This is a genomic window from Acinetobacter sp. NIPH 284 (assembly GCF_000369425.1).
Lineage (GTDB): Bacteria > Pseudomonadota > Gammaproteobacteria > Pseudomonadales > Moraxellaceae > Acinetobacter.
The window spans coordinates 1,348,986-1,406,656 of sequence record NZ_KB850011.1; the positions used below are offsets into that span (position 1 = coordinate 1,348,986).

General features: G+C 39.1%; 52 protein-coding genes and 1 pseudogene (1 of these 53 only partly in view). 19 read left to right on the top strand and 34 right to left on the bottom strand.

The window, feature by feature from the left end; all coding sequences use genetic code 11:
* Nucleotides 1-267: 267 nt before the first annotated feature.
* From F908_RS12340 to F908_RS12350, 3 genes are read right to left on the bottom strand one after another with little or no spacing between them, the layout of a single operon-like run.
* A complete protein-coding gene (locus F908_RS12340; protein ID WP_005162375.1) occupies nt 268-1,329 on the bottom strand; it encodes a DUF6670 family protein in 1,062 nt (353 codons plus the stop codon).
* 16 nt (nt 1,330-1,345) lie between these two features.
* Nucleotides 1,346-2,179: a CDP-diacylglycerol--serine O-phosphatidyltransferase gene (pssA, locus tag F908_RS12345; protein WP_005162376.1), complete on the bottom strand. Its 834-nt coding sequence runs from the start codon at nt 2,177-2,179 to the stop codon at nt 1,346-1,348.
* 49 nt (nt 2,180-2,228) lie between these two features.
* Nucleotides 2,229-3,086, bottom strand: coding sequence for a 23S rRNA (adenine(2030)-N(6))-methyltransferase RlmJ (locus tag F908_RS12350; protein ID WP_004658904.1), 858 nt, complete (start codon nt 3,084-3,086; stop codon nt 2,229-2,231).
* Nucleotides 3,087-3,205: 119 nt separating this feature from the next.
* Here F908_RS12350 and F908_RS12355 point away from each other — a divergent pair, with 119 nt between their 5' ends.
* Nucleotides 3,206-3,817 carry a 2OG-Fe(II) oxygenase gene (locus tag F908_RS12355; RefSeq protein WP_005162377.1) on the top strand — a complete coding sequence of 204 codons (612 nt, stop codon included), beginning with the start codon at nt 3,206-3,208 and terminating at the stop codon, nt 3,815-3,817.
* Between the two features lie 64 nt (nt 3,818-3,881).
* Nucleotides 3,882-4,409, top strand: a complete 528-nt coding sequence (locus F908_RS12360) for a hypothetical protein (protein WP_005162378.1) — start codon at nt 3,882-3,884, stop codon at nt 4,407-4,409.
* Between the two features lie 25 nt (nt 4,410-4,434).
* Here the strand turns inward: F908_RS12360 and F908_RS12365 are convergent, their stop codons facing one another.
* The 4 genes from F908_RS12365 to F908_RS12380 form a co-directional block, all read right to left on the bottom strand.
* On the bottom strand, nt 4,435-4,677 hold the full coding sequence (locus F908_RS12365) for a DUF2789 family protein (RefSeq protein WP_005162388.1): 243 nt from the start codon (nt 4,675-4,677) through the stop codon (nt 4,435-4,437).
* 158 nt (nt 4,678-4,835) lie between these two features.
* Nucleotides 4,836-5,822, bottom strand: a complete 987-nt coding sequence (locus tag F908_RS12370) for a malate dehydrogenase (protein ID WP_005162390.1) — start codon at nt 5,820-5,822, stop codon at nt 4,836-4,838.
* A 167-nt stretch (nt 5,823-5,989) separates the two neighbouring features.
* Nucleotides 5,990-6,676 (bottom strand): ribonuclease T2 family protein, encoded by a 687-nt coding sequence (locus F908_RS12375; RefSeq protein ID WP_372616680.1) that lies wholly within the window; start codon nt 6,674-6,676, stop codon nt 5,990-5,992.
* 27 nt (nt 6,677-6,703) lie between these two features.
* Entirely contained in the window at nt 6,704-8,611 is a 1,908-nt protein-coding gene (locus F908_RS12380) for a lytic transglycosylase domain-containing protein (RefSeq protein WP_416201905.1), read from the bottom strand.
* A 299-nt stretch (nt 8,612-8,910) separates the two neighbouring features.
* Between F908_RS12380 and miaB the strand changes: the two genes are divergently transcribed.
* From miaB to F908_RS12400, 4 genes are all read left to right on the top strand, one after another.
* Nucleotides 8,911-10,362 carry a tRNA (N6-isopentenyl adenosine(37)-C2)-methylthiotransferase MiaB gene (miaB, locus tag F908_RS12385; protein ID WP_005162399.1) on the top strand — a complete coding sequence of 484 codons (1,452 nt, stop codon included), beginning with the start codon at nt 8,911-8,913 and terminating at the stop codon, nt 10,360-10,362.
* A 39-nt stretch (nt 10,363-10,401) separates the two neighbouring features.
* Nucleotides 10,402-11,478, top strand: a complete 1,077-nt coding sequence (locus F908_RS12390) for a PhoH family protein (protein WP_005162400.1) — start codon at nt 10,402-10,404, stop codon at nt 11,476-11,478.
* Between the two features lie 69 nt (nt 11,479-11,547).
* Nucleotides 11,548-12,033 (top strand): rRNA maturation RNase YbeY, encoded by a 486-nt coding sequence (ybeY, locus tag F908_RS12395; RefSeq protein ID WP_005162402.1) that lies wholly within the window; start codon nt 11,548-11,550, stop codon nt 12,031-12,033.
* Between the two features lie 68 nt (nt 12,034-12,101).
* A complete protein-coding gene (locus F908_RS12400; protein WP_005162409.1) occupies nt 12,102-12,350 on the top strand; it encodes an antibiotic biosynthesis monooxygenase family protein in 249 nt (82 codons plus the stop codon).
* An 84-nt stretch (nt 12,351-12,434) separates the two neighbouring features.
* Here F908_RS12400 and F908_RS12405 read toward each other — a convergent pair whose 3' ends face one another.
* On the bottom strand, nt 12,435-13,319 hold the full coding sequence (locus tag F908_RS12405; protein WP_005162412.1) for an energy transducer TonB: 885 nt from the start codon (nt 13,317-13,319) through the stop codon (nt 12,435-12,437).
* Nucleotides 13,320-13,606: 287 nt separating this feature from the next.
* On the opposite strand from F908_RS12405, the gene F908_RS12410 reads away from it, so the two are divergent.
* The 3 genes from F908_RS12410 (at nt 13,607) to F908_RS12420 (ending at nt 15,851) form a co-directional block, all read left to right on the top strand.
* A complete protein-coding gene (locus tag F908_RS12410; protein ID WP_004658922.1) occupies nt 13,607-14,287 on the top strand; it encodes a hypothetical protein in 681 nt (226 codons plus the stop codon).
* Nucleotides 14,288-14,482: 195 nt separating this feature from the next.
* Nucleotides 14,483-15,187: a DUF3108 domain-containing protein gene (locus F908_RS12415; protein WP_005162415.1), complete on the top strand. Its 705-nt coding sequence runs from the start codon at nt 14,483-14,485 to the stop codon at nt 15,185-15,187.
* Nucleotides 15,188-15,275: 88 nt separating this feature from the next.
* The gene (locus F908_RS12420) at nt 15,276-15,851 is read left to right on the top strand and encodes a xanthine phosphoribosyltransferase (protein WP_005162417.1); all 576 of its coding nucleotides are present in this window, start codon (nt 15,276-15,278) and stop codon (nt 15,849-15,851) included.
* Between the two features lie 46 nt (nt 15,852-15,897).
* Here F908_RS12420 and F908_RS12425 read toward each other — a convergent pair whose 3' ends face one another.
* Nucleotides 15,898-16,671, bottom strand: coding sequence for a YwqG family protein (locus tag F908_RS12425; RefSeq protein WP_005162419.1), 774 nt, complete (start codon nt 16,669-16,671; stop codon nt 15,898-15,900).
* Between the two features lie 171 nt (nt 16,672-16,842).
* Between F908_RS12425 and thyA the strand changes: the two genes are divergently transcribed.
* The 4 genes from thyA (at nt 16,843) to msrA (ending at nt 20,101) form a co-directional block, all read left to right on the top strand.
* On the top strand, nt 16,843-17,685 hold the full coding sequence (gene thyA / locus F908_RS12430) for a thymidylate synthase (protein WP_005162422.1): 843 nt from the start codon (nt 16,843-16,845) through the stop codon (nt 17,683-17,685).
* Between the two features lie 21 nt (nt 17,686-17,706).
* Nucleotides 17,707-18,216 carry a dihydrofolate reductase gene (locus tag F908_RS12435; RefSeq protein ID WP_005162425.1) on the top strand — a complete coding sequence of 170 codons (510 nt, stop codon included), beginning with the start codon at nt 17,707-17,709 and terminating at the stop codon, nt 18,214-18,216.
* 20 nt (nt 18,217-18,236) lie between these two features.
* A complete protein-coding gene (locus F908_RS12440) occupies nt 18,237-19,292 on the top strand; it encodes an Lnb N-terminal periplasmic domain-containing protein (protein ID WP_005162429.1) in 1,056 nt (351 codons plus the stop codon).
* Nucleotides 19,293-19,576: 284 nt separating this feature from the next.
* A complete protein-coding gene (gene msrA, locus F908_RS12445) occupies nt 19,577-20,101 on the top strand; it encodes a peptide-methionine (S)-S-oxide reductase MsrA (protein WP_005162431.1) in 525 nt (174 codons plus the stop codon).
* A 46-nt stretch (nt 20,102-20,147) separates the two neighbouring features.
* On the opposite strand, the gene F908_RS12450 is transcribed toward msrA, so the two are convergent.
* From F908_RS12450 to F908_RS12470, 5 genes are all read right to left on the bottom strand, one after another.
* Entirely contained in the window at nt 20,148-20,552 is a 405-nt protein-coding gene (locus tag F908_RS12450) for an ExbD/TolR family protein (RefSeq protein ID WP_005162434.1), read from the bottom strand.
* 1 nt (nt 20,553) lies between these two features.
* The gene (locus F908_RS12455) at nt 20,554-21,174 is read right to left on the bottom strand and encodes a MotA/TolQ/ExbB proton channel family protein (protein WP_005162437.1); all 621 of its coding nucleotides are present in this window, start codon (nt 21,172-21,174) and stop codon (nt 20,554-20,556) included.
* A gap of 42 nt (nt 21,175-21,216) precedes the next feature.
* Nucleotides 21,217-21,981: an energy transducer TonB gene (locus tag F908_RS12460; protein WP_005162440.1), complete on the bottom strand. Its 765-nt coding sequence runs from the start codon at nt 21,979-21,981 to the stop codon at nt 21,217-21,219.
* Between the two features lie 245 nt (nt 21,982-22,226).
* Nucleotides 22,227-23,090 carry a formyltetrahydrofolate deformylase gene (gene purU, locus F908_RS12465; protein WP_005162442.1) on the bottom strand — a complete coding sequence of 288 codons (864 nt, stop codon included), beginning with the start codon at nt 23,088-23,090 and terminating at the stop codon, nt 22,227-22,229.
* An 83-nt stretch (nt 23,091-23,173) separates the two neighbouring features.
* On the bottom strand, nt 23,174-23,875 hold the full coding sequence (locus tag F908_RS12470) for a TetR/AcrR family transcriptional regulator (protein WP_005162445.1): 702 nt from the start codon (nt 23,873-23,875) through the stop codon (nt 23,174-23,176).
* A 121-nt stretch (nt 23,876-23,996) separates the two neighbouring features.
* On the opposite strand from F908_RS12470, the gene F908_RS12475 reads away from it, so the two are divergent.
* From F908_RS12475 to F908_RS12490, 4 genes are all read left to right on the top strand, one after another.
* Nucleotides 23,997-25,451: a coniferyl aldehyde dehydrogenase gene (locus F908_RS12475; RefSeq protein ID WP_005162448.1), complete on the top strand. Its 1,455-nt coding sequence runs from the start codon at nt 23,997-23,999 to the stop codon at nt 25,449-25,451.
* A 168-nt stretch (nt 25,452-25,619) separates the two neighbouring features.
* On the top strand, nt 25,620-25,856 hold the full coding sequence (gene rpmB / locus F908_RS12480) for a 50S ribosomal protein L28 (RefSeq protein ID WP_004649871.1): 237 nt from the start codon (nt 25,620-25,622) through the stop codon (nt 25,854-25,856).
* Nucleotides 25,857-25,868: 12 nt separating this feature from the next.
* Nucleotides 25,869-26,024, top strand: coding sequence for a 50S ribosomal protein L33 (gene rpmG / locus F908_RS12485; RefSeq protein WP_003654787.1), 156 nt, complete (start codon nt 25,869-25,871; stop codon nt 26,022-26,024).
* A gap of 222 nt (nt 26,025-26,246) precedes the next feature.
* Nucleotides 26,247-27,962: a cation:proton antiporter gene (locus F908_RS12490; protein WP_005162456.1), complete on the top strand. Its 1,716-nt coding sequence runs from the start codon at nt 26,247-26,249 to the stop codon at nt 27,960-27,962.
* A gap of 114 nt (nt 27,963-28,076) precedes the next feature.
* Here the strand turns inward: F908_RS12490 and F908_RS12495 are convergent, their stop codons facing one another.
* From F908_RS12495 to F908_RS12515, 5 genes are all read right to left on the bottom strand, one after another.
* Entirely contained in the window at nt 28,077-28,256 is a 180-nt protein-coding gene (locus F908_RS12495; protein ID WP_005162460.1) for a zf-HC2 domain-containing protein, read from the bottom strand.
* Nucleotides 28,250-28,870 (bottom strand): RNA polymerase factor sigma-70, encoded by a 621-nt coding sequence (locus F908_RS12500; protein ID WP_005162462.1) that lies wholly within the window; start codon nt 28,868-28,870, stop codon nt 28,250-28,252. Before F908_RS12500 ends, F908_RS12495 begins: the two co-directional genes overlap by 7 nt.
* A 2-nt stretch (nt 28,871-28,872) precedes the next feature.
* Nucleotides 28,873-29,625, bottom strand: coding sequence for an HvfC family RiPP maturation protein (locus F908_RS12505; protein WP_005162465.1), 753 nt, complete (start codon nt 29,623-29,625; stop codon nt 28,873-28,875).
* On the bottom strand, nt 29,576-30,439 hold the full coding sequence (locus F908_RS12510; RefSeq protein ID WP_005162467.1) for an HvfB family MNIO-type RiPP peptide maturase: 864 nt from the start codon (nt 30,437-30,439) through the stop codon (nt 29,576-29,578). The genes F908_RS12505 and F908_RS12510 overlap by 50 nt, the downstream gene beginning before the upstream one ends.
* A gap of 66 nt (nt 30,440-30,505) precedes the next feature.
* Nucleotides 30,506-30,814 (bottom strand): HvfA family oxazolone/thioamide-modified RiPP metallophore, encoded by a 309-nt coding sequence (locus tag F908_RS12515; protein ID WP_005162471.1) that lies wholly within the window; start codon nt 30,812-30,814, stop codon nt 30,506-30,508.
* Between the two features lie 160 nt (nt 30,815-30,974).
* Between F908_RS12515 and F908_RS12520 the strand changes: the two genes are divergently transcribed.
* The gene (locus F908_RS12520) at nt 30,975-31,586 is read left to right on the top strand and encodes an HvfX family Cu-binding RiPP maturation protein (RefSeq protein ID WP_005162474.1); all 612 of its coding nucleotides are present in this window, start codon (nt 30,975-30,977) and stop codon (nt 31,584-31,586) included.
* Between the two features lie 64 nt (nt 31,587-31,650).
* Here the strand turns inward: F908_RS12520 and posA are convergent, their stop codons facing one another.
* From posA to F908_RS12570, 10 genes are all read right to left on the bottom strand, one after another.
* Entirely contained in the window at nt 31,651-35,649 is a 3,999-nt protein-coding gene (posA, locus tag F908_RS12525; protein ID WP_005162477.1) for a delta-poly-L-ornithine synthetase PosA, read from the bottom strand.
* 373 nt (nt 35,650-36,022) lie between these two features.
* Nucleotides 36,023-36,586: a phosphatase PAP2 family protein gene (locus F908_RS12530; protein ID WP_005162479.1), complete on the bottom strand. Its 564-nt coding sequence runs from the start codon at nt 36,584-36,586 to the stop codon at nt 36,023-36,025.
* Nucleotides 36,587-36,724: 138 nt separating this feature from the next.
* Nucleotides 36,725-37,753 (bottom strand): IS701 family transposase, encoded by a 1,029-nt coding sequence (locus F908_RS12535; RefSeq protein WP_081399852.1) that lies wholly within the window; start codon nt 37,751-37,753, stop codon nt 36,725-36,727.
* Nucleotides 37,754-38,651: 898 nt separating this feature from the next.
* Nucleotides 38,652-39,398 carry an IS5 family transposase gene (locus F908_RS12540; protein ID WP_005162482.1) on the bottom strand — a complete coding sequence of 249 codons (747 nt, stop codon included), beginning with the start codon at nt 39,396-39,398 and terminating at the stop codon, nt 38,652-38,654.
* A gap of 205 nt (nt 39,399-39,603) precedes the next feature.
* On the bottom strand, nt 39,604-41,688 hold the full coding sequence (gene brxL / locus F908_RS12545; RefSeq protein WP_005162485.1) for a BREX system Lon protease-like protein BrxL: 2,085 nt from the start codon (nt 41,686-41,688) through the stop codon (nt 39,604-39,606).
* A 5-nt stretch (nt 41,689-41,693) separates the two neighbouring features.
* On the bottom strand, nt 41,694-44,219 hold the full coding sequence (locus F908_RS12550; RefSeq protein WP_005162488.1) for a PglZ domain-containing protein: 2,526 nt from the start codon (nt 44,217-44,219) through the stop codon (nt 41,694-41,696).
* The gene (locus F908_RS12555) at nt 44,216-46,078 is read right to left on the bottom strand and encodes a GmrSD restriction endonuclease domain-containing protein (protein WP_005162490.1); all 1,863 of its coding nucleotides are present in this window, start codon (nt 46,076-46,078) and stop codon (nt 44,216-44,218) included. The genes F908_RS12550 and F908_RS12555 overlap by 4 nt, the downstream gene beginning before the upstream one ends.
* Nucleotides 46,075-47,976: a BREX-1 system adenine-specific DNA-methyltransferase PglX gene (locus F908_RS12560; protein WP_005162492.1), complete on the bottom strand. Its 1,902-nt coding sequence runs from the start codon at nt 47,974-47,976 to the stop codon at nt 46,075-46,077. Before F908_RS12560 ends, F908_RS12555 begins: the two co-directional genes overlap by 4 nt.
* Nucleotides 47,976-49,874 carry an Eco57I restriction-modification methylase domain-containing protein gene (locus F908_RS12565; RefSeq protein WP_005162494.1) on the bottom strand — a complete coding sequence of 633 codons (1,899 nt, stop codon included), beginning with the start codon at nt 49,872-49,874 and terminating at the stop codon, nt 47,976-47,978. The genes F908_RS12560 and F908_RS12565 overlap by 1 nt, the downstream gene beginning before the upstream one ends.
* Nucleotides 49,875-50,372 carry a hypothetical protein gene (locus tag F908_RS12570; RefSeq protein ID WP_005162496.1) on the bottom strand — a complete coding sequence of 166 codons (498 nt, stop codon included), beginning with the start codon at nt 50,370-50,372 and terminating at the stop codon, nt 49,875-49,877.
* Between the two features lie 42 nt (nt 50,373-50,414).
* Here F908_RS12570 and F908_RS12575 point away from each other — a divergent pair, with 42 nt between their 5' ends.
* A complete protein-coding gene (locus tag F908_RS12575) occupies nt 50,415-51,443 on the top strand; it encodes an IS701 family transposase (RefSeq protein ID WP_081399852.1) in 1,029 nt (342 codons plus the stop codon).
* Here the strand turns inward: F908_RS12575 and brxC are convergent.
* The 5 genes and pseudogenes from brxC to F908_RS12600 form a co-directional block, all read right to left on the bottom strand.
* Nucleotides 51,434-54,625, bottom strand: a complete 3,192-nt coding sequence (brxC, locus tag F908_RS12580; RefSeq protein WP_005162499.1) for a BREX system P-loop protein BrxC — start codon at nt 54,623-54,625, stop codon at nt 51,434-51,436. The two genes, F908_RS12575 and brxC, sit on opposite strands and share 10 nt — an antisense overlap.
* 15 nt (nt 54,626-54,640) lie before the next feature.
* The gene (locus F908_RS12585) at nt 54,641-55,213 is read right to left on the bottom strand and encodes a BREX protein BrxB domain-containing protein (RefSeq protein ID WP_005162501.1); all 573 of its coding nucleotides are present in this window, start codon (nt 55,211-55,213) and stop codon (nt 54,641-54,643) included.
* Nucleotides 55,200-55,979 carry a BrxA family protein gene (locus tag F908_RS12590; protein WP_005162505.1) on the bottom strand — a complete coding sequence of 260 codons (780 nt, stop codon included), beginning with the start codon at nt 55,977-55,979 and terminating at the stop codon, nt 55,200-55,202. Before F908_RS12590 ends, F908_RS12585 begins: the two co-directional genes overlap by 14 nt.
* Complete coding sequence (locus tag F908_RS12595; RefSeq protein WP_005162508.1) at nt 55,976-56,479, bottom strand: BrxE family protein; 504 nt, start codon at nt 56,477-56,479, stop codon at nt 55,976-55,978. Before F908_RS12595 ends, F908_RS12590 begins: the two co-directional genes overlap by 4 nt.
* Before the next feature lie 611 nt (nt 56,480-57,090).
* Nucleotides 57,091-57,671: pseudogene (locus F908_RS12600) on the bottom strand (tetratricopeptide repeat protein); its annotated part runs 22 nt beyond the window's last position; the annotation flags it as partial.

Here is a 57,671-nt window from a genome sequence, read left to right on the forward strand (position 1 = left end):
GTTCTTCTATTCTCTTAATGATCTTCTCGATGATTCGTCATCATCAAGCTAGGTCGGCTATGTTACTCTAATCTAAACTAAAGTCAACAGGTAATTTCGATATTTTTAAAACTCACTAATCAACCCAAGAACCTAACTAATCTAGCCAAATCCTTGTTTCTCAACAAGTTTTTATCTGCATCACCGCCGATGGATGTGCATTCTACACCATTTCAGGGCAGGTGCAAGGGATTTATTCAAATTTATTTCACTTATCGCACCAACCGATTATTTTTTACACAAATAAGGCTGAAAATGTGCGATTTGGTCGATTATTTGCTCAGTTTTATTTTTTTCTTGCCAGTGTAAAGGTCTGCAATCGATATATTCACAGTATCCCGTGCCCTCATAACTCCCATTGTCCCATAAGAGTTGATAGTGAAAGCTGCCCACATAACCTGCTGCCAAACCAAATTTATAATCACCTCGACTTTGTGCTGTTAGTTGAAAGACAACAACATCCTTTTCTGAATATTGCCAACTAAATTCTCGTGGTAAATACATATCTCGTCCATTTGGTGTTTGTACTTTTGGATAAACACGGCTGACATCAAAAATGACTTGATCATCATAAAGTCGAGATTGCTGTTCATTCGACTGAATTTCAATCCGAGAAAAAATAATACTATTCCACTGGTTTCTGAGTTCGGACAAAATAATTTGCAAATCTGCATTAATCTGAATGATTTGATAGGTAAAAAAATGAAAGGCTATAAAAGGCAAATACATGGCTCTAGCATGTTTTAAAATACCCTGCGCTTCAATTTGATACTTTTGTTTTTTATAGGTGATTTCCCCTTCACATTGGCAACGCACATACCAATAATCGCCAACTCCCCATTGTAAAGCTGAATAATTTTCTATTTCAGAGTCAATATTCACTTGGAGTTGACAACCGAGCTCATCATCATCACGCTTAAAATAATAATTTGGGAAATCAACTTGGATTTGATCTACATCTAAAAACTGATAACGGTCTTGCTCCAATTGACACTGCTCTTTGGCACTATAACTTTTGAGATGTCCAACAGTTGAGGCACTACTACTGACCAAAACGGTCGCAGTATCAATTGCCGTCGTAGTAATAGCACTGGCGTTATAAAAAATCGGAATGCGAGGTTGACCGATTAGACTAATAAAATTTAAGTAATAAAAGGGCTCAGGTAAATTCGGCAGAATTAAAGCTTGATAAACAATTTTAAATAAGCCTTTTGGCGGATAGAATGTTAAAGCTTCTGACTTATTGAGGTTCAGCCGCTTTAATTGATTGTTATTGATCAATATTGGCATACTGAACCTCTCTTTTCTAAGTTATTATTTTTGCTTCATTCTTTTTTGCAAATAAAGTCGTTACAAAGCCTGAAAGTACATAAAGAATGCATACAATCAAGATCCCTACTGGAATGTTGTACGTGATTGCCGCAAAAATCAAGACCACAGGCAACATCACAACAAAAGGTACACGTTTACGATCCATTTGTTTAAATGAATAGTATTTGATATTTGAAATCATAAGTAAACCAACACCAACCATCACAACAGAGTTGATTACTTGAATCACAATATCTTTTAAATCAAAAACAAATGGGAAATCACGACCGACCCACACCACTGAAATCACAGTAACAGCAGCTAATGGGCTCGCAATTCCAATAAAGTAACGCTTATCCACCACACCAATTTGCACATTAAAACGTGCTAAACGAAATGCAGCACACGCGGTATAAATAAAACAACAAGCTAAACCGATACGTCCAAGGTCATGTAAACTCCAGCTATACATCAGAATCGCTGGTGCAACACCAAAAGCCAATAAGTCAGAAAGTGAATCATACTGCTCACCAAATGCACTTTGCGCACCGATTGCGCGTGCAACTCGACCATCTAATCCATCAAGCAATGCAGCTAAAAAGATTGCGTAAATCGCCTGATTAAAGTTGCCATTCATACTCGCAATAATGGAGTAAAAACCAGAAAGCAACGCTGCCGTGGTAATAAGATTAGGCCATAAATAAATACCACGGCGTTTTACTTTTTGCCCTTCATGCGTTTGTTCTTCTTCTTCTACTTCAAAGGTGATGCCATCAAAAGAATGGTCTTCTTCATTTAAATCAGCATCAGGTTTAAGAGAATTTGTCATTATTTTCAATTCCTCGAGAATATTTTGACTTCTTTAGTGGCGAGATGGGTTATTCACCCACCAACCAACGCACAGCGGCATGACCACCATTTTCACTCATACGTAAATGCGGGAATAGCCATTGTAAGGCTTGGTCTGCATCTTCAGAGAATTTCCAAGGGGGGTTAATCACGAGTAAACCGCATCCATTCAAGCCAACTGGCGTGTCATCAGGCCAAACACAAATTTCACAAATTAATTGGCGACGAATTCCTGTTTTGAACATTTTCTTTTCAAAACGTTCAATCATGGCGCGATCTTTGATTGGATACCAAACTGCAAACACACCTGTTGGCCATTTTTTATGTGCGGCTTGGAGAATTTCAACCAATTGTGGGAAGTCTTTACGCTCAATTTCGTAAGGTGGGTCAATCATGACCAATCCGCGTTTTTCTTTAGGTGGAATGACACCCATCAGACCTTCATAAAAATCACGCTCATGTAAGCCCGCACGTTTATCGCGGATATTAAAATACAATTGTTGAAACACATCACGCTGCATTTCAAATATAGTTGCTTTATCAATATCACGCATGCCTTCAAGCGCAAACCAAGGTGAACCTGGATAAGCGCCTTTACCTGAACCTGCACGCATATCTTCAACAATTTTAAGATATTGTTTTATGCCTTCAGGTGCATTACGTTTAATCGAATCATCAAGCTTGACCAATCGATGGATACCCGTTAAAAACTCACCTGATTTTTGTGCTTCAGACGTAGATAAATCATATTTACCTGCACCACCATGGGTATCGATATATCGATAAGGTTTATCTTTAGCATTTAAACGAGCGAGCAGTTGAAGCAAAAGTACATGCTTCATAACATCGGCAAAGTTACCCGCATGGAAATGGTGACGGTAATTCATGTTGACAATTATTCCTCAATTCAAAGGATAGTTTAACATGAAAGAAAAAAGTATTCTTTAGCGTTGATGTGATCATCTAAAATTGCACTGTAATCAACTTACTAATGAACTGGAGTTCTATGCAACAAACCTCTTTCACAAGTTCATGGAACTTAAATCAAATTTTAGATGATTTAAATGAATTTGGTTTTGCTCTAATTGATGATGTCTACTCGGCTGAATATGTGGAATCACTAGTACAAGAATGCAGCACCCATCTTGCTGAATTCAGAGCAGCAGGAGTACAAAACGGCGTTGTCAGTCATATCCGTAGTGACCATATTCTATGGATTGATGGTCAGTTACCGATTGCCCAACAGCATATCCAAGCTTTAGAAGAGTTCTCACAAGCGTTAAATCAGGCGTTTTATCTTGGGATTAAAGAAGTAGAAGCACATTTTGCCTGCTATAACGCAGGTGAATTTTATGCTTTACATCGTGATAATCCTCAACAGAAAAATGACCGCATGATTTCAACCGTTTTTTATCTACATAAAGATTGGCAGGAAGATTGGGGCGGTCAATTACGTTTGCAGGATAAAAATGGTCAATGGCATATCATCCAGCCCCTACCCAATCGTCTTGCAATTTTCCAGAGTGATTTATTACACGAAGTTCTATTATCGAAACAACAACGTTTATCCATTACTGCATGGTTACGCAGTGGAGGCTCAATCTGGAATCAGGGCTAAGCCCTTTAAATTCATGAAAACAGCCTTATATAGCTAAGCATAACTGATGATTATGGATCAATACATGTCGAATGAGACGAAACAAGTCATTGCACGAATTGGTGAAACTGACCAGCTCTTTTTAGAGAACAATAGTCCTGAACTTGCTTTAGAGCGTGCTGATCTGCGTTTACAGCTAGTCGTACTCAGCCATGTACGTCAGGAACAATTACACTTCTTACAGGAAGCAATCATACTACTTGAACAAGCACGTATTGAATATGATGAAATGCCATTAAGTTTGTATTTGAATTTGTCTTTATGTTTAGCCAAAGCGTATATGATTTACTTTGAGATAACCAAAGAGCAGCGTTTTGCTTTAATTACACAGCAAATTCTTAAACCTTTGGCATATACAGAACACTTAGAGATTTATTTCTTCTTGGCTTACGCTTCAGCTGCGAAGCAAGAACCAGCATTAACACGGCATTGGCTAACGAAATACGTATCTTGCTTAGAACATGATTTAGAGTTATTGCAGCTTCATCCTGCTTTTGGTGAAGTCCGCAAAGAAGAATGGTTTAGCACCCTATTACGCAATAAAGCTCACTGATGTGAGCTTTATTTTTACTGAATCATTATTTGGTACTGTCTACATGCAACTGTTGATTCAGTTCATCAATCACAATGGCCCATTCATCATCTTTGTGCCAATGACTTTTTAGAAAATCTCGCTGACCTACGCTCCAAAACTCAGCTTCATGTAATTTCTGGTCAGCACTGAGCTGATGGGTTTTTATAAAACTTTCAATTGAGGCATCATCTGCCTCCAGTCCAAGCTGCTCAAATAAAAGCTCAAGTGTTGGTTGTTGTTCAAACATTGTTATTCTCCCAAACAAGTTACTTCATAGAAATAATTTAACAGTAATACTGCTAACATACAGAAAGATGCCTATATTTTATTGTTGTTTTTTGTGTGTAGTTAGCATGAAAAAAGCACCTTATGAAAGGTGCTTTTTCAATCTATCAAACTGATAAATTAGTTCAACATGTCTGCAATTGCAGCACGTTCTTCTTCAAGTTCATTTAACGTGAAGTTGATACGCTCACGGCTGAACTCGTCGATTTCTAAACCTTGAACGATTTTGTATTCACCGTTTTCAGTTGTTACAGGGAAACCAAACATAACGCCTTCTGGAATACCATAAGAACCGTCAGAAGGAATACCCATAGTTACCCATTGACCATTTGTACCTAATGCCCAATCACGCATATGATCGATTGCAGCATTCGCAGCTGAAGCAGCTGAAGACAAACCACGCGCTTCGATAATCGCAGCACCACGTTTACCAACTGTAGGAAGGAATACATCTTTGTTCCAAGCAGCATCGTTGATTTTGTCTTTTAAGCTTTCGCCATTTGCTTTAGCAAAACGGTAGTCAGCATACATTGTTGGAGAGTGGTTACCCCAAACTGTCATATTTTCGATGTCAGAAACTGCAACACCCGCTTTTTGAGCAAGTTGAGTTAACGCACGGTTGTGGTCAAGACGTAACATTGCTGTAAAGTTTTTCGCTGGAAGATCTGGAGCAGATTTCATAGCGATGTATGCATTGGTATTTGCAGGGTTACCTACAACCAATACTTTAACGTCACGGCTAGCAACTTCGTTAAGTGCTTGACCTTGACCAATAAAGATTTCGCCATTTACTTTTAATAAGTCAGCACGTTCCATACCTGGACCACGTGGACGTGAACCAACTAATAAAGCATAGTCAGCATCTTTAAATGCAACTTTAGGATCATCAGTCCCGATCATGCCTGCCAATAAAGGGAAAGCACAGTCATCAAGTTCCATCATTACGCCTTTAAGCGCTTGTTGAGCTTTCTCAAAAGGAACTTCAAGCAATTGTAAAATTACAGGTTGATCTTTACCTAACATTTCACCGCTTGCGATACGGAATAATAAGCTATAACCAATTTGACCTGCAGCGCCTGTAACGGCAACACGAACGGGTTGCTTCATGTGATATTCTCCAATGAGATGCGTTTGCACAATTGAACGCTAAAGTGGTTCAATCGAATTATCATAAACGGCAAATATTGTACTCTAAAGCAAACACAGATGCATGTAAAAGGGAATGGATTTCAACAAAAGTCTGATAGAAAATACAAATTAAATGAAGAAAAAGCTTAATAACTGCCTTTAATTGTAAATTCATTTGGACATCCCGTCACAATATGACTTGCACATTGTTTATATTGCCCATTTTTTTGATAACACACCCGAATCTCAGTCAAAATGGAATCAAATTTTGAAGACTGACAGGTAAAGCGAATTCCTGTAGGAGGTAATGACGGGTTTAATTTCATAAATTGTTGTCGAAGGTTTTCTTTTTGCACTTCAATGGTATTCGGACTCGTTAAATCAGCAGGTACTTTTAAGCGCTCAGCAAAATTAATAATCGTTCTAAAATATTGACTGGCATTCATCGACATACACCCTCCAACATTTTGCCAGAGTTGCACACGTGCATTTTCATCGGGCATTACACGCGCCACAACTTTAGCTTGCAAGGGAGATAATTTCGCAGAAGTTTTAGTGGAACAATCCCGATTTAAAGGAACTTCTGGCAATAAGCTTGCGATAGTAAGAGAATAACCTTCTAAACATTTACGCTGTTTTTGTCTTGATGAATCAAAGGAACAAGCTGCAGGAGTCATTTGAACATGCATCACATAACCCGAAATATCAGGGTTCTCTGCAGCATGTAACGGCGCAGCAAGTGACATGACCAAGTAACAGATCAAGATCTGCAATGATCGAACTAACCGTCCCTTGAATAAATTCATAAATTTCATCAAATATAAAAACTTCATTGTTTCAAATTAAATGTCTTTGTTTCTTTAAGGTTCACTGCGCACAGGTATTGTCCCCATCCTTTTTTCTAAGGATTGCGCGCCTAGCCCTAACACAACACCATAATGCGTCGCATTGGTCATCACATGTTTGACGTAATCACGTGTTTCCAACAATGGAATCGTTTCTGTGTATTGATCAGCCGCCATGGTTTGAAAATCTGGCTGCCATCGTTTTGCACGATTTGGGCCAGCATTGTAACCTGCTGTTGCTAATACAGCATTGCCACTCAGTTGGCTTTGAATCATTGACAGATAGTATGTCCCATAACGAATATTGATATTCATTTCACTTAGAGCCGCTGGGTTATAAGTTTCACCCATTTGGCGTGCAACTAACTTTGCAGTATTCGGCATAATTTGCATTAAACCACCTGCACCCACATGTGAACGTGCGGATGTAACAAACCGACTTTCTTGGCGCATTAAACCATATGCCCAAGCTGGATCAATACCAGCATTGTAACTGTGACTCGTGACATTACTACGGTGTGGTGTTGTATAACGATAAGTATCATTATGGCGCGAGGTTGTACGGTCTGCGGCATAGATTGCTCGGTCATACCAACCAATATCATACGCTTGCTTAGCGGCAGCTAAAAGTAAACCATCATCATGCTGCAAATACGCTTGGCGGACTGCCCAATTCCATTCGCGATTAATGTAATTTGCTGGTGCATCAATATTTTTTAACGCAAATGCACGTTTAAAGTGGATATTTTGGTTTAAACGTTGAATATCTTGTGAACTTGGTTGCTCGTTATAAGGCTGATGATTATAACGTTCGCCTAAACGATCTTTGGCTAGCAAATTATGGTAGTCATCCCCAGCTTGTGCCAGCTTACGATAAATCTGTTGAGCAGCTTGCTTTGAAGCAGCATCTGAGCGCTGTTCAGAAGCACGAGCAAGCCAGTACTGCCAACGATCTTCTTGTTTCTGCGTGATTGACATGGCATCAATTGCACGAATTAAACTTTCCCAAGCACCAAAACGAATTGCTTGACGTGCATAAATTTCGGCTTCTTCTGGACTAAACGGGTAACCATAACTTTGATCATAGGCATTTAACACTTCTCGGTTAAAGCCATTCTTCATGACCGTCGTCCCCCCCACATAGCCTATCGTACGATATAAATATTTTTGTACAGATTGAGGAGTATCTTGTGCAACACGCTGAATATTTCCTAAAGCATTGGTGAAATCACTGTCTGCGACACGTCCCAATGCAAAAATTAAATATGCATAATCAGCATCGCTGGCTTTAGGAGCATTCCATAAATATGCCAATGGATTGGCTTGGATCTGATTCAACTGAGCCAAGGACAAATCCAGACCTATAGTTTGGGCGGTCGCAATCGCTAAACCAGATTGACCTGCTCGCAGTTGTCCCCAAAGTCGTTGTTGACGATCCTGAGCAGTCATCAGAGGACTAGATAACATCAGTCGCCCTAAACCATTACACGATTCAGGCTGTGTACTTGTTGTTAACCAAATATCTTTATATTCAGCAAAAACCAGACTATCACCCGTTTTGGCACGGACTTGTGCAACCGCACAACTCTCTTCTTGGTCAGGATTAGTGACATAGCTGAGCACGGGTTTTGCTTCATTAAAACTGGCTTGTTTTACTTTTTCTTCGACATAATCTGCTGCTAATTTTTCAGCCATCGCTGATTGAGGATAACGTTGCGCAAAAGCGATAATTGAAGAAGCAGGTTGTAGCCCTAAGTTGGTATTCAATTTCCAATACTCAGGGTAATAGCCTAATATATCATTTTGCATTTCATATTGATATTGATCGAGCAATGCAACGTTGCCAGAACTTGCGGCACGTAGAGCATCATTAAATTGTTCGTCTAGAGCATATACAGATGAGCAGATCACCACGCCTCCCATCGCAACAAGTCGACGGAAGCTTTTCTTATTATTCACTTTATTGCTAACCATTGTTATAAATTGGGGATGTTTATTCATCTTCATCAATACGTTTGCTCAATTTTGCCCGCCATTATAGTGTAATAAGTCTAAGTTCCAACTATTGTTGTGTTATGTAACTTACTGATTCATATTCATTAAAATTCATCCAATTTTATTCATAAACTGTCCATTTTTGTCAGTTTTTTATTCTCTGCGTTCTTGTAAAAATACTGCTATAATCCGCGGTTTGTTTAAATCCACCTTGTTTAGGAGCCTGCATGACGGTTCAAACATTCATTCCAAGTGCTGTAAAAGCTGCTTCAGAAAACACTGTTACCCAGCCAACGCACACCACTGATGTTTCAATTAAAAAGCTATATATTGAAACGCAAGGGTGTCAAATGAATGAGTATGACAGTCATCGTATGGCAGACTTATTGGGTGATTCACATGGTTATGTGCTCACTGACAATCCAAATGATGCAGACATTCTGCTCATGAACACCTGCTCAATTCGCGAAAAAGCACAAGAAAAAGTGTTCAGTGGCTTAGGTCGTTGGCGTAAACTCAAAGAACAGAATCCTGATCTGGTGATTGGTGTCGGTGGCTGTGTTGCCTCTCAGGAAGGTGACAACATTCAAAAACGTGCACCATACGTCGATATGGTATTTGGTCCACAAACCTTGCATCGTTTGCCACAAATGTTGGATCAACATCAAGCTCAAGTTGAAAAGCCAAAGAAAGAAAAAATCAAGCTGGTTGATATTTCTTTCCCAGACATTGAAAAGTTCGACTTTCTGCCTGAGCCACGTGTGGAAGGCTTTAAAGCATTCGTTTCCATCATGGAAGGTTGCTCAAAGTATTGCTCATTCTGTGTGGTACCTTATACTCGTGGTGAAGAAGTTTCTCGTCCACTCGATGATGTATTGGCTGAAATCGCGGGCTTAGCTGAAAAAGGCGTGCGTGAGATCAGCTTGCTTGGTCAAAACGTAAATGGCTATCGTGGTGAAACGTTTGAAGGTGAAATTTGCACTTTCCCTGAACTGCTGCGTTTAGTTGCAGAAATTCCGGGTATTGGACGTTTACGCTATACGACTTCTCATCCGCTTGAGTTTTCTGATGATTTAATTCAATGCTATCGTGATTTACCACAAATGGTTTCACATTTACATCTGCCAGTACAAAGTGGTTCCAACGATGTATTGCAAGCCATGAAGCGTAACCACACCATTGATGTCTACATTGATAAAATTGCCAAATTACGTAAAGTCCGTCCAGATATGCATTTATCTAGTGACTTCATTATTGGTTTCCCGGGTGAAACAGATGAACACTTTGCGGAAACATTACAGTTTATTAAAGATTTAGATTTTGATCATTCATATAGTTTTGTCTATTCAAAACGCCCTGGTACGCCTGCATCTGACCTGCCAGATGATACCCCAGAACAGGTGAAAAAAGACCGTTTGGCTCAAGTTCAGCAAGTGATCAAACAATCAAGTATTGATAAAACTGATGCTATGCTGGGTAAAATTGAACGTGTCTTGATTGAAAAAGTATCTGATAAAGATCCAAATGTATTGGTTGGCACAGCAGACAATACTCGTTTGGTTACATTTATCGGTGATGCGACATGGGTTGGACGTTTCGCAGAGATTGAGATCACTGAAATTAAAACTTTAAATTTAGTTTATGGTGAACTCTTGAATCTTGAACCTGACGTGGCGTAATGTAAGGGTATTCCTACACGTGAGCTAAAAGGGTTTCTCTTGACTTCAGCGATTAAACGTACTGTAACGTTCCCTGAAATTTCCATGGAACATTTAAAACGAATGCTCGGTGCATACAACGGGCATTTAAAGCAAATCGAACAACGTTTAGATGTCAAAATTACTCACCGAGGTGATGCCTTTTATCTAGACGGTGATATAGAAACAGTTGAAAGAGCCGAAGCACTACTGCAACGGCTTTATCAAGAATCAGAAATTTCCTCACAAATCAGTGCCGATGTTTTACATTTGATGATCCAAGGTTCACAGACAGATCGTGATTTCATGGATGATTCCGAACAAGAACATACAGGCTTAGATAGCGTTTGGTTACAGACCCGCAAAGGGCGAATCAATCCACGTGGTGCCAATCAAAAACGCTATGTACAACGTATTTTACAAAGTGACATTTCATTCGGGATTGGCCCTGCGGGTACAGGTAAAACTTATCTCGCGGTTGCTGCTGCAGTGGATATGTTAGAGCGTAATGAAATCCAACGAATCTTACTGGTTCGTCCTGCGGTTGAAGCTGGCGAGAAACTCGGTTTTCTACCGGGTGACTTGACCCAAAAAATCGATCCCTATTTACGTCCACTTTACGATGCTCTATATGAAATGCTGGGCTTTGAAAAAGTCGCCAAATTGATCGAACGTCAGGTGATTGAGGTTGCCCCCCTTGCCTACATGCGTGGACGAACCCTCAATCATTCCTTTGTCATTTTAGACGAGGCACAGAACACCACCCCTGAACAGATGAAGATGTTTTTGACTCGTTTAGGTTTTGGTTCGCGTGCTGTGATTACAGGTGACGTGACACAGGTTGACTTACCTCGTGGGCAACAATCGGGCTTAGCACAAGCATTACGTGTACTGGAAAATGTCCATGAAATTCATATCACCCGTTTCCATTCTCGTGATGTGGTACGACACCAATTGGTACAAAAAATTGTTGAGGCTTACGAAGGTTGGGACAGTGAACAGCAACGCCTGTCTGCTGAAGCCCGTGCCGAACGCAAAGCCAAACAAGAAGCATTGATTGCAGAAAATGATTCTGCGGCAGATGCGCAACACATTTAAAAATCCCCCTCCCCCCTTTTATTGCAATACTTTAATCGCATATCAGGGGGACGATTTTAAGGATCTATTTTGAAAATCAATTTAAGTCTTCAACAAGACTTTCAAGCGAATGAATTACCACTAAAACGTGGTCAAATTAAAAAGCAGATTGAAACCACACTCCGTCATGTTGGTTTCGACGTAGACTGCGAAATCGGAATTGCCTGCGTTGACCTCGCAGAAAGCCACGAGTTGAATCTACAATACCGCGAGAAAGACAAACCCACCAATGTACTGTCCTTTCCAAGTGATATTCCAGAGGAAATGCTGAGTTTACTGGATGCTGAACCTTTGGGTGACTTGGTGATTTGTATCCCTGTGGTTTTACAAGAAGCCGCAGAACAGCAAAAAACACCAACTGATCATTTCACGCATTTATTGGTTCATGGCGTTTTACATTTACTTGGCTACGATCACGAAACCAGTGAAGCTGAAGCAGAAGAAATGGAAGCTTTAGAAATTGAGATTTTAAAAAAACTAGGGATTGCCAATCCTTATCAAGCCGATGAAAGCTAATTTAAGACACTATGTATATCGTTATTTTTAAAGCTACGATCAAACAACTTGATGCAACTTAATCTGAAATGGCACAGAAGCTGAGAAATAAAGCCTTGAGTCAATTTAACTGCATCAGGTTTGAAGCGTGTAATGAAAATGGTTTTGAAATTGCGTTGTCTTACTGGCGTGGCCTTGAAGATATCAAGCAGTGGCAACGCGATGCAGAACATTTAGTTGCTCAGCGTTTGGGTAAAGAAAAATGGTATCAGGATTTTAGTGTGGAAATCTGTACAGTTGAACGTGCTTATTTCAGTCAAAAAAGAGATTGTGTATAAATACCAACTTATCCACAAATGTAATAACAAAACGGCTGAAGATAAGGCATTAGGTTTTATTCAATATGCTGTTCGCCCATATAATCAATGCACTTCAAATTCAGCATCGACAGGATCAAAACGCCAGGTACGCACAATTCTAAGCTCAGAAATATCTTTCATATTGGCATCAAAAGCTCCAAATGGTGCTCCACGGCGCACTGAAGCTTTTGCCGCATCATCCAGAATCGCATGTCCTGAGCCTTCAATGAGACGAATGGCACGGATACCCCCCTGTGCATTCAGGATCACCATTAAACGTACTTCACCCGATAAATGTTGTTGTTTCGCTTCATCTGGATAATAACGATTACCGTATAGTTCAACTTTCTGACGAAATTTATCAAGATAAGCTGCTGACGCATCTTGTTTTGCCTGAATCCCATCTACTGTTTTAATACGTTGTTTACGACTAAAATTTTGCTGACGTTGTAAATATTGTGCTTCCAAACTCGCAACCATCGCGGCTTTGGCTTGAAATTGACTCTGTAACTCATCTAAGGTTTTTTTACGTTCAGTTTGCTCTACTTGCTTCTGCCAGCTTAAAACCGTCATGAGCACTTTTTCTTCAAATTTTAATTCTCGTTTTTGCTGGACTTTCTCTAAACTTTCGAGCTCTGACTCTCCTGTTGTCGCATCTGCTTCCATCGGAGCTGGCATATCACTCGACATACGATGTGCTTCACGAAAGTCACCTGAACCTTTTTGATCAGCTTGCGCCAAGAAGTCGGCATCTTTGACTTTTTCTTGACTTGTACGAACCGTAACTGCGATTTCTTTGGTTGATGTATCTGTAGGTGATGGCATTGCGAACTGAATTGCAAGCACAACACCATGTAGAAGCATCGCTAACGCAACTGCCCCGATAAAAATTGGATCTTGCCACCAGTAAGGGGACAGTACTGAACGAAAATTTCTTTTATTCCACATGGCATTCAAGCGACAAAATATGTCTCATCCCCAACAGCAATCACCGTATAAAACCAAACTAATATTCAAAATATTAAAAAAATGTGATCCACTTATAGTCACAGTGTTTCCGTACCATCATTTTATGAAAATGTAGCAATTAATTTTGCTACACTGCAAGTCAGAAATTTATTTTTATTTTTTAGCTAATACAAAGATCGTGGTATTGCAGTCAGATTTGTTGATGATTGAGTTCAGTTAGAAACATCAAAAAATCTATAATCAATTCACTTTCTGGAACAACTTTTATGCAAACGCTAATTTCATCCGTTGTTAAACGTCTACGTAAAGTTTACCAAAAAGCAGAAGAATTCATTGAAGAAGAAAGAGAATTTGCACTTTCACAGGTATTTGTGAATGCGACAATGGAACGTTATGTCACAGAAAAAGTTGGAATTATTCAAGACCTACACGCTGATCTATATGATGGATGGCTACGTTTATATTCCACGATTGATGTCAAAGGGCTACATACCACTTTATCCGTTGATTTAAAACTTATTCAAATGGAAATGAATAAAGATGTTCAACTGATGGTGTTCGAACAAATTAGTAATACACAAGTGATTGAAGCATCATTTAAGAATATTTTCCAAAAATGGGGATTTTATATTGCGATTTGGTATTACCAAAAATTTCGTGATGAAGATCCTCTAGGAAAAATCTTAGAGCATTTTGAAGTTGTTTCAGTCAAAGATGAATTGCTTTATTTAGATTTAAATCGCTGGTTTAAAAAGAAACCGAGTATTATTGAAACGCTAAGCAAAGTTCATGTAAACCGCGCCAGAGTCCGTCCAGCCGAACTAATTGTTTGGGGGAACGTCAATTTGGCTGCCATTTTGTATCCGCCAAATGAAGATGACTTTGATGAAGAGGGATTAGATGACACAGAAGTCACGCCAATTCAGCAAAAAGACACTAGAAAATAATCGTATTGAATATGGTGGTATAAATTTCAGATTTATGCCACTTACTCAAATACCATCATGATTTATACGAAAAATTAACAAGCATTGAGTAAAAAACCTGATTTTTTCTTCATAATCTACAGGCATAATAATCGCAAATCTTAATGATAAATGAATGATTGCTCATTGATGATCATTCAAAGGATATATAGCGTGATGACAAAGAAATTATTGAAAGTAGTGAGTATTACGTCGGCTGCCCTGTTCAGTGTCAGCATGTCTAGCCATGCTCTAGCAATGGCACCTTTCCAAGCAAGCTATCAATTTAGCTACAACAACAAAAACCTCGGTTCAGCGACACGTACACTTTCGCAACAAGGAAATAATTGGACCTATCAGTTTAGTGCAAAAGCAGGCGGAATTGCCTCAGCCTCGGAAACGAGTCAATTTAGCTTTGTGGATAATAAAATTACTTCACAAAAGTTCAGCCGCAGCAGCAAAATCTTAATTCATAGTAATACGATGAGTATTAACTTTAATCCAAACACTAAAGTTGTGAATACGAAAAAAGATGACACCGCCCGCTCATTCCCATGGCAAGCAGGTGCGTTAGATGAACTGAATGCTGAATTGCAAATCCGTGAGGATTTAAAAAGTAATTCACTTAGAACCAAATATTTAATTGCTGATGCAAAAGCTTTAGATGAACGCCGTTTTGTTAAGCAAGGCACGGAAACCATCAAAACCAATTATGGGACGTTCAGCACCATTAAAGTCGTTATGCAACACGATAAACCAGAACGTAATACGGTATTTTGGTTAGCACCAAAACTTGATTATTTACCTGTCAAAATGGCACATAATGATGGGAAATCTTCTTATGGCTTACTATTAACAGGCTATTCAGGTAAAACCAACTAACCATCTGGTCAATTTTAGCTTGCAATTTTTTAGATGCTTTTTAAAATATGCCTTTGCTTGAAAAAGCATCCGTTTAGAGGATTCTCCCGTGTACGCTTTAGAACAGAAAATCTTAAATGAAGGTATCGTTCTATCTGATCAGGTTTTGAAAGTTGATGCTTTCTTAAATCATCAAATTGACCCCGTGTTAATGCAACAGATTGGTAAAGAGTTTGCTGCTCGTTTTAAAGATGCAGGCATTACTAAAATTATTACGATCGAAGCTTCTGGAATTGCACCTGCAATCATGACTGGCTTGGAGCTGGGTGTTCCAGTAATTTTCGCGCGTAAATACCAATCTTTAACACTCAAAGATGATCTTTACCGTTCTAAAGTCTTCTCTTTCACCAAACAAACTGAAAGCACTATCGCTATCTCTAACAAGCATCTTAACGCAACAGATAAAGCGCTTGTGATTGACGACTTCTTGGCAAATGGTCAAGCGGCATTAGGTTTAATCGATTTGATTCACCAAGCAAATGCTGATGTTGTGGGTGTAGGTATCGTAATTGAAAAGTCATTCCAACCAGGTCGTGATGTGTTACTTGAAAAAGGCTATCGTGTTGAATCTTTAGCGCGTGTTGAGTCTTTGACTGATGGCAAAGTTACTTTCATCAGTGAATAAATTTTTAAAATAAAAAAGCGGATGAAAACTCATCCGCTTTTTTATTTTAGCAACAATCCCAGTTATAAAAGACTTTAGAAAAATCTCGCTTCTTTAATTCTTCAGGATGAATAAAGAAATTCCCCACACCTGAATCTCCCCACATAATCTCATTCTCTGCATCATCTGTATCAAGTTGGAAAAGCAAAATATAATCTTGAATATTTTTCTTATCCCCCCGTGGATCAGATTGAGTAAAGTAAGGATAACCGCTTAAACGATGCCCCATTGCAAGGAATGTTTCACCATATGCATTATAAAACTCATCTGTACCATCCCCAATATTAAATTCATGATCACTGAGAGAGATTGGCTGCTGTTCCAATTTAAATTGAACTGAATATTGTCCAGTAAAAGGTAAATAATCCTCTTCACTCAACTCAAACTCAGAAAAATCCTGTCTTAATTGTGAAGTATCCTCAATCACATGATCAAAGTATAAAACCCTAAAACCAGATTGCTGCTGTTGGTCATCGAAATTCATCCCGTACAAATCATCTGCAGCAATATAGAACTGCAAAATCCCCTTGTCTGGGAAATTAGGTAAACTTGGAATTTCCGCAAAATTAAACTGGGCCAATAAAGCAAGAGGATTGCCATTAGAATCTAAAGGATAAGCAGTATCCAAAGGTAAGTACGGTTCTCCCCCAATCTTACTCTGCCATACAGTCAAGGCATCGTTTGATCTGAGCTGTAAAGTTACTGTCGGCAAAATAGTGGCTGAAATTTTGTCTAGATATGGATGTAAAATATTCGGTAAATTTTCTGGTTGAAGATTCATTTTATTGCTTGTCCATGTACTTATTTATAGAACTTAATATAAAACAATCAGCTATATTAGAATAGAGCATAAGAATTAGACTGCGACAATCAGTGTCGCCAAATTGAAAAGATATTTATCACATAAATTCTGATAAAATCAGTGCGATTAAAAGCAAAGATAGGCGTGAAGATGCAAACATACCTGAACCTCTTACAACATATCCTCGACAATGGCGGCGATAAAGGCGATCGTACAGGTACGGGTACACGTTCAGTATTTGGTCATCAGATGCGTTTTGATCTTTCTAAGGGCTTTCCACTATTAACGACCAAGAAAGTGCACTTCCGCTCTATCGTGATTGAACTACTATGGTTTCTAAAAGGCGATACCAACGTTCAATATCTCAAAGATAATAAAGTCAGCATTTGGGATGAATGGGCGACCGCAGAACAAACTGCACGTTTTGGTCGCCCTGAGGGTGAACTTGGTCCTGTTTACGGGCATCAATGGCGTAACTTTGGCGCAACCCAGAATGAAGATGGTAGCTATCAGCAAAATGGTTTTGATCAGATTCAATGGCTTGTGAATGAAATTAAAACTAATCCCAATTCACGCCGTTTGATCGTTTCAGGCTGGAATCCCAATGAGGCTGGGAAAGTGGCCTTGCCGCCCTGCCATACCCTGTTCCAGTTTTTTGTTCAGGACAATAAGCTGTCATGCCAGCTTTACCAGCGCAGTGCGGACGTTTTCTTAGGTGTGCCATTTAATATTGCCAGCTATGCCCTTCTTACACATATGATTGCACAGGTATGCGGTTTAGACGTTGGTGACTTTGTTTGGACAGGTGGTGATACTCATTTATATGCCAATCATTTTGAGCAAGCACAATTACAGCTTACACGTGAGCCGCTACCGTTGTGTCAATTAAAACTCAATCCTGAGATCACTGATATTTTTGACTTCAAATTTGAGGATATTGAAATTATTGGCTATGAGTCACACCCTGCTATTAAAGCACCCGTCGCAGTTTAAATCGATCAGAGAGAATATAAAATGGCATGGCAAGGTATAGAAGTTGTCCACGTAGTCGCAATGGATAAAAACAACTGTATTGGCAAGGGCAATGCTTTACCCTGGCATATCTCAGCTGATCTTAAACACTTTAAAGCGATTACCCAAGGCGGTGTTGTCCTGATGGGGCGTAAAACCTTAGAGTCAATGGGACGCGCACTTCCAAATCGTGTGAATTGGGTCATCACGCGTGATGTTGAATGGCAATTTGAGGGCGTTAAAGTAGCACATAGCATTGAAGATGCTTTGACACATGCACTTACAGACATACAACACGCTGAAAAAGCATCTTTATTTATTATTGGGGGTGGAGAGATTTTTACTCAAACCCTCGCAATTGCTGATCGTCTTGAATTAACCCATGTTGATTTAGATGTACAAGGTGATGCACATTACCCAAAAATCTCTGAGGATTTTCGCAAAATAAACTCAGAACAACACATTGATGAAAAATCAAATATTGCTTTCGAGTTTGCGACCTACCAAAAATAAAAAATGGATCGCGCGTCATCATGCATCATATTGGATCACGTGAGTTTTTACTGGCGCTAGGCATTGGGCTATTACACAGTTTTTTTGCCTTATTTGTGATCCTCTCAAGTATTTGGTTATGTCTGGCATTCTGGATTCAACATCCTTTTGGAACAATCTTCAGCCGAATCATTATCATTCTTTGGGCATTGTTTGCACTTAGTCTACTTGGTGTTTATGTCAGTGGGCATATTTTTAGTCGCCGCACTGATCTTTTAATTTACTGTGTTGCCTTCGCCTGTTCACTGGTCTGGTATTTTTCATTAGAGGCTCGACAAGATCGTGACTGGAATCCTGAAGTCGCTGAGCAGCTTACTTACCAAAAGCAAGGCAATCTAGTACAGCTGCATAATGTGCGTAATTTTAATTGGCATAAAGACGGCACTTACGACATTCGCTGGGAAAAGCGTACAATTGACCTAGATAAAATTACAGGCGTCAATATCATCACATCCTACTGGATGGGACCTCAAATCGCGCATACGCTAGTGAGTTTCGATTTCTCAGATCAAAAACCTTTGGTTTTTTCTATCGAGATTCGCAAAGAAAAAGGAGAAGAATTTTCCGCAATTGGTGGCTTCTTCCGTAAATATGAACTCAGTTTAGTGGCTTCTGATGAAAAAGATCTGATTTATACGCGAAGTAATATTCGTCATGAACAAGTTTATTTATTTCCAATAAGAATGCCTCAGACTGAACGTAAAGCGCTATTTATCGAATATCTACATAAAGCAGATGAGTTACGTACTGAAGCAAAATGGTACAACACGCTCACAAGCAACTGTACAACGCTCGTTTTTGACATGATCCAAGCGATCAACCCACAAACTTTACCTAAAGATTATCGTTTACTGGCTTCAGGCTATTTACCCAATTATCTTTTTGATCTACAAGCACTTAATCAAAATTATAGTATGAAAGAATGGTATCAATTGGCATGGATCAATACACGTGCTGAAAAATATGAACAACAACCAGATCAATCCAGTGAATATTTTTCGAAAATCATTCGACATGGATTACCAAAAGCAAATTAGTCCATTTCGCTTTTTAACAAAACAATACTGAATCTCCTTCTATAGTCCATCTTGATTGATTTAAATCAATCAAGATATATGCATTCACTTGATGATCGTGAATCCACAATCATCCTCGCAAATTCAGGCTTAGGTGAATTTTTATGAAATTTATAAGGGATACTGAATCAGTTATTTGATTTTGTGACATAAAAAGCTAAATCTCTGATTGATGATGGGCTTTTACTTTTCATTGACTTCGTATACTTTATTAGTATTCTTAGAATTAAAAATTGGGAAAATTTATGCAACAAGCATTATTCGGTGGAGGTTGCTTTTGGTGTGTAGAAGCTGTTTTTCTACAACTAAAAGGCGTCGAAAAAGTTGTGAGTGGGTATGCAGGTGGTATCGTTCACAATCCAAGTTATGATCAAGTTTGCCAAGGTAATACTCAACATGCAGAAGTTGTATTGATTGACTTTGATGAACAGCAAATCAATTATACTCAACTCCTAAATGTTTTCTTTACCACCCATGATCCAACTACTTTAAATCGTCAAGGTAATGATGTTGGCACCCAATACCGTTCTGTTGTCTATTATTTTAATGATGAACAAATGCAGCAAGCGGAGAAAATTATTCAAGATTTAGAAAATGATGGTCTCAATATCGTAACTGAACTTAGCCCAGCACCAACATTTTACCCTGCTGAAGAATACCATCAAAATTTTTATGCCCGTAACCCATCACAAGGTTACTGCAATTTTAGCATCCCACCAAAACTGTCAAAATTGCGTTCAAAATATCTCGAACTACTCAAAACAGAGTAAGCATAAAAAAAGCAACTCACTGAGTTGCTTTTTTATGAAATAAATTTTAGTTTTCACTCACAAATGCAATATCACTCAACCCTGCTTCACTCGCCCGTGACATGACTTGCGCTACTGTATCGTATTTTGATTCTTTATCAGCACGTAACTGTACTGTCGGTTTTGTTTCTGCTTTTGCTGCTTCTTGGAAACGCGTCTGTAACTCATCCAAACTAATAATTTGAGCATCCCATGCCACTTCACCTTTTTCATTAATACTGATGGTGATTGCTTTCGGTGGTGGGTCTACAATGTCAGCGGTCGTTTTTGGTAAAGCTAATGGAATTGATGGGTTAGCAACCGTTGCTGTGACTAAAAAGATAATCATCAATACCAACATAATGTCGATCAGAGGAATGAGATTCATCTCATTCATGCCACTGTCGTGGTCTTCACCCAATTGAAAGCCCATCTTAAGCTTGACCTCCAACTAAACTTTGTTGAGTCGCTTTAGTTTCTGTCTTTGCAGGTGTTTCTTGCTGCAACATCGTATCGATTAACAAGCTATGTGCTTGATCTTGTAAATCATGTGCTAAACCACGATTGAAACGTACACAAATGTTGTAAGCCAATACCGCAGGAATCGCCACAGATAAACCCAAGCCAGTCATGATCAATGCTTCACCAACAGGAGTTGCAACTTGAGCTAAACCCGCCTGACCGCTCGTACCTACAGCGACAAGTGCATGGAAAATACCCCAAACAGTCCCAAACAAACCCACAAATGGCGCAAGCGAAGCAATTGTTCCAAGAACAGATACACCTTTTTCTGCTTGAGATTTTTCAGCCGAGATTTGACGAAGTAAAGCTTGCTCAGCAACCGCTTTGCGTTGTTCAAAGGTCAAAGGTTGTAACTTAGATTTAAGCTGAGCCAAAGCTTGAACAAGTTGACTGTAAGCCTGTTGTTTTAATTGGCGTGTTCCTAATAGACGTAGAATAAAGATCGTCCACGTTGCAATCGACATTGCTAAAAGGATGAAATACAGGGTTTTACTCACTGCATCTGCATGTTGCCAATAAACTGAAAAGTTCATATACGAACTCCTGATTTAATCTGTCACTAGGACGCAAATTTATTAAGGATTAAATTCAAACGGTTGCTCTGTTTTGATTGGATAAGCAATACCATTTTCCATATACGGTTTAAACTTTGAACTTCTAACAGCACGTAAAGCCTTTTCATCAAGACTCGGTAAACCACTACTACGAGTAATTCGAGCATTGGTTACTTTACCTTTTTCATCTGCCTCGATATAGATCGTAATTAAGCGTGTCTGATTTTCTAAATCTTTCGGAGTAAATGATACTCTTGGAGATCTACTCCATTGAATACCTGTCCCCCCGATAGAAACTCGTTTTGGTGAAGAATCAGCAGCTGGCTGTGCTTTAGGCGCCTCTGGTTGTACAACAGGTTGTGGTTTTTCGACTGGCTTTTCTGTCACAGTTGTACTAACAACCTTCGTTTCAACTTTGGATTCGACTTTAGGTTCAGTCTTTTGCACTATTTTTTTTGGTGTTTCTGCTTTGACCTGTTGTACTTTTTCAACTTTTTTCGGTGGTGGAGGTAAAGGCTTATCAATCACTTTTACTTCTTTCACTTCCTTTTTAGGTTCAGGTTTTGGCTTTTCTTTCGGCTTAGGTGGTTCTGGTTTAGGTGGTTCCGTAATTTTAACAAACTTAACCTTGAGTGGCTTTTTCTCAATTGGTTTTAACTCAATTGGCTTCATGTGGCTAACTGCCCACAGAACTCCTGCATGTCCAATCACAACCGCTACAAGTGCAGTGATGATCTTCTTTTTCATCGAGTGTGGCATATTCAATATCGCAGGAGATTGACTCATAAGAATCTAAGTACCTAATAGATGATGAAATCTTTAAAAAGTGAAAAACGATTTCAGTCATCGGATAGAACAATTAAAGTGGCGCAATAATAAATGAGAAGTGTTTTCATTTGCAACTATTTTTTTGTGAACATCTTTTAATTGATTGATCAATTTACACTTATTAAAATAAAATGTTATAACATAGCATTATTAATATAAAAAAAGCATGCTTTAAAGCATGCTTTTTTAAAAATCTATTTGGTTTAGAAAACAACCGTTTTATTACCATCTACAATAATACGATCTTCCAAATGCCATTTTACAGCGCGAGCCAATACATTACGCTCAACGTCTTCGCCTAACTCACGTAACTGTTCTACATTGTAATCGTGGCTAACACGTTCAACATCTTGTTCAATAATTGGACCTTGATCGAGATCAGCGGTCACGTAATGTGCTGTTGCACCAATCAACTTCACCCCTTTCTCATACGCTTGCTTATAAGGATTTGCACCTACGAAAGCAGGTAAGAATGAATGATGAATATTGATAATCTTCATTTCCCACTTGGCAACAAAGTCTTCACTCAAAATCTGCATATAACGCGCCAAGATCAATAGATCATTGCCCTGCATCATTTCATCAATTTGCGCATAAGCTTCTACTTTATTGTCTTTATTGACTGGTACGACATGGAATGGAATACCAAAATTTTCAACCGATTCACGTAAATCTGGATGGTTTGAGATGACTTGGGTAATTTCACATGGCAATGAGCCACGTGCATGACGCCATAATAATTCCAATAAAGCATGGTCCACTTTAGAAACCAGAATACCCACTTTCTTTAATTCACCCACAAAAGTGAGTTTCCACTGCATTTCATAACGTTCAGCAACGTTGGCAGCAAAGGTTTGCATTAATGCTTCTTTACGAGATTGCAAATGATCAAGTTCAAACTCAACACGCATGAAATAACGTCCGCCTTGAGCTTCTGTAGCATACTGATCAAGTGCGGTAATATTTGCTCCCTGATGATACAAAAAGCTCGATACGGCTTGCACGATTCCCGGCTTGTCTTCGCAAGTAATCAATAATCGTGCAGTGTGGGCGGTCGTCGTGTTCATGTGGTTAATATCACTTATTGGAATCAAAATTAAAAATCAAGCCGAGCATTCTAGCTCTTTTTTGCTTATGACTAAATACCTACTTATTCATCATCGTCATTTTTAAGATTAGATAAACTAGCAAATAAGTCTGACGGCCCCAAAGATTTCAATAATTGTTCATACGTTTGACGACTTTCGCCCATTAAATAAGGGCCTTCCAAAAATACCATTTGTCGTAAAGCTTGCCATACCCATTTTTCTTCCAAATGGTTATTGTCACTGATATGACCAGACATATACAAAAAGTTAGTCCAGTTGGTCAGTACAATCCACAAGTTGATAATCAAAGCTTCAATTTCTGAATCAGTCATCTTCATCAAACCGGCATCCACAAAGGCACGATAAATTTTTTGCCCTTGCTGCATCACCTGCCCTGCAAAACGAGGATATATTTTTCTGAAGTCTTCATTATTTTCAACAAGATGATAGACATCACGGTGAATAAAGCGATAAGCCCACAACTGATTACTCAAAACTTGGAAATAACTAATTTTATCATTGGCATTTAAAGGTCGATCCGTTGGCAAGGCCAACATCTCCAAGGTTTCAGCCTGATATTGCTGCGCTAATTCTTTAATAATTTCCTGTTTATTACGGAAGTGATAGTACAGATTGCCTGGGCTAATTCCGAGTTCAGCGGCAATATGATTGGTTGTGACCGAACGTTCTCCACGCTCATTAAACAACTGCAAACTGATATGCAGAATTCTATCTTTTGTTTTATTCGGTTTAGCGTGCGACATTGAGTTTAACCATCTATAACATTATCAATAGGTTATAAAACAAACCTATAAAGCGACTTGACACTTTAGAGTATTTACTCTAAAAATTAAAAAATAATAAGCTTTCTTTTGGTCCACTCCTATGAACAGTCAAACAAAAACAACCGCTATGACACCTCATGTTGATGTGAAACGGCTACATGATTTGCTTGAACAGCAAAAAGCAGCTTACCAACGCCATCCTGTGCCAAGCGCCAAAGAACGTATTGAGCGCTTAGCTCGACTTAAAAATATCTTGGTAAAATATCAAGATCAATTTGCGAACGCAATTAGTCAAGATTATGGCAATCGTGCCATTATGGAAACCAAAATTGGCGAAGTTCTAACATGTTTAGAACATATCAAATACTATAGCAAAAACTTAACTGAGTGGATGAAGCCCTCTAAGCGCCATATCAGTATGTTACACCAACCTGCAAAAGGCTGGGTACAATATCAACCATTAGGTGTGATTGGTATTATTGCACCATGGAACTATCCATTATTACTTTCAGTTGGCCCATTGATCTGCGCAATCGCTGCAGGCAATCATGCCATGATCAAGATTTCGAGTGCATCTTCTCAGTTTGGTGCTGTATTGGAAAATGCACTTGCAGAAGTGTTTCCTCAGGAACTTGTGAGTGTTATCAATGGTGGTGGCGCGATTTCAGATGCCTTTAGTCATTTAGCATTTGATAAATTAATTTTCACAGGTTCAACGTCTGTCGGTAAAACCGTGATGGCAGCAGCATCACAGAACTTAGTCCCTGTGATTTTAGAGCTAGGTGGAAAATCGCCTGCTCTTGTACATTCGGCAATGAATATTCGTGATGTGGCACAACGTATTGCGGTAGGTAAACTTTGGAATGCAGGTCAAACTTGCGTTGCACCTGATTACATGTTCCTACCTAAAGGCAAAACGGCAGAATTCACCAAGCACTATAACGACTTTGTGAATACGATGTACCCAACGCTACGTGACAATAAAGATTACACGTCAATTGTAAATGACAAACAATACAATCGTCTTCAAGGCTATTTAGAAGATGCACGTGATCAAGGTGCGACGATCGTCGAGTTAAACAACAAGAAAGAATCTTTAACTGAAGTTCGTAAAATTGCACCAACGTTACTCACAGGTGTAACCACAGAAATGGAAATTATGAAGAATGAGATCTTTGGTCCAATTCTTCCTATTCTAGAATATGAACATATTGAAGATGCACTTCAATTTATCAATAGTCGACCACGTCCACTCGCATTCTACTATTTTGATATTGATATGGCTCGTGCTGATTATGTTGCAGGACGTACCCATTCTGGACATTTTGGTATTAACCAAACCCTCACTCATGTAGCGCAAGATGATCTACCATTTGGTGGTATAGGTGCATCGGGTATGGGCAAATATCATGGTAAAGAAGGCTTCTTCAGCTTCTCTAACGAACGTTCAGTGATGTCTAACCCTGTTAACCCTAAACTTTATAGTTTAAAATTCATTCTGCCGCCGTACAACAAACCAACGCATAAACTGCTTTTGAAAACACTATTCCGTTAAGCTGATCAAGGCATGATCTATCACACGAGATCATGCCCTGTTTTTACCAAATTCGCTTGTCTTTTAATCGTATTTTTGTTATAAAACGCCCCTTGAATGATTTCATCCGTTTACTTGAATGGCTAGTTGCACGAAACGGTGCTATATAAACTAGCAATGGAGTTCACCATGTCTAAGGTTTGCCAAGTTACCGGCAAGCGTCCTATCGTTGGTAACAACGTATCGCACGCAAACAACAAAACCAAACGCCGGTTCGAGCCGAACCTGCACCACCACCGTTTTTGGTTAGAAAGCGAAAAGCGTTTTGTACGTCTTCGTTTAACCACTAAAGGTATGCGTATTATTGATAAATTGGGTATTGAGAAAGTTGTTGCTGATCTCCGTGCTCAAGGTCAAAAGATCTAAGGAGTCTGAACAATGCGTGATAAAATCCGCCTCGTTTCTACAGCTGGTACAGGTTATTTCTATACCACTACTAAGAACAAACGTACTATGCCGGAAAAAATGGAAATCAAAAAATTTGATCCAAAAATCCGTCAACACGTAATCTTCAAAGAAGCTAAAATTAAATAATTTTAGTTTTCTTAAAAAAACGACTTCAACTGAAGTCGTTTTTTTTGCTAAAAAAATGTTTTGGCTAAAATAAAATGAATCACTATTTCATAATTTTTTTTGATAAATAAAAAAATTGTCATCAACAAATCCGATTTTACTTGTTACAATTTATTCGCTGTTTTCTTGGCATGTTTTATGCTGAATTATTTGTACCTTAACCGCAATGATTAAGGAGTTTCAATGCCTCATGATGTTGATTTAATTATATTACTTGCCGTCGGTTTCGGTATAGCACTTATTTTTGGCTATATTGCCGCACGTTTACGTCTACCACCACTAATTGGTTATTTGGTAGCAGGTATTATTATAAGCCCTAACACCCCAGGTATCGTGGCAGATATACATCTCGCCAATCAACTTGCCGAACTCGGGGTAATGTTCTTAATGTTTGGCGTAGGGATGCATTTTTCCCTCAATGATTTATTACTCGTTCGTCGTATCGCCCTACCCGGTGCGATTTTACAAATCGCTGTAGCAACACTCTTAGGTGTCGCTGTATCTATGTTTTGGGGCTGGAGTTTCGGTTCTGCACTGATTTTTGGTTTAAGTTTATCGTGTGCAAGTACCGTAGTACTACTCAAAGCACTGAGTGATCGTGGTTTACTCGACTCAGTCAATGGGAAAATCGCAGTAGGCTGGCTGTTGGTTGAAGACCTTGTCATGGTTTTAGCGCTGGTTCTTTTACCTGCAACCGCCATGTTACTGGGCGGACACGCCTTACCTGGTACAGACACCTCACAAAGTATCTGGCTGACGATTGGCATTACCCTGCTCAAAGTGACAGGATTCATCGCATTCATGCTGATTATTGGTAAACGCCTTGTGCCAATGATCATGCAGTTTGTTGCCCGTTTAGGTTCCCGTGAGCTCTTTACGCTCACAGTGGTTGCTGCCGCAGTTTCAATTGCCTACGGTTCCTACGCAGTTTTTGGCGTTTCCATGGCACTTGGCGCTTTCTTCGCGGGTATGGTGGTGAAAGAGTCTGACTTTAGCCATCGTGCAGAAGAAGAAACCCTGCCACTACGTGAAATCTTCTCAATTTTATTTTTTGTCTCTGTCGGGATGTTGTTCGACCCAAGTATCCTGATTGAAGAGCCTTTGCGTATTATGGCGGTCATCGCCATTATCATGATTGGTAAGACTTTAGCAGCGATGGCTTTAGTTTTATTCTTCCGCTACCCAATTAATACAGCTCTCACTGTAGGCGCTAGTTTGGCACAAATTGGTGAGTTTTCATTCATTTTAGCAACATTGGGCTTGTCACTTGGTCTACTCACCCCAGATGCACAAAACTTGATTCTTGCTGGTGCGTTATTTTCAATAACTTTAAATTCATTTGTATTTTCAGCGATTGAACCCGCTCAACGCTGGATACGAGAACGCTCACATTTAGCTCGCTTATTAGAACGCAGTGGCGACCCGCTTGCCATGCTTCCAGATGAAGTTGATCAAGCTTATTTACGTGATCAGGTGGTGATCATTGGCTATGGTGGCGTAGGACGCCGCATTAGTGAAAACCTGATGCAACAGAATATCAAGGTCGTGATTGCTGAAGAAAATCGTGAGATTGTTGAAAAACTGCGTGCCCAAGGAATGGCTGCCGTAAGCGGTGAAGCGACTGAACCTTATGTACTCATACAAGCCCATATTCAGCATGCTCGCTTATTGGTTATTTCCCCTATGGATATTTTAGATATTCATCGTATTGTCGATATTGCACAGCAATTGAATCCTGAGATTCAGGTCTTGATCTGTGCTGAAAGCAAGGAAGAGGCTGCTGTTATTCGCGATGAAAATATTGGTGAAGTTTTCTATGCGAAAGAAGAAATGGCGAAGAATATGAGCCATCATATCCTGAACCAAATTGAGCTTGCTCATCAAAGTACGTTACATTAACACTCTATTTTAAAATTAAAGCATCTAATACCAATTATTCAGATAGTTGGTATTTTTTATCTTTTAAATTTCAGTCTTATGATTTAAAGCTAAAATCCAAATACTTAATAACATTTAACCCTCGTATTTGCTCAATGCTTTTGAAAGCTGACGAAGTGTTTTGATTTGTTTGCCATAACGGCGACAAGAACGACAAGCAAATAAATGTAATTGTAGATTGCTCTGCTCTATAAACTGAAGTGGTCTATCCTGTTTCTCGGAAATTAATTGTGTTGCTTGTCGGCAAGTTAGCATGCGCAATCCCCCTTAAGTAACCATTTATTTTCTAGACATTCACGTAATCTAGTTCGGCTTCTATACATCAAGACATTAAAATTTGAGACAGTAATCTCTAGCCGTTCGCAAATTTCATCCGAACTAAGTTCAATCACTTCTCGCAACATAAACACCTGCGCATATTTAGCAGGCAAATGATTCAAACAAGCATCAAAAACAATCCAAAAATCTTGCTGTTCCATCATTTCTTCAGGGCTTTGCCACGCTTTAGGCGCTTGATATTTATACCAGTGCCCTGAGGCATCAAATAATTCGTCGATACTCAACTCATTATCTTGTTCATCAAATAATTCAGTCATAGTCACCAATCGAGACTTTTGTCGGATCAGATCAATGATCTTATTTTTTAAAATCGCAAAAACCCACGTTTTAAACGCCGCTCTTCCTGAAAAAGAGTCTAGATGTTGCAAAGCACTCACTAATGCTTCTTGAACCACATCTTCAGCTTGCTGAAATGAGGACAGTTGTAAAACAGTAAACTTCAGCATCTGTTGTCTTAAATCCATTAGAAATTCAGGATTTTCAAGCTGATGCAATATCTCTTGATTATTATTCAATTCAGCCTCAGACATGATCACTTCCTATTACTGTTCTGAGGATGATTTAACAAACCTAGATTCGTGAGTGTTGCTGCCAGCTGATTCAGTTGTATTGTAATCTCTTGCTCAGAAAAAGTTGGTGCAATTAATTTAATTAAGTCATGAAGCTCAAGCTCTGAGTATATCTTTAGGTTCATTTGCTCAATCAACATCGCAAATAAGGGGGACAATCTTTCCAAGTGAACCTTATCCTGATGGTCTCGCCAAACCATAATTGCACTTGGCATTACTTCAATATCTGTCAACGTTGTATCAACCGTCCAATCATAAATAGGATATTGATAGGCCAAGACCCACACTTTATGTCTGAGTTGCCAACTTATCTTTTCAATAATGTTAATGTCTTCAATTTCAAGCGTATCTAGATATAACTCCAACCACTCAAACTGCAACAACTCTTCTAGCCAAGGATATTGGCTTAAAATTGGATGTCGGTTTTCAGTCAAATATTCTCTAAATTGCAACGAAATATCATTATAGATAGGTGACTGGCATTTAGCTTTTTGAAAAAATTCTTCCAATAAAAACTGCCATTGAGCCGCAGGTAGAATAGAACGAGCTATGGGATAAACTAAATTTATAAATGAACACATATTGTTGAACAATAAATCTCGATAAATCTGCATTCGCTCAAGATCACATATTTTAGTGCGTTCAGCATTTGGTTCACGAATCCAATTACAGAATTGCTGCTGAGTGGTTTGGAATGTGCTTGCTTCGAGCACCATAACCGTTCTCCTGTTGCTGCATCGTTTTGATTATTGTCAATTCTTGCTGTAATTGTTGCCATGATGGAATATTAAAATCTCTTTCCAACAAGGTTGGTTTAACGCCACAATGTTGATAACTAAATTGCAATAGCTGCCATACAGGATCGCAAATTTCGGCACCATGCGTATCAATCAATAAGTTTTCATTCATTTTTTCATGCCCAGCAATATGCATATAACGTATGCGTTCATTAGGCATCGCTTGGATAAAGCCACGTGCATCACTGCCATGATTGATACTATTCACATAGACATTATTAACATCAAGTAATAATTCGCAGTCCGCTTGCTCAAGTACTTCACAGACAAACTCAGCCTCACTCATTTCTGCATTTGGCATTAAATAGGTAGATACATTTTCAATAACGAGGCGCTGCGCTAAAATGTCTTGAACACGCAAGATACGCTCAGCGACATATTTGACCGCAGCCTCAGTCATCGGTATCGGTAATAGATCATATAAATACCCCCCATCAGAGGTATAACTGAGATGCTCAGAATAGATGGAAACTTGATACTGCTTTAAAAAAGCTTTGATCTGTTGAATAAATCCAATATTTAAAGGATGAGGTCCCCCAACAGAAAGGGACAGACCATGACACACCAAAGGTGATTTTTCAGTACATTGAGCCAACAACTTGGCATGTCGCCCACCAAAACCCATCCAATTTTCTGGTGCAACTTCAATAAAGTCTGGATGTGATTCCGCATTTAAAAACGTATCAATAAAATCACGCCTTAAGCCTAAACCAACACCATTCAATGCAGTCATGCTGTTTTCCTTTTTGAATTGATACCGACAATTTGAAATATATCGGTATCATTCGGCTGATCTAAACTATTTAGCACCACACTTGCCATCTGCAACTTTTTTATCTGCACCACATTTTGCATCAGCAGTTTTCTTAGCTGTCCCACACTTCCCTTCTGCTGATTTTTTATTTGCCCCACATTTTGCATCAGCAGACTTTTGTTGTTGTTTTGCCTTATTTGCCCCACATTTGGCTTCGCCACATTTCCCATCAGCAGCTTTCGATGCATGAGACTCAGTTGTAGTCGTGGTTGGTGCAGCAGATACGTGAGTGATGCCTACAGCTGATAAAGCCAATAATGCAGCGACTGATGTAATTGAGTTTAATTTATTCATTTTTGTATTCCTTGTAAGGTAATTGCTCGGTTTGTACGGAGGTACATTAAGTTAGACGGAGTAAAAGACGATTTATTACAGATCAAATGAAAAAAATATGTAAGAAGTTCCATGTTCATCCGACTAATAACTATTCAATAGCACTCAATGTGAAATTCCCATGAAAAAATTTATTTATTCTTTAACACAAGATTATCAAAAAATTTCTCACTGTATAAAACATTTCGATGGAATTGCTGCGCTAGCACTCAGATTATATTTAGTCCCCATTTTTTGGATGGCAGGAAGCAATAAACTCATGCATTTCCAAGACACTATTGAATGGTTTGGTAATCCTGATTGGGGGCTCGGTTTACCATTCCCTACATTGATGGCAGCTCTAGCAACCTCAACAGAATTGGCTGGTGCAGTATTGTTAGGATTAGGTTTATTCACTCGCTTTATCAGTATTCCACTCATCATCACAATGTTGGTAGCAATTGTAACAGTCCACTTACCGAATGGTTGGCAAGCCATTGCCGATCCAAATGCACCATTTGCAAACGCTCAAGTTCTGGCCTCCGCTGAGAAGTTAGAAAAAGCCCATGAGATTTTACAAAACTATGGTAACTATGACTGGCTCACTGCCAGCGGATCATTTGTCATTTTAAATAATGGTGTTGAATTCGCAGTGACCTATTTAGTGATGTTACTCGCTTTAATCTTTATCGGTGGTGGACGTTATATCAGTTTAGATTTCTGGATGAAATATCATTTAACCAAACGCTTATAAGCCCTATGAAGGGCTTAGAATATTCAATTGATTTCATGTATTCGAATATTCTAAGCCACAGAGCTTATTTATGTTTCCAAGGTACTGCTGGTGAGCCAATCCATGCCGATTTGGCAGGAATATTTTCACCTTTCATCACTAAAGTTAATGGTCCTAACACCGCATGATGACTGACATTAGCATTATATAAAATGATACTTCTCGCATTCACGACCACATCACTTCCAACATTTACTTGACCGATCTTCATAATACGATCTTCAAATAAATGTGTCTGTGGACCTGAAAAACTATTAAATTCAGCGCGATCTCCAATATCAACACAGTCGAACTCTGTAATATCTGCAGTATCCATATAAACGTCTTTCCCTATTCGAACCCCCAAAATACGCAAGAAGAATGGCAGCATGGGTGTTCCTCTTAAATAATTTAGGAAATTTGGAATCGCGACTGATTCATATAAACTTGTGATTCCTTCACTTAACCAAACAAACATGGTCCACATTGGCGCTGAACGAGGTTGGTAGCGTCCAATTAAAATCCACTTCAATAAAGCCACGATGATAAAACAACCCACACCATACAATAATCCTGCGAGAGTTAAGGCCAACAATCCCATTGGAATCGTATAGTTATTAATGACATCTATCACTTCTAGCACAATCATATACCCCACACCAATCGCAAGCGCTGCGGGTAATACAATCCGTAGACCCTCAATAAAAGCACGCATGAAACGGCGTTTGAGACTCGGTTTGAAAGTAAGATGATCAGGATATTTCTCTGCGGCTTCTCGTGCTGGGAGAAGTAACGCTGGAGAACCAAACCAAGTTTGTCCTGAATACATTTCTCGATTATCTGGCGTTTTAGACTGCACACCGATTAAAATATTATCAGGTAATACCGTACCATCTGCGATATAAGCACTGTTCCCAACAAAACTACGATGACCAATTTTTGTTGATTTTAATGACATCCAACCGCCTTTGATCTCCTCATCACCCAACATTACGGCATCAGCAATAAAACTTTCTTCACCCAAGGTGAGCATTTCAGGAATAACGCCTGTTGCAGTTGATATTTCAGTATTTTTACCAACCTTTGCGCCTAACATACGAAACCAAGTTGGCGCATAAATTGTTGCAAATAGACCATGTAGCGTTTGTAAACTGGTTTCTAAAATTTGGGCTGCGAACCACTTTCGATAATACGTTGCGCCGTGAATCGCATAAGTACCCACCTCTAAACGAGGTAGCACTATTTTACGTAAAGCTGAAGAAATCAAGGCGGTAATGATCATCATCATCGCACTCGCAGGAATGGCCAATAGGAAATAATAAAGCGCTGTTTGAATATGGTTATTCGGGTCAATATTGAAAACATTCACATCTAACCAATCAACCAATAAGAAACTCGGAAAGATTGGAATAAAGAAAATACAAGCGATAATTAATGCACTCACTCCATAGTAAACATATTCTGAAACTTTACGCATTAAAGAAAGTTTTGGGCGCGGTGCCAATTGTTCTAACTGATCCACATGACCAATCTTCTTCGCAGGCGTACCATCCCAAATTTCACCAGCAGGCACAGTCGTATCATATTCAATCGCAGTCAAAGCATTGACATGAGCAGTTTCTTCTAACACCGTATTTTCTTCTAATACCGCATAAGAACCTACATAACTATCACGTTTCAAATGAATTGAACCTAAGACCAAATGCCCATGTTCAACTTTAGCATTCTCTAAATTCACTTGAGAACCAAGACTGACACCATCTTCAATCGTCAATAAAGATGGCATACGAATATGCACTGAACTAATGGAAACATCATGTCCAATTTTCGCCCCAAGTGCTTTGAGATATAAATTCAGTAAAGTTGAACCTGATAATAAATAAACAGGTGAAATACTACTAATCCGATCTGCCAACCACCAACGGAAATAAGTCATTCCCCATAAAGGATAACAACCCGCACCCACGCCAACCATTAGCGCACGTTTAACCGTGATAGAAAGGGCAAAACTAGCAATAATCACACAGACATAAACCAATAAAGAAAGCAAAATTGCAGAAGGAATACTGTCTCGTGCGCCACCAGTAAAATAATGATAGGTAAAGAATGGAGCGAGCCATTGCATGATGTTAATTGAAATTAACACTGGAATTGTGACTATCTGTGCAATACCGCAGAGCCATTTATAGGTTTGATTTCGTGGATTGTCTTGACCAATTTGGCTATCAAATATTGATGGTTCAGGTTGCTCAAGCATTAAGGCAGCAATTGCTCCCACTCTCCGTGCTTGGTATAAACTTTGAATCGTGAGGTGACTATATTCAGGATGTTCACGTAAATTTGAAATTAAAACTGCAGCTAATAAAGAATGTCCACCCAAATCATCAAAGAAATCGGCATCCAATTTAATCGGAATATTCGGAAACAGTCGATTTAAGATTTCAAATAAAATTTCTTCAGCTTCATTTTGAGGTTGATCTGATTCACTCCGATCGACCACACTTGTTAAAGGTCTCGCTTTTAGTGCTTTTCGATCAATTTTCCCAGAAAGTAGTCGCGGTACTTCTTCAATAATTTCAAAACGATTAGGTACCATGTATGGCGGTAAGCGCTGACCAAGATGATGTCGAAGCTGTTTAATTTCTATGGATTGTTTTGCATCAATTTCTGCGGCTATAAAGGCGATCAACTGATCAATACCATCTTCATTACGTAAAATGACAGCAGCTGTGCCAATACCATCGAGATCACATAATGCAGCTTCGATTTCGCCAAGTTCTACGCGGAAACCACGAATTTTTATTTGATCATCCGCACGTCCTAAACAATGCACTTGACCAAATTCATCGATTTTAGCTAAGTCACCCGTCCGATATAAACTTTCTTCATCAGGACTCGTTGCCCATGGATTCTGAATAAACTTATCCGCGGTTAAATCTGGGCGACCTAAATAACCTTGTGCCACGCTTGGCCCAAAGATACACAATTCGCCCGTTTCCCCTTGTGCCAATAGCTCTCGATCAGCATTAATCACCAACATACCGTAGTTAGGTAATGGTTTGCCAATCGTGACAGGCTTACCCTGCTGTAATAACTCAAGACTCGCAGAGACTGTGGTTTCTGTCGGTCCATAGGTATTAAACATTTGATGGTGTGGCAATGCCCAACGCTCAACCAATGAGTCTGGACACATTTCCCCTCCTAAATTGATGATGCGTAAATTAGCAACATCTTCAGGGAACAAAGCGAGCAAGGTTGGTACAGCATGCAAAACGCTAATTTGCTCTTGTTGCAAGGTTTTACATAATCGTTCTGGATCACTGACCAAAGATTTTGGTGCAATCCACAAAGTCGCTCCAACCAAATAAGACAACCAGATTTCCTCGAAAGACATATCAAATGCAACTGAGAAGCCTTGATAAACTTTGTCTTGTTCTTGGATACCTAAAATACTGTTTTCACTGCGCAGAAAATGACAAATGTTCTTCTGAGTAATGACAATACCTTTGGGTTTTCCTGTTGAGCCTGAAGTATAAATAATATAAGCAGGTTGCTCAGGGGTCGATTTTGCCAATTCTATAGTTTCATGCAGCGTTTTTTGTAGTTCAGTATTGGTCCATTTGCTTTGTGGCACTTCTAACACATGCTCATACCACTCATCAGTGGTAATCATTCCTACAGCCGCTGCATCTTCAAGACAAACTGCGATTCGATCTGCAGGGGTATCCATGTCAAATGGTAGCCAAGCAGCACCACTTAAGCAGATTGCTAATTGAGACTTTAATAATTCAATACCACGTGGCAACCACAATCCAACGATGTCGCCAGCTTTAACGCCTTTGAGGGTTAAATGTTTGGCCATAAGTTGAGCTTGTTGATATAACTCACCATAGCTAATCGTTTGATCTGCTTCGATTAAAGCTATTTTTTCTGGTAGGCGTTGTGCTGTCTGGATAAAAATATCGGTTAAAACTTCATTCTGCAAAAACTCAGGGTGGTGTTTACCACGAATAATATTTTTTGCGTTCATCACACATTGGTTCATTTTTATACTCTCTTTAATGTTCTGATTTCGCTAGAATTTAGACCTATCTTACTTTCTGCTTACGAATCAAATTTAGTCGTTATGCTGTAAGTTAAAGAGCTGAACTTAAAAAGAGATTAAATTGAACTCTTTAGAATAGTGAATATAAGTAACCAAGTGGACAAAAAGAGATTTTAAAATATGGAAATATAATTAAATCAAAATATTAAAAATGAAAAAAACTGAACAACATTTAAACAAATACTCTTCACAGAAAATAGATTATGCAATGATTTCTAAATCCACAAAATGCTATGGTAAATTTCTTATGGTTTAAACACAGTCATGATTTAAAGAAGCAATCATCATGTATCGCTTGTTTTTCACTATCAATTTATACATCTACAGCTTGCACAGTAATTGATTGCTTTGATTTTGAAATAAATCGTTTAATCAAAATATTGACGCTGAATACAATTAGAAAAGCCACAACAAAAGAACCTAATACATCAAAGGGAAAATGAACTCCCATGTAAATCCTTGACCATCCTACAATCAAACTTACAAATAATCCGAAAACACCAATTTGACGATACTCAGACATCAGAAATGAAAATGCGATAATTGCAACAGTGAGTGTATGTTGACTAGGCATAGACGAACTGGAACTGTGGTGAATCAAGGTGTGCCCTAATCCAAGATCGAAAGGTCTAGGATGATGATAAAATGCGTGTAATAACCTCACAACAAATGAAGATAGAACGACCATCACCACAGTTTTAAAATACTGAAATTGATATTTTTTATCCTTAAATAGCAATAAAACCGTTAGAAAAATCAGAAAAGCCCCTATCAGATTATATGATGAGAACATAGCGGCTTTCGCAAAAAATGAGTTTTCTGTAGCACCAGAATTAATCCAGTTAAATATACGAATATTGATCTCTTCAATAGACATTGCCTATCAATCCATAAGGGCTTTATGCGAGATAGACTAAAAACACGAACTTAAACCAAAATTAACTCTTATTAAATAGATGAAAATAGAGACTACGCCCACTGTAGACACAATTAACAGAATAGGACTTACGCACTATTATTTATAGATTCTCTGTGGTAGGAGATGATTTTTATCGAGAATAAAGTCATCAATGAAGTCTTTGATGATTGGTCTAAATAATTTCTTCTGCCAACGATATACATTTTCAAAGATCCGCTCAAACTGGTTCTTTTGTATCTCGACGTAGGCCATCAAGGCTGCAAAAATATGATTCAAAATCAGTTTAGATCGTCTTACTTGAAACTTTTCAATATGACAAACCTGTTTAATCACTCGGTGATATTGCTCTATTTTCCAATGACTTGAATGTAATTCATGAAAACCCTCAAAGGACAATAAATCATCTTCATCTTGATGCACAATATAAAACCTCTGCTGTTCTTTTAACTGAGTCTTAAATAATTGTACAAAGCCAAAATCTTTGAGCCAGACCACTTGACCCTGATGAAAATCTGGCAATAAACGCAGTTGAAACCATTGTCCTTTTTCTGGGGAAACCTTACGGTTACAGTCGATACCAAACATAAATCGAATACCATATTTTCTTATGGTTTTTAGATTTCCAGTCGATGAATACCAACTATCACCTGTAATAAATTGAATCTTTGCACCCCAACTAAGTACTTCACTTAACATATCCATAAAGTAATCATTCTTGGTTTTACCCTCAGATTTGTCATAAATTCGGAAATTAATTGGAATATTTTGACCATTCTGATCTGTCGCATACAGGGTAATGAGATTAATCCCCTTGACGGATCGGTGGTGTTTGCCTGACCAAAAATAGCTAACCAAGTCCATATGTTGACTATATGGTTTATCTAAAACAGTATCATCAATACTGACTATAAGTTTATTATTATCAATATGTTGAATTGCTTCTTGATATAGGTCGTGAGGTGTGTAGTCTTCACGCTCCAGAAAGCGATTTACACTATCATGCGAGATATTATAAGTCTCGGCAAGTTGTGTGCAGCTAATAGAGTTCGGTTCTGTCATGAGAAAGCCCATATAAATGGGTAATGTACAAGTTGCTGTAGAAGCATGTTTAGTTCGTCTGATCACAGATACTTTATAAACTATTTTAATACTTTTTTGAATCCGTCAATGCGTAAGTCCTACAGAATTAAAGTCATTCCAATCAGTTAACACCTGAACGATGCTAAATAGCATTTAAAGAAAACCCCAACGAGTGTGCAGCATCAATACCGTCCGAAATGTATAGATTAAATATTTGTGGTAGTATTGCGCGCAATTGGAAATCTCTTAACCAAGCTAGAAGAGTTTCGTTCTTTGATGCTCACGCTCAATGTATCCAAATATTTAGTCATAGCATCTGTTCGATCAGATCAATCGGTTGCGCTTTGCCTAAAAATCTTTGGACATACATCAGTGATGAATTCTTACTTTAAGTTTATTTCCCACTATTTGTCATAAATAGTCTATTTTCTAATCCGCTCAATCATTTTATTAGGTTGTTTAACACTGAATAAAGGCATGATTTTTTATGAATATTGAAAAAACTCAGACACCACGAATCAGTGTTGCCCCGATGATGGATGGGATCACTTTTTACATATAATACAACAATTACAATAACTTAACCATTTGCAGTACCTTTAGGGTTGCAATAAGGTTTCAACGAGTGAATTACACCTAAATAAGTAACATTAAAGTCATAAGAAAAAATTATATGGAAAACTAGGTCATGAGATTCGAACTCTCTAAACAACTTTTTAATAGATTCTATCTAGGTTTAATTCATTATTTATCAAACAATTAAAATCTAATAGAATCTTATAAGTTTTATAATTTGTGCCAAATTTTGTGACAACGCCTTTTTTAAGAAATGCTTTTTATAACAAGAATTTGGTGGAGATGGTGGCAGTTGAACTAATATTAAAACATCAATTATTTCATAATCTTAATAGGGTCTGTTGACATTTACTGTTCATAATTAAACCTATAAAGGTAGCCATAAAAATATACAGGCTAAGGCAACAGCACTTTGATAATTTCTTTTGAGCTTGTCATATCGAGTAGCTATCCCTCTAAATTGTTTTAATCTACAAAACATATTTTCAACTAAATGCCTGATTTTATATAAATACCAGTCCATATGATCATTGTTCGATTGGCTATTTATTTTCTTTGGTATATTCGCTTTTGTTCCTGTTTTTCTGATCTGCTCACGCAGTGGTTCTGAATCATAGCCTTTATCTGCGCATACCACTTCTGTCTCTTTTAAATCTAATGTTGCTATTAAATCAGGTGCAACTTTGATGTCATGTGTAGTGCCATCGGTAATCATGAAATCAATAGGATTGCCATGTGAATCAACAATCAAATGTATTTTTGAGGAGTTTCCTCCTACACTTTTAGAAATGGATTGATTCGCTATACCGGCAGAATGTTGATGAGCACGTACGTGAGAGCCATCAATAAAAATCCACTCCATATCGGGGCATGATGCTAATAATTTGAATAATCTAAGCAACTTACCGCTGCTTGACCAACGATTAAAACGTTTGAAAATAGAGTTTGATTGACCGAAATAGGAAGGAATATCTCGCCACGGACAGCCTGTTCTAATTCTATAGAGAATAGCTTCAATAGAATTACGTAAATTTGAGTTGTGATGAATAGATAAATTACGCAAAATAGTTTTCAACTTTTGCCAGTGTTGATCTGTCAGCATGGTACGAGGCATAGCGAATAGTAAAATTGGGTTTGGCGATTTGATTTTACTACTTCGCTATTTTTTTAAGCTAAAAGTGTCAACACACCCTATTTAATTTTTATTATTTTTAACCCAATGTTACCCACCAACACAATAAGAGCAATCTAATGATGACGTCTGAATAGCCTTCTTTTAAGCAAAAGTCAGCCATTCTTTCAAAGAATAAATATTCAAATTAATCAACACGAAAAATATCTACTTTAGTTTCAAGACATTTCCTAAGGCTTAAGTCATTTGACCCTATTTCGAACCACCCTCCTGGTTTCTGATAAAAATCTAGCCCTCGCCCTATTTTGATGATCCAGCCATTATCTAAACGAATTTCACGATCATGGATGTTAGGATTCAACTCAATCTCAAGCTCAACATCCATCTCAAGCAAACTTTGCTTCAATTCACCTAATTTCTCTGCAATATCGGCTAACTGCGTATTATCATCATACCCTGTGATTAAATTGATTTTCTTAACAGGTCCAGCCTTTAAAGCACATTCACAAAAGCGAACGAAATTTTGTATCTGATGTGGAAGCCGAATGTATGGATCCTCAATAATGAGTGTCTTCACTTCTTTTAGATAAGGTCCAATAATTGATTCATAGCTATGACCAACATCCCCATACATAATTGTAAAATGCTGCTCAATCAGCTTATCTTGAATAACTGTTAAATCAGAGGTTGGAACTATTGATTTAACTTCTATCTCAGCAGGTATCGATGTAAATTGCTTTGGTCTTGTTTTGGTTTCTTGATCACGTTCAGACGCAAATTTTTCGTTAAGCTGCCTTCTAAATGGTTGCTGTGTTGCTAATGCCTCTTTAGACTCAGGACAATACACTATAATTTCTTGTCCCTGCGCATTGATGAATGAAAGATTAATATTGGCAAACTCATCATCAGGTTTGCGTTTGTTCATTTGCTCTTTCACGCGTCGACGACATTCAACAGCATAAGCTACATATTCTTCAAATTCTTCATCAGAGGGAATTCCAGTTGGATGAAGAATTTTCAAAAAGGCACATACTGTCTTTTTAATACCTTTTTCATCTCGCCCTTCAACAGCCTTCCCAAGCTGAATACGTTTACTAACTTCTTCATATCGATTGGTATGTTTAAATTGATAGTGAAATGCTTCTGCTAAGTAATCCGTGATAAATCCATAGTTATTCGTGAGAAAATCACTGCTATTTTTTGGCATTTCCCAGCCAGGAATATAGGCAGCAAATCGATCCATAATAGCCAAATCGAACTCAGCCGGTAATGGTTGAAAAAGATCGTACTCTACAGAGTTAACTACCTGACTAATAGAAAGATCAAAGTTACCGACAAAGCTTAAACTAGCATCAGCAATGACTTCAGCTCCCCGAGAGAAGCGACCATTTGCCATAAAATCCTTCATAATTTGAATGGTATCTGGATCCTTGACTTTTATGCCACCCACTTCATCAAAGGCCACCGTATCCCAAAAACCAACCAAGCCAACCTTACGACGTGCGTTATTGTAAAACAGCGCAGACTTGGTTGCTTGTCCCCCTGAAATCAAAGTGGCATACGGTGAAAACTCACTAAAGAAATATGATTTTCCGGTACCACGCGGTCCAAGCTCTATGTAATTATAATTAGGTTCTACCAAAGCTGCGAGACGCGCAATAAAGTGCATACATACTCGTTTTGACAGCTTCTGTGGTTCAAGTCCAACGGTACGTAAAATAACGTCAATCCACTCGTCACGGGTGAATTGAGTCCGCCCTTCACAGTAACGTTCAAAATCAAAGCGACTAATCTGAATTGGACGAAGGTCTTCAATATAAAATGCATAATCATCTTCTTCAATCGCATTATGTGCTAGTGTCACTTCAGCCCAAATACCACCTTCCAATAAACGATCATTATCACGATAGAACTTTTCACCGATAGCAATACGTTGTGAATTAAAATTCTCTAATGATGCCCAATGCCTTTTTTCTTTCTCAACATATCGAACATGGACCTTGTCAATGAAGCGGTGCTTTCCCTTGGTCGCAACCTTTGACTGTGCAGCATTAGCTTCATCAGGTTTTACATAGTTGTCTTGTAGGCTGGCTAACACAGCCTCCATGCCAGAATCCATTTCTGCTTGATCATCACTTGCACAAAAGCGCGCAAGTAAAAACTCAAGTACGAAAGTAGGAACATTAGTTCCCTTCTTAATACGATGAAGTAAATCTTTGCGCAGTACCTTACCATCAAAGGTAGAGATTAGCTTTTGGTCAAGTTGATTCATAGTTTTTACACCGCATAGTCTGTTGCCAGATCAAGCTGGCAGTAAACTGTATAAGTAGCAGGATTCAAAGCTTTTATTTTAAATTTACCTTCAAAATCCATTTGCATTTTCATTGTAACCTGAACCTTATCCCCAGGCTTTAAAGACAATGATCCAGTTGCAGGATTTACTACTCCCCCTACTTTTGCCTCTCCTACGACTTCGCCTTTGCTATCGTGTGCCTCAAGCAAAATCTCGAAGTCATTCTCAACCGAGAACATATCAGCAGTTTCTACAGCTAGATCAATTACGGGCATACGAGTAGTAATAAATTTGGCTCCATTCTTATAGCTCATAACCACAAATGCTTTATGCAAAATCGGCTGATTGGAGGCTTTTAATTGCATTGTTATCACTGGAACCACACTCTCCTGCAAGGAGATTCCACCATGATAATAAAGAAGACCACTGCGGTAAGAAGCTAACGAATATGGTGCAGCGAATTTAGCAAAATCCCCCCGGATCCCCATCTTCTCTGCTGACACCACAAGGTGATTAACATCACCAACACCATCACCAAGTGCACATCGATCATGAATACCAATCCAGTTATTACCAGATAGTTTATTGCAGACATCACCGGCACCAGCATGTGTATTCATAAAGAATCCATGATCAGTGGCTATCACTACCTCATGAAAACCACGCTCTTTCAATTTATGTATTGCGACACGAATACGTTTTAATGCATTCATGATTTCTGCAGGTGCAGTATCAGGGTGATTCTCAAAATGACTATCAATCTCAACTGCTCGAAGTACAAGTAAATCGGTTTCAGGGGATAAATCAAAACGACCACGAACGAAATCTTCCAATCGTCCTTCTTCAAAACGCTGGCCATACTTTTTACGGAACACATCCATACGTTGAGCGACTGTATTTACTACAAGCTCTCCCAACATGGGGAGTAGGCTCTGTTGGTCATTTTTGATGTGAAGTTGCTGCCCAGCTCCTGGCAACAAACTAGCCATACCCATTGGTGTGATGCTAGGCAATTGCGCCATTGCAGCCTGTACTTCTACATGCCCGTCCTCTACCAGTTGCCGTTCTAGCTCTACACCCAATTCATAACGTAGTGCATCAATCATAAAGTAAGCTACTTTATGACCATTTTTTTGTAATTTAGGGGCAACAACTCGATCAAATACATCTGCATTTGATAAATATCCAGTCAGTGGCCATCCTCTTTGCTCTACATGACGAGTGAAGATCAATTGAACTTTCTCGACTAACTTTCCATACTGCTTACGAACCTGGCTCTTAACCGGCGTCATTACACCCCGTGTATCTTGCCAATCATAGTCACTAACCGCTTGCTCAAATTCACGATGTAAACGGTCTACTTCACGTAATTGAGTTATGTAGAAACTCACCAATGCTTCAAGATTCCTTGCATTTTCTGAAAACAGCCGTTCCATATCATCACAAGTTTGAAGCAATTCAGTTGCTGATCTGATCAGATCCCATTGAGCTCTCGTCTCTCCTTTACCCGTCCAGACTGATTGCTGATGGCGTTCAAAAATATTTCGTACCTGAGTAATATCATCACGAAGAATAGCTTGAATAGCTCTATTTAAAAAAGTGCGCTCTTCAAATGGGAAGGTATCCCGATCACCGAGATCAGGCCAACCTTCAAATAAATTGACTAGATCAAGCTCTTTTTCAATCTCGTCAGCACGATCAATATAAAGACTCTGAGTACGACGATCGTTTCTTATACGATCACACAAATCTTCAATTAATGGTTTTGCATGAGTTTCCGCTTGTGGGACATCAGCCAAACTCAAAGGTAAACTACCTGGAAGATCAAATACAAATTCGCTAAATAAAACAAACCGCCATAACTCATCCGCGATTGACTCCCATGTCTTAACACGAGTCTTCAAGGTCAACCCAATACTATTAGCCAACAAGTCTTGAGCTTCAGCAATCCAATTATCACCACTCTTCAACGCTGCTTGCTGTGCATCATTTGGTACAAGTAATGAGTGCATAATATCCCTTGCCGATTCAACCATTAACAACGCACGTAAATTAGGCCACCCTAATCCTCCGCCAATAGCATCTATTACAGCAAAACTTGGCAATGCATCCTGCTGAAATATAGCTCGTACAGCAGTTGCATGGTCTGGCTTTGCTTTCAAACAAATACTTTCAAAATTATCCCCATCCCCTTCTGGGAAAATACTGCCTGCCGCGGCAATTGGAGCAAAAGGATCTGACTGCTTTTCTTCATCACTCTGTGGGGCTTTTTTAGGTATATATACCAACATACCCGTAAGCTGCTTTTCGACTACATCCCGTAATCCTTGAATTGCAGCAATTCTGCTTTCAATACTACTCTTTGATACATCTAAAACTATCAACTTTTCATCAGCTAGAGTATTGCAGAGATTTTGATAATGACCATCAGGGTCATACACCACAAGACAACCAGTCTTTTGCACACGAGGACGAAAAATTTTGTCTTGAATAAACTCAGCTATACTCATTCAACGGACTCCGATTGCTCCACTTTATTAGCAAGATGATTTGCCCACAATGTATCTAATGTAGGATTAAGTCCTTCTGTCAATGCATACATCGCTGAAACTAATAAATCAGCCCTATCTCTCAAAAATTCACTAAAATCATCATTCAATTTCTTTTTAAATACAGCACTATCCATATCTGCGTAATGTGCCTTACCAAGTAAATCAAATGAAATAAGGTGAGATTTCAAACGATCTCGCACAACACATTCATCAGACCATTCCACACGTTCTTGTAAATACTCTAGTGGATCTTTACGACCAATAATTCGATTAGTCTTCCAAGTAATCAGTGCACAGTTCAATGCCTTATAACTAGGTATATCAGCCTCTGCAAGTAATGCATCTGGAAAGATATGGTGATATTCACGATTCTGAATACTTTCATAAGTTGCTGTTCTATGGTCAGCAAAATCGATAGCCCCTAAATAAGTAGTGACTGCCAAAATAGCACGTGCTTCAATACCTGCTGCCTTCGGCCATCCCGCTGCCATAAGAGAATCAGCATCCACGAGAGGAAATTCGGATCGATTCAGGACAGGTATAGTTACTAACTCATCCTCTATAAACGCTGGGTTTTTCAATAATGTTTTAATAGCTTTAAAATCGGCATACGCTCGTGATGCGGTAGAATTTTCATAACGATCTGTAAAGAAGGCCGACCATAAATATCTACGCAGTAATTTTTCTGCCTTTGCCAAGAAATCACCATTATCAGGAATTAACTCATATGTAGCAGCAATAACTGCAAGAACGGCATTTGTTGGCAACCTTGCTTCATCAAATACACCTTGGCTCGTTAAAAAGGATGCCATACGTTCAAGTCCCCTTTCTAATTTTGGCCAATTCACTAACAATTGTTTTTTGTCCATTTCAATCATGCCGCGCGTATTAGGCAATTTATCTTGGAGCAATGCTGAAGTAGATAAAATGAGATCGGATACATTCCCATAGCGGGCAGCTTTTGGACATTTGTCAGTTAAACTAGCTTCAAGAGCATGTAGTGACTGTTCAGCAACACTTTCTACTTCAGCTACAATAATATCGTATAAAGACAAAGGCTTACTGTTTGTATTCATGTTGATAAATACTTGTAAAGCAACATCCTTACTGGTATCTGCAGGTAATGAAAGATATGGCAAATTAAAATGAGTGACACGCTCACGTAATGTAGTGATTTCTGCTTTAATCTGATCGCGAATGGCACTATAAGCTCTATACTTGTTAAGTGCATCTGGGTCATTATCTGAAGGTTCCAATGGTTTTGTAGCATCATTCAACCAACTATCTATCTCTACAGAAATATCCCCAGGTCGAAGCAACGAAATAGGTAATACTCCTCGTTTAAAACACTGAGCAGGCTCTTCTGCCCAACGAGGCATTCGCATGTTTTGGTTATTTTGCCAGCGTGGAATGCATCGAATTTCAACATCTTTATTCACGGGATTATTTATACGGTCGAACTGCGGTAAATATACGAAAAAAGTTTCCGCCTCGTAATTGTTATGCATCGCTCGCCAAAATGTAGTCAAACGTTGTTGGCCATCTAACAAATGTTGTGTCACAGTACCTTGTGTCGTAGGGGTAGCTGTAGAGATATAGCGAGATTCAAATTTCTCTGTTCCTGCCACCTCAAGGACTAAGGTAACGCCCACAGGTAAATTGTTAATAATCGTATTTAAAAAGCTTGTAATGCGCCCTCTATCCCATGCTTCGAAGCGTTGGAAACGTGGTAGCTTAACCATCCCCTGTTGAATATTCTGATACCAAACGCCCAGTGCTCTATCCTGTGCTTTACTCGATTGTTGCATAATACTCATTTATCTGTTTCCGCTTTCTTTTTACTGCGTGTTTTTTTAGGCGCAACTTCAGGTTCGACATAAATACTCTCAAGCCCGTGTGCAATCGCAAGAGATTTATCCGTTTTACATTTTTCACGTACGCGTTCTGGCCAATAGTTCATGGCCAAATGAGCCCAGTCATAGTCGCCTTTTTCTGACTTAGTCCAAGTATCCTTCAATAGTTTTTGCCATGGCTTGTGACGGAATAATGACCACAATGGTGCAGCAGTAATTTGTACGCCGTCATCATGATTAGGTTGATACGTAGGTGCGATCTTAAGCAAAGTATCACGTAAGTCAGTCAACTCTTGTTCAAAGGTTTGCAACATTTCATAGCGTTTTTCGTCTTCACTTAAACGGCTGCTACCTTTTGAACGAAGCTCAGCACATTCACGGCTGACTTGAGTAAGTTTGCCATTTGGGCCATCCAAGAAATCATTAATTGCAGTAAATAAGGTTTGATTAGTTAAAGATGGATAGTAAATCCAAAGCGTATAACTTCCTGAGGCTGTTGATAGTGGCCAATAAATTGGCGCTTTCCGTCGGCTCTTAGAATAAAGCTTTAAATGGAAAGCAAAGAAATCTTTTTGTAGCCAACGACGCACGTTATCTGGAACAGGAACACTAACTCTATTCAACACCTCCTCGATTAAATGAGGCAGATCATGTGGGTGTCCTGAGTCATCCACCAAGATACCACTATGATGATGAAATGGTTTAGTGTCATCTGGCAACATGCCTGGAGATTTTTCTGGTAGAGGATCAAATGGTTCGGGTTCAGGAGGAGCTTGACGCTCACCAGTAGCCAGCCTCCAATCGAAGCGACCAAAGGCTACACCAACTGCCCAGGATAGCAATCCAGCTGTCTTATCTATCACGGGCTCATTTTCTTCATCTAATTCTTCATCAGCGATTATTTCTGAAAACTCTCCAGATGCAGACAATCCTTGATCACCAAGTGCAGCAGCTCGATCCGAGTCTGAAAATTCGTATAATGAAAATGTGATGTCATCGATCTTTACTTGTATATTTGCAAGTTCCTCATCCATTATTTTCGGATCGAAGTCGCCAATACGGGATCTTAAAGCAGTAGGTAACAAAAATGCATGAGACTTTTCTTCGGATGATGCAAGCATACGTTTGAGCGACCAACCACGCCGAGCAAGTCTAGATAGTTGAAGGCACTGCTCAGTACTCATTGGAGTAACAGGAATTCCACCAATTAATCCAGCTTCATACTGAACTCCCCCAACTTTACCGGCAAACAGACGCACAAGATAATCAAATGGTCGACTATTAAAAATCGCAAGCCATGCTTCTAACTCATCAAAGGGGGCAAAAGCCATCTTACCAGCAACGCTAAAGATGCTATTTTTGGGCACTACCTGCGCTGAAAAATTTATGCCACGCAGAGGCCATGTTAATCCAGGTTGCAAAAAGTAATTAGTAGCCGTATCACGAAGCATCCAAACATTAGAGCGAATTCCACCTTTCTCGTTGAGATTATTCTTGATCTCTGCACCATTACTCCCCCAATTCACAACAACTGGCATGTCCGCATAGAACCTAGAAAATGATCCGCCTTTTGCAAATCCAAACCAGCCTGGTCCGTGAGACTCCCACCAGACGCGAATGAATCGGAAATCATCAGCTGTTGCCAACCCCTGCTTAACCGTACGTTGTTCATTATTAAATGCAGGAAAACATTTGAAGGTAGAGCGAACGGCTTCACTTACCCAATATGCAAATGGAGCTCCTGGAATTTTAAAAAAACTGGCTGGATCAACTTCAAAAACATTATTACCACCAGTACGAATAGCTGTAGTCAGAGCATTATTCTTATCTTTAGCTTCTAATAAACGTAAAAAAGTGGTCATTATTGTTTCTCCAATACATAAGCTGCAGCTTCTACCATCGCATCATCCATCACACCATGTCCTAAATCAGCCATAACTTCAGGTTTAGCAATACCTAATACAACTTGTTCACGCCATTTTTGAAAACTAGATAGGAAAAAACAGGTTCGTGAAGTGATGGCACCAATGCGGCCCCTAGCATGTAATAGTTCCAATCCACGTTCTACCATAATAGCTAGCAGATCATTCTTACTACGTGGATAAGCTTTAGTAAGTTGATCTTTAGTGCCAGATGCTAATGCACCAAATGGTGGATTCATTACTACGACATCAAACTTTTCACGACAAAGATCAATCAATCGTAAACCTTGTAGTGCATCTTGAGTAAATAGTCTCCCTTGATATGTCGATTTAGCTGCATGAGCGAATTCAGCTAGGGCTGCACGCAAATTCGATTCGATCTGTTCCCAAGTTTTCCCTGTTTGGCGATCATCGAATAAATCAATGTTCTTTCCATAAACCTTTTCAATCAAAGATGGTAATTCACGCTCAACTCGAAGAAGCACACCAAGCTCAGGAAGTCCTTTAAGCATTTGTAAAGTCTTCTCAAACAACTCAGCATCAAGTTGATCTAGACTGGAAGCGAACTGCAAACGTAACTCTTTTTCAGATGGAGGAGCGACCGCTGCCACAACATGACCCTGGCCAATACATGGGCGCTCTTTTGCTTTTACTTCTGCATCATGCCACGCACGCTGTGCACGTAACCATAAAGCCAATGTAGCAATCTGCGCAGCTCGTGGATCAATATCGACACCATAGATATTGTGTTCAATAATGAGTCGCGGGACATCGAGTAAAAATGCCGCTTCATCCTCATAAGTATGACAAAGTGGTTTAAAAGCAGCATTTAGTTGGGTTGATACATCCAAAGAACCAGGGCCATTCTGTTGCTCCCATGCCCAAGCCTCTCGATAAATTTGCTCAAACAAATCGAATGCGTACAAACCAAAATGCATAGAACCACAAGCAGGATCTAAAAGTTTTAAAGTTCGTGGATCTCTTATTTTGAGCGATACTTGCGGTTGTTCATCTGGCTTGACCAATAAATACTGGCAACGCTCACGTAACTCAGTCTGTCCACCTGTCGCATTAAACCACAGGCGACCAAGCGTATTATCCACCAAAAATTCAACTACATAGCGTGGGGTAAAGAACTGATTACGTACTGCAAGCTCTCGGCTATTACGTGGTGCCTGGGAAGCATCACGCATGGCTTTACGCTCTTCTTTTGAGTTAAAATACTGATAGATCCAACCGATGGTTTCATCTTCTGCCCAAAGCGGTTCGATTTCAAAGTGATTCAATTCATCAAGCAAAGTGCGCAGTGCTGTTTCACGCGGAAACAGCAAAGCATTTGCAGCATAACGATCAAACAATGTTGGCAGTTCTTGTGCTAGTTCATCAAACACACTAAACAAATAGATCTGATAAGCCTGACCTGTTTCACCTAAGGCAGTACCTGCGATTCTGCTATAAAGTTGATAGCCACGTGACTGATAGCCTTTACTCACAGATTCGATTAACTGTCCACGTGCTTCCATCATCAACAGTGCAGCCAACCGATTAAGAACAGTAAAGGCTTGCTCACGTACCATACGATCAAGCACAGCAATACGGTGATCAGTATCATCCTGATCTTCACCTAGATAATGAGCCAAAGTTTGGCGTAATACCTCTGCCGTATGACGTTGCCTATCATCCAAGTGAGTCAGCCTATCCATAGGTGTGATTTCGCCAGTCTTAGGATCTAGACCATAAGTTTGTTGAAGCTGAATACTAAATTCATCGGATAATAAACTACGGCAACTGTTAACCAGCTTTTGTAAACGTCCCCGTGTTGTTTGATCAAAAGCCATTTATTCTTCCTGTAGTTCAAGATTGACAGCAAAAGCATGAGCATATTTCAGCTCACCACGCAGTTGTTGCAGTTGAGCGATCAACGTATCCAGGTCATCTATTGTGGTGATTTTAGTACGTGCTTGAATGCTCCGTGCGATCGGCTGTTTGATCTCTGGAGCTTCGCCTGAAAGTACCTCAGCGTGAATACTTTCTAACTCTTCTTTAATCCGCTGTTGTCCCAAACGCTCAATGCGGTGCTTTAGTGCCTGCACCTGAGTTTGCAACTCATAATCTTTATTGAGCATAATTTTTAAGCCAGCCAGATCAGGATTTACATCCACGATCAAGCGCTCAAGGTTGCCCAATAGTTCAGTTTGCTCTTGCTGGGTAAGTTTGATCCACTCAGGTACGCGCTTTAGGTCAACTTCAGCCTCCTTAACGCGCTTTTTGAGTAAATCTTGCATCGCAATTACCGCATCGCGAATACGAGCTCGAATAGTATAGGACTTACGCATTGACGGATTCAAAAAAGTATTAAAATAGTTTATAAAGTATCTGTGATCAGACGAACTAAACATGCTTCTACAGCAACTTGTACATTACCCATTTATATGGGCTTTCTCATGACAGAACCGAACTCTATTAGCTGCACACAACTTGCCGAGACTTATAATATCTCGCATGATAGTGTAAATCGCTTTCTGGAGCGTGAAGACTACACACCTCACGACCTATATCAAGAAGCAATTCAACATATTGATAATAATAAACTTATAGTCAGTATTGATGATACTGTTTTAGATAAACCATATAGTCAACATATGGACTTGGTTAGCTATTTTTGGTCAGGCAAACACCACCGATCCGTCAAGGGGATTAATCTCATTACCCTGTATGCGACAGATCAGAATGGTCAAAATATTCCAATTAATTTCCGAATTTATGACAAATCTGAGGGTAAAACCAAGAATGATTACTTTATGGATATGTTAAGTGAAGTACTTAGTTGGGGTGCAAAGATTCAATTTATTACAGGTGATAGTTGGTATTCATCGACTGGAAATCTAAAAACCATAAGAAAATATGGTATTCGATTTATGTTTGGTATCGACTGTAACCGTAAGGTTTCCCCAGAAAAAGGACAATGGTTTCAACTGCGTTTATTGCCAGATTTTCATCAGGGTCAAGTGGTCTGGCTCAAAGATTTTGGCTTTGTACAATTATTTAAGACTCAGTTAAAAGAACAGCAGAGGTTTTATATTGTGCATCAAGATGAAGATGATTTATTGTCCTTTGAGGGTTTTCATGAATTACATTCAAGTCATTGGAAAATAGAGCAATATCACCGAGTGATTAAACAGGTTTGTCATATTGAAAAGTTTCAAGTAAGACGATCTAAACTGATTTTGAATCATATTTTTGCAGCCTTGATGGCCTACGTCGAGATACAAAAGAACCAGTTTGAGCGGATCTTTGAAAATGTATATCGTTGGCAGAAGAAATTATTTAGACCAATCATCAAAGACTTCATTGATGACTTTATTCTCGATAAAAATCATCTCCTACCACAGAGAATCTATAAATAATAGTGCGTAAGTCCTATAGTAGTGAGATTGCTATTAAAATCTGCTGCAAAACGATAAAATTCTACTTGCTGCAAACGCTCTTCGGTAAGAGCTAGTATCTCTGCCAATTCTTCTTTCAGATTCGTCAGTAAAGGAGTATTCGGGAAATTGGCTATTGCAATGCAATGTTGATGTAAATCACGCAGTGTTTGCTCTAGGCCGTTCTCCAAATTAAGTCTTACTTCTGCAGCCCATTTGAGACTTTCAAACAGATCTGATTGCTCATTACCCAAACGACGCGGCGCATCTGAGGCATCTGTAAGCAATACCTCATTAATTTCATGCGTAAGATTTTTCAGGCGATCTACACCTGGCAAGTCTAAGCTACGTAATTTTTCTGTAAGCGGTCCATATTGATGTTGCAACTGTGGAAAGAGCTTAGTAGTCACTTTACTAATCTCATCTTCCAATGGTATTACCATGTCACCAGTGAGCTCTGTTAAGCGCACTGCTGCTAAAGCTAATACATCGTTAGAAGGACGGTCGCCCCCACGTAGTGATATACCAATGTTTTTGAAGCTATTATTATTTTTCAGAGCATCGAGTGCTTGCTGACCATTCACAGTAACTTCACGGCCAGCCACTTTGAGCTTAATCTCACCAGCCAACAGCATGGCAGCGATAATATAACGCAACGTGTCTGGAGACCAACCAAAAGGAGCATCCACGAAAGTATCAGTCAAGCGTTTTCCATCGACTGTACCATTACGATCAATATAGTCATGAATACTGACCATTGCTAAGTGATCAGTACGGATACTGTGTCGGCCACCCTGCGTTTGAACAAGATTCAGCGGATCAAGTGGGCTAGTAATTCCAGACAAATTACCTACTCTAAGAAACTTTTCTGCGAGGTCAGTACCAACGCGCACAGGAGCTTCGGCATAACGATCAAACACTTGTTCCGCAACGCCACTAAGGTGTTTACGAGCTGCTTCCGATAAGTCTGTTGCGAAGGTATCAACGGCAATCGCTTGACCACGAAAAATATATGAGCCTTGTAACAGACTACGTTGAATGATTGCTCGTAATTTAGTACTGAGATGTTCCGCTCGGTCAGCCTGCCCATTGCAGTAGTCACGAATTTCTTGGTCAGGATCACTTCGATAACGGTTGGAAATTTCACGACAACGATAAATATCTGCTGTTAGGTCATCCATTTCAGGTGTAGTACGCCCAGCCAAGTAAATATTAAATTTAGATGAATGGTGCCTTGATTCATCAATCAACCGTATACGTGCATTTTCTATTTCTCTTGCATCTACCAATTCTACAATGGTCTGGATTTGATTACGCTCACCTGCTAAAGAAGCAGGTACATTACCTAATGATTGAGATTTTAGACCAGTCGATACAGAATACGAACCATGTAACTGCGTCGTAGGTAGCGGATAAGCATTAGTCAAAGCTTCATTAACAATACGACGAAGTTCAACACTACGCAGTGCGACCTGACTACGTTCTTGCTCAATATCATTTAGTTTTTCACTGAAAAAACATAAATTACCATCTTGCTCACCAAAGGGCACGATAGGATCATTAATAAGATCTTCGACAGCCTTATTAATATCATCTGCCGGAGATATCCCCACAACGCTTGAATGCATAAGACTTGTGACATTTTGGCGAGTAATAGGCAGATTACCCAGTATTTGCAAGATAGCGACTGTTTTTGCAATATTTTGATGTAATTCTGAATGAGCAAATCGAATCTTTGTGGCTTTTTCTACCGATGTGTAAAGTGATGTAAAGGCGCGTTTGATATCTTTATCTAATGCATCAAATAACGTAACTGAAGTGACTAACCAACCTACATGTTGATCAATAACAGCAGGTTTACCTTCAGATCCTTCAATAAGAATATCTTGTACTACCTTAATCGCTGAACGTAATCCGATACCACCAGTAGATTTAGCCAGTGCGCCCAACAAATGCAGTAAGATATCAAAATGGGCAGGTAAAAAAGGATATAAGTCAATAAATGTTTTGCGATCGAAATCTACACCATAGACTCGTGCATCCACGAGCTTAGTATTCTGACGTAGCTGCTGACCATATTGATCAAACAAACCTCCCAACTCAGTTTCAGCTGCTGCTGACTTACCCAATAAACGCGTATAACAAATCTCTTTAATATCATTCGACTCAAGAGCAATTTGAATAGGAAAACGATCATTGAGCTTAAATAACTCAGGAGAATTTAACGCTGCTTTTGCATCATCTGCTGTAAGTGTTTGCTGTGCAGTTCCTACAATCCAGACCTTACCATCACCAATATTTTTGAGGTTTTTCGCCAAACCATCCAGGTTCAAAATTAGATTAGGTCGTGGACCAACATACTGACCGACCTCATCGATGATGAAGATAATGTATTCCTTACCTGATGCCTCACGGGCAATCTCCAGCATTTCACGTACACGGTCATTTTCAAAAACAACAATTTCACTAGCTTCAGTAGTAAATGAAGTCGGTGTCTTAAATAATGAAGGATAAAGTTTATGAGCGATCTCAGGAATTAAACTGTCAACGACTAGTTCATCATTTCGATAATTACCCCAATCTTCCCCACCCGTCGCTTCTTTGAAGGCATCCAAGAATTCATTATAACGGCCTTCTTTTTTCAGTCGACGTTCAAGTGCAGCAACTTTTAGATTACGTGAATAGCCAGCCCATTGTAGGACCTTATAAAATAGTACTGTTGAGACCTCTTCCATGGTGGCACCAGCAACCTGCTCACTGGCCAAGTCCAACATGAGTACTGCAGCTGGGAAGCGTTTAGCTACATTTGAAAGCAAGGCTTTTGTTTGCTGACGTTTAAGTCGATCTTGCAAATGCTGGATAAATGGAATGCCATCAATAGTAACGCGATCATCAAATGCCAAACCTAAATATTTAGTGAATGAGCTCTTACCTGAACCATAGAAACCCGAAACCCAAACGCCTACTTCATTTTCACCACCAATATCCATGGCAGCTTCCATTTTGAGCAAAAGACTCTCAAACTGCTCATCAATACTATCAGTAACAACATATTCGGAAATTTCCGATTTCAGTCGTTCCTCTTGTGAAACGCCGTAAGTAATAACTTTTTCAATACTACGATTTATATTTTTGCTAGGATCAAAAAGCTGTTTGATCGTCATGTTATGCCTCAATTATTAGCCACCGACGTGGACAGAGCGGTAGTTGCCATCGTCAGGGTAGAACCCCAAGAATTTAAGTTGTGTCTTACCTGTCCGAACGCCAGGATAAAAAAATACTGTTGGCACATGAAATTTGCCTTGTAACTTACCTTCGATGACACCAATTCGGATATAAGGATGTAATGCTTCAAGATCAGTAACCAATAAAATGGCCTTAGACTTTCCTTCGAGATCAGCTAGCTTTGCTTCAATACGTGCCTGCAAAGCACCATTACTAATGGCATTGGCAAGTGATGCATTTGTTTTATCCCATGCTAATGGTGTTTTTTGGTCAGCAACAAACCAAATCTTACGAAGGGGAGCATTATTGATAATGTCTGCAATATGTTCTGCAATAGAAAATGTTTCAACTTCCCAACCATCATTACGAAGCCGATGTACCCATGCAGGTGTTTCACGTTTTACGTTTAGAATTTGACTTGGAGGAAAAACTAAATAAAAAATGGGTTCAAAACTAGCATGGCCAAATTCACGCCCCTGCTTGATTCGTTCCATTAACTCATTAAAATCAGCTTTAAGCGATGACATCAATCAACTCCTCCATACTTTTATAAGTCCATCCGATATGTACCACATCAGAAGCGGCCTGAAATATGAGTAGACCTTGCAAGGACAAGCGTTTTAGCTGATCTCTAACATCGATAGGGGTAAGTCCAAAAAGCTCCCAATCTGAACTTGCAACAATTTGATTATCCCCAAGACCGCTGAACTTCAAATCGTATGCAAGGTATGCAGCAACTTTCGGAAAGATACGATAAGCTGCTATTGAACGTTGATTACGACCAGTAGTTGTTACTAATCCATAGTCAGCACAACAGCCCATTAAATAAGATGAAACACGCTTAATCGTCGTCTCAGACCATGGTTTTTGTGTTTTCCCCTCACGAACACTATTTTCAACAAATGCACGTGCATCTTCTAACTGAAGATCATTACGACCAGCGGAATAACGAGCCCAATAAACATCTCGAACAAAATCTGCCAACACAAGATTGGCACGAGCCGTGTAAATGAAAAGTAATTGATTAAGTTCATTAATTGTTAGTCGATCAACAAGTATCTTCAGTAATTCAGCAGCATGCGGATCGCGAAGGTAGCGTGGAGCAAAGCATTCAGCAACAATATTGCGCAAGCGTCTTGCAGTAACTAAGGGGAATCGACCAGATGCTAAAGCAGCTTCATAAAGCTGCACAGTAGTCATACCTGGTTGATAAACTTGAAGTAACTGTCTGGTTTCTTCTATAAGGCCCAATCCTGCTTGCAATTGAGTCGTGTAGTAACGCTGCTGGATCATGAAACTTCTCGCATATAAGGATATGTCTGGATATCAGCATTAAATGCAGCATGATACATACCTGCAGCACGCCTTAATTCAGCTACAATATCCTGATCCAGCTGACCTACTAATATAGGGCCTGATGATAAGGATTCTTGCTTTTCAGCCAACTCCCCTAAACGTACCAATGCCGCCTCAGGATTTACCAATCGAGTTTGTACGGTTTGCACAAATCTAATGTCGTTAAGCATTTCTGCCGATGCCTGTTCTAAACTGATAGGTAAACGAAAAAGATGGTAAATACGACCAACACCAACAGTACTATCGTGAATTATTGCCGCTGCCGCAGTTACCCCTTGATATTGAGCAAGAAACAGAGAACGGTTAAAAATTGGTGTTAAAAATGCAGTGGCCGTCGGACTAAAAAAATCACTGCTCCACCAATTAGCTTGGCTTTTTTCTCCAAGATAACCAATTAAAATACGGAGTTCCGCAATTGTCGTTGCGATTGTCTTCATTCAGACTCCTAAACATTTCTTCGATGATATTGTCTAAAGTATTCCCGAAGAACTTGTAATTCTTCCCAATTATGCGCTCAGTATAATCGATAAGCAGCTTGAACTACTGACAGCGTATCCTCATGCATGATAAGGAGCTAAAAATAGCGGATTAATAAGCTCAGACTGATAAATAATTATTAAATACACTTCTCGCCCCCTATAATTTTCCCCTAGCATTTTTACCAACTGTCTAAAAATTAAATTTTTTAAGGATACCATCTTCTAAATTTTAAAAAAGCCCTTAACATTAAGTATCTATTTATTATTGTACTTATCAACAAATCTATAAATAGTCTTTAGTTAACTCAATTCAGAATTTTATGAACTATTTTTAAAAACCCCTAATTCACTAAAAATCTGTCGCATTTGGTATTTGAATTCACTTAATTAAAAGACTGCGCTGCCCTGAGCAAATGGTCGCCACTTATGCTGCATACCCAGATGTAACGTCGCGCAGTTATACATATCTTGCAGAAAACCTCGTCTTGGTACAGCTAAAACGTTGGCTGTTGCATAAATATCTGAAGATTAGAACAACTCTACCTTTCGTCTATTTGTGCAACAAAGCCTTTGCCACTTCCCCAGTAATCATCTTTTTGTCTTTCTCTGGATGATGTCACTTTGTAAAAACTTCGAGCAACGGTATCTGTACTTAGGTTAGGAAGTACAACTTGCTTAAAGTTCTTAGGCTCAAGCTTGGATGTATCATAGTATTTAATGGCTGTTGTGGCTGTTTGTACTGATGGCATTTGAACAGCATTGAGCTGCTGTGCTTTAGCCTGCAATGTATTATATAACTTGATGGCTTCAAGTTGTCCCTGCCGTGCAGCACTTTATAATAAGGCTACACCTTTTTCTGCATCCTGTGGCACCCCATCCCCATTCAGATACATGACTGCTAATGCGTACTGTGAAGGAGCAAAACCATTGTTGGCTGCCTTGGAAAACCATTCAGCCGCTTTTTTATGATCTACAGGTACACCCTTCTTTCCTAAGTAGTAAAGCATCCCCATATTATGGTTACTTTGATTGTTATCTCTTTTTGTCGCTACATGGGACAGAACATAGTTCAACCCGGCTGACAGGTTCACTTTCTTGGTTTCAGCAAATACTGTTGAACTGATCCCTACAAAACCAATGGCTACAACAA

What these genes read in the sequence shown, in the direction of transcription:
- F908_RS12340 (WP_005162375.1), bottom strand. Translation starts at nt 1,329, where the DNA reads ATGCCAATATTGATCAATAACAATCAATTAAAGCGGCTGAACCTCAAT.
- pssA (WP_005162376.1), bottom strand. Translation starts at nt 2,179, where the DNA reads ATGACAAATTCTCTTAAACCTGATGCTGATTTAAATGAAGAAGACCAT.
- F908_RS12350 (WP_004658904.1), bottom strand. Translation starts at nt 3,086, where the DNA reads ATGAATTACCGTCACCATTTCCATGCGGGTAACTTTGCCGATGTTATG.
- F908_RS12355 (WP_005162377.1), top strand. Translation starts at nt 3,206, where the DNA reads ATGCAACAAACCTCTTTCACAAGTTCATGGAACTTAAATCAAATTTTA.
- F908_RS12360 (WP_005162378.1), top strand. Translation starts at nt 3,882, where the DNA reads ATGTCGAATGAGACGAAACAAGTCATTGCACGAATTGGTGAAACTGAC.
- F908_RS12365 (WP_005162388.1), bottom strand. Translation starts at nt 4,677, where the DNA reads ATGTTTGAACAACAACCAACACTTGAGCTTTTATTTGAGCAGCTTGGA.
- F908_RS12370 (WP_005162390.1), bottom strand. Translation starts at nt 5,822, where the DNA reads ATGAAGCAACCCGTTCGTGTTGCCGTTACAGGCGCTGCAGGTCAAATT.
- F908_RS12375 (WP_372616680.1), bottom strand. Translation starts at nt 6,676, where the DNA reads ATGAAGTTTTTATATTTGATGAAATTTATGAATTTATTCAAGGGACGG.
- F908_RS12380 (WP_416201905.1), bottom strand. Translation starts at nt 8,611, where the DNA reads ATGGGAGGCGTGGTGATCTGCTCATCTGTATATGCTCTAGACGAACAA.
- miaB (WP_005162399.1), top strand. Translation starts at nt 8,911, where the DNA reads ATGACGGTTCAAACATTCATTCCAAGTGCTGTAAAAGCTGCTTCAGAA.
- F908_RS12400 (WP_005162409.1), top strand. Translation starts at nt 12,102, where the DNA reads ATGGCACAGAAGCTGAGAAATAAAGCCTTGAGTCAATTTAACTGCATC.
- F908_RS12405 (WP_005162412.1), bottom strand. Translation starts at nt 13,319, where the DNA reads ATGTGGAATAAAAGAAATTTTCGTTCAGTACTGTCCCCTTACTGGTGG.
- F908_RS12410 (WP_004658922.1), top strand. Translation starts at nt 13,607, where the DNA reads ATGCAAACGCTAATTTCATCCGTTGTTAAACGTCTACGTAAAGTTTAC.
- F908_RS12415 (WP_005162415.1), top strand. Translation starts at nt 14,483, where the DNA reads ATGACAAAGAAATTATTGAAAGTAGTGAGTATTACGTCGGCTGCCCTG.
- F908_RS12425 (WP_005162419.1), bottom strand. Translation starts at nt 16,671, where the DNA reads ATGAATCTTCAACCAGAAAATTTACCGAATATTTTACATCCATATCTA.
- thyA (WP_005162422.1), top strand. Translation starts at nt 16,843, where the DNA reads ATGCAAACATACCTGAACCTCTTACAACATATCCTCGACAATGGCGGC.
- F908_RS12435 (WP_005162425.1), top strand. Translation starts at nt 17,707, where the DNA reads ATGGCATGGCAAGGTATAGAAGTTGTCCACGTAGTCGCAATGGATAAA.
- F908_RS12440 (WP_005162429.1), top strand. Translation starts at nt 18,237, where the DNA reads ATGCATCATATTGGATCACGTGAGTTTTTACTGGCGCTAGGCATTGGG.
- msrA (WP_005162431.1), top strand. Translation starts at nt 19,577, where the DNA reads ATGCAACAAGCATTATTCGGTGGAGGTTGCTTTTGGTGTGTAGAAGCT.
- F908_RS12450 (WP_005162434.1), bottom strand. Translation starts at nt 20,552, where the DNA reads ATGGGCTTTCAATTGGGTGAAGACCACGACAGTGGCATGAATGAGATG.
- F908_RS12455 (WP_005162437.1), bottom strand. Translation starts at nt 21,174, where the DNA reads ATGAACTTTTCAGTTTATTGGCAACATGCAGATGCAGTGAGTAAAACC.
- F908_RS12460 (WP_005162440.1), bottom strand. Translation starts at nt 21,981, where the DNA reads ATGAGTCAATCTCCTGCGATATTGAATATGCCACACTCGATGAAAAAG.
- purU (WP_005162442.1), bottom strand. Translation starts at nt 23,090, where the DNA reads ATGAACACGACGACCGCCCACACTGCACGATTATTGATTACTTGCGAA.
- F908_RS12470 (WP_005162445.1), bottom strand. Translation starts at nt 23,875, where the DNA reads ATGTCGCACGCTAAACCGAATAAAACAAAAGATAGAATTCTGCATATC.
- F908_RS12475 (WP_005162448.1), top strand. Translation starts at nt 23,997, where the DNA reads ATGAACAGTCAAACAAAAACAACCGCTATGACACCTCATGTTGATGTG.
- rpmB (WP_004649871.1), top strand. Translation starts at nt 25,620, where the DNA reads ATGTCTAAGGTTTGCCAAGTTACCGGCAAGCGTCCTATCGTTGGTAAC.
- rpmG (WP_003654787.1), top strand. Translation starts at nt 25,869, where the DNA reads ATGCGTGATAAAATCCGCCTCGTTTCTACAGCTGGTACAGGTTATTTC.
- F908_RS12490 (WP_005162456.1), top strand. Translation starts at nt 26,247, where the DNA reads ATGCCTCATGATGTTGATTTAATTATATTACTTGCCGTCGGTTTCGGT.
- F908_RS12495 (WP_005162460.1), bottom strand. Translation starts at nt 28,256, where the DNA reads ATGCTAACTTGCCGACAAGCAACACAATTAATTTCCGAGAAACAGGAT.
- F908_RS12500 (WP_005162462.1), bottom strand. Translation starts at nt 28,870, where the DNA reads ATGTCTGAGGCTGAATTGAATAATAATCAAGAGATATTGCATCAGCTT.
- F908_RS12505 (WP_005162465.1), bottom strand. Translation starts at nt 29,625, where the DNA reads ATGGTGCTCGAAGCAAGCACATTCCAAACCACTCAGCAGCAATTCTGT.
- F908_RS12510 (WP_005162467.1), bottom strand. Translation starts at nt 30,439, where the DNA reads ATGACTGCATTGAATGGTGTTGGTTTAGGCTTAAGGCGTGATTTTATT.
- F908_RS12515 (WP_005162471.1), bottom strand. Translation starts at nt 30,814, where the DNA reads ATGAATAAATTAAACTCAATTACATCAGTCGCTGCATTATTGGCTTTA.
- F908_RS12520 (WP_005162474.1), top strand. Translation starts at nt 30,975, where the DNA reads ATGAAAAAATTTATTTATTCTTTAACACAAGATTATCAAAAAATTTCT.
- posA (WP_005162477.1), bottom strand. Translation starts at nt 35,649, where the DNA reads ATGAACCAATGTGTGATGAACGCAAAAAATATTATTCGTGGTAAACAC.
- F908_RS12530 (WP_005162479.1), bottom strand. Translation starts at nt 36,586, where the DNA reads ATGTCTATTGAAGAGATCAATATTCGTATATTTAACTGGATTAATTCT.
- F908_RS12540 (WP_005162482.1), bottom strand. Translation starts at nt 39,398, where the DNA reads ATGCCTCGTACCATGCTGACAGATCAACACTGGCAAAAGTTGAAAACT.
- brxL (WP_005162485.1), bottom strand. Translation starts at nt 41,688, where the DNA reads ATGAATCAACTTGACCAAAAGCTAATCTCTACCTTTGATGGTAAGGTA.
- F908_RS12550 (WP_005162488.1), bottom strand. Translation starts at nt 44,219, where the DNA reads ATGAGTATAGCTGAGTTTATTCAAGACAAAATTTTTCGTCCTCGTGTG.
- F908_RS12555 (WP_005162490.1), bottom strand. Translation starts at nt 46,078, where the DNA reads ATGAGTATTATGCAACAATCGAGTAAAGCACAGGATAGAGCACTGGGC.
- F908_RS12560 (WP_005162492.1), bottom strand. Translation starts at nt 47,976, where the DNA reads ATGACCACTTTTTTACGTTTATTAGAAGCTAAAGATAAGAATAATGCT.
- F908_RS12565 (WP_005162494.1), bottom strand. Translation starts at nt 49,874, where the DNA reads ATGGCTTTTGATCAAACAACACGGGGACGTTTACAAAAGCTGGTTAAC.
- F908_RS12570 (WP_005162496.1), bottom strand. Translation starts at nt 50,372, where the DNA reads ATGCGTAAGTCCTATACTATTCGAGCTCGTATTCGCGATGCGGTAATT.
- brxC (WP_005162499.1), bottom strand. Translation starts at nt 54,625, where the DNA reads ATGACGATCAAACAGCTTTTTGATCCTAGCAAAAATATAAATCGTAGT.
- F908_RS12585 (WP_005162501.1), bottom strand. Translation starts at nt 55,213, where the DNA reads ATGTCATCGCTTAAAGCTGATTTTAATGAGTTAATGGAACGAATCAAG.
- F908_RS12590 (WP_005162505.1), bottom strand. Translation starts at nt 55,979, where the DNA reads ATGATCCAGCAGCGTTACTACACGACTCAATTGCAAGCAGGATTGGGC.
- F908_RS12595 (WP_005162508.1), bottom strand. Translation starts at nt 56,479, where the DNA reads ATGAAGACAATCGCAACGACAATTGCGGAACTCCGTATTTTAATTGGT.